The 56,153-nt window shown below is 63.9% G+C and carries 55 protein-coding genes, 1 pseudogene and 1 riboswitch; of the genes and pseudogenes, 24 read left to right on the top strand and 32 right to left on the bottom strand.

Going from position 1 to position 56,153, the window contains the following annotated elements; translation table 11 throughout:
• Positions 1-133 precede the first annotated feature (133 nt).
• The 10 genes from NGM28_RS23860 to cobO are packed head-to-tail and all read right to left on the bottom strand — an operon-like array spanning position 134 to position 8,899.
• Positions 134-868: an adenosylcobinamide-GDP ribazoletransferase gene (locus NGM28_RS23860; RefSeq protein WP_252091763.1), complete on the bottom strand. Its 735-nt coding sequence runs from the start codon at positions 866-868 to the stop codon at positions 134-136.
• Position 869: 1 nt separating this feature from the next.
• Positions 870-1,436, bottom strand: a complete 567-nt coding sequence (gene cobC, locus NGM28_RS23855; protein ID WP_240066234.1) for an alpha-ribazole phosphatase family protein — start codon at positions 1,434-1,436, stop codon at positions 870-872.
• The gene (cobT, locus tag NGM28_RS23850; RefSeq protein ID WP_252091761.1) at positions 1,433-2,488 is read right to left on the bottom strand and encodes a nicotinate-nucleotide--dimethylbenzimidazole phosphoribosyltransferase; all 1,056 of its coding nucleotides are present in this window, start codon (positions 2,486-2,488) and stop codon (positions 1,433-1,435) included. Before cobT ends, cobC begins: the two co-directional genes overlap by 4 nt.
• Positions 2,485-3,006, bottom strand: coding sequence for a bifunctional adenosylcobinamide kinase/adenosylcobinamide-phosphate guanylyltransferase (cobU, locus tag NGM28_RS23845; RefSeq protein ID WP_252091759.1), 522 nt, complete (start codon positions 3,004-3,006; stop codon positions 2,485-2,487). Before cobU ends, cobT begins: the two co-directional genes overlap by 4 nt.
• The gene (locus NGM28_RS23840) at positions 2,999-4,462 is read right to left on the bottom strand and encodes a cobyric acid synthase (protein ID WP_252091757.1); all 1,464 of its coding nucleotides are present in this window, start codon (positions 4,460-4,462) and stop codon (positions 2,999-3,001) included. Before NGM28_RS23840 ends, cobU begins: the two co-directional genes overlap by 8 nt.
• Complete coding sequence (gene cobD / locus NGM28_RS23835) at positions 4,459-5,451, bottom strand: threonine-phosphate decarboxylase CobD (RefSeq protein WP_240066238.1); 993 nt, start codon at positions 5,449-5,451, stop codon at positions 4,459-4,461. Before cobD ends, NGM28_RS23840 begins: the two co-directional genes overlap by 4 nt.
• Positions 5,444-6,352 carry an adenosylcobinamide-phosphate synthase CbiB gene (cbiB, locus tag NGM28_RS23830; protein WP_240066239.1) on the bottom strand — a complete coding sequence of 303 codons (909 nt, stop codon included), beginning with the start codon at positions 6,350-6,352 and terminating at the stop codon, positions 5,444-5,446. The genes cobD and cbiB overlap by 8 nt, the downstream gene beginning before the upstream one ends.
• A complete protein-coding gene (gene bluB, locus NGM28_RS23825) occupies positions 6,349-6,999 on the bottom strand; it encodes a 5,6-dimethylbenzimidazole synthase (RefSeq protein WP_240066240.1) in 651 nt (216 codons plus the stop codon). Before bluB ends, cbiB begins: the two co-directional genes overlap by 4 nt.
• Entirely contained in the window at positions 6,996-8,291 is a 1,296-nt protein-coding gene (locus NGM28_RS23820; RefSeq protein ID WP_252091755.1) for a cobyrinic acid a,c-diamide synthase CobB, read from the bottom strand. Before NGM28_RS23820 ends, bluB begins: the two co-directional genes overlap by 4 nt.
• Complete coding sequence (gene cobO, locus NGM28_RS23815; RefSeq protein ID WP_134691854.1) at positions 8,288-8,899, bottom strand: cob(I)yrinic acid a,c-diamide adenosyltransferase; 612 nt, start codon at positions 8,897-8,899, stop codon at positions 8,288-8,290. The genes NGM28_RS23820 and cobO overlap by 4 nt, the downstream gene beginning before the upstream one ends.
• A 111-nt stretch (positions 8,900-9,010) precedes the next feature.
• A riboswitch (cobalamin riboswitch) is annotated at positions 9,011-9,230 on the bottom strand.
• 151 nt (positions 9,231-9,381) lie between these two features.
• On the opposite strand from cobO, the gene NGM28_RS23810 reads away from it, so the two are divergent.
• Positions 9,382-9,960: a hypothetical protein gene (locus tag NGM28_RS23810; protein ID WP_252091753.1), complete on the top strand. Its 579-nt coding sequence runs from the start codon at positions 9,382-9,384 to the stop codon at positions 9,958-9,960.
• An 11-nt stretch (positions 9,961-9,971) separates the two neighbouring features.
• On the opposite strand, the gene NGM28_RS23805 is transcribed toward NGM28_RS23810, so the two are convergent.
• The 6 genes from NGM28_RS23805 to NGM28_RS23780 form a co-directional block, all read right to left on the bottom strand.
• Positions 9,972-12,548, bottom strand: a complete 2,577-nt coding sequence (locus NGM28_RS23805; protein WP_252091751.1) for a dermonecrotic toxin domain-containing protein — start codon at positions 12,546-12,548, stop codon at positions 9,972-9,974.
• Between the two features lie 234 nt (positions 12,549-12,782).
• On the bottom strand, positions 12,783-13,316 hold the full coding sequence (locus NGM28_RS23800; protein ID WP_240066244.1) for a C40 family peptidase: 534 nt from the start codon (positions 13,314-13,316) through the stop codon (positions 12,783-12,785).
• A 146-nt stretch (positions 13,317-13,462) separates the two neighbouring features.
• Complete coding sequence (locus tag NGM28_RS23795; protein ID WP_240066245.1) at positions 13,463-14,098, bottom strand: C40 family peptidase; 636 nt, start codon at positions 14,096-14,098, stop codon at positions 13,463-13,465.
• Between the two features lie 125 nt (positions 14,099-14,223).
• Complete coding sequence (gene hda, locus NGM28_RS23790; RefSeq protein ID WP_133331767.1) at positions 14,224-14,928, bottom strand: DnaA regulatory inactivator Hda; 705 nt, start codon at positions 14,926-14,928, stop codon at positions 14,224-14,226.
• A gap of 230 nt (positions 14,929-15,158) precedes the next feature.
• Entirely contained in the window at positions 15,159-16,232 is a 1,074-nt protein-coding gene (locus NGM28_RS23785) for an AI-2E family transporter (protein WP_252091749.1), read from the bottom strand.
• A gap of 12 nt (positions 16,233-16,244) precedes the next feature.
• The gene (locus NGM28_RS23780; RefSeq protein WP_252091747.1) at positions 16,245-17,297 is read right to left on the bottom strand and encodes a DUF2066 domain-containing protein; all 1,053 of its coding nucleotides are present in this window, start codon (positions 17,295-17,297) and stop codon (positions 16,245-16,247) included.
• A 344-nt stretch (positions 17,298-17,641) separates the two neighbouring features.
• On the opposite strand from NGM28_RS23780, the gene purM reads away from it, so the two are divergent.
• The 4 genes from purM to NGM28_RS23760 all read left to right on the top strand — a co-directional run bounded on the left by purM (position 17,642) and on the right by NGM28_RS23760 (position 20,514).
• Positions 17,642-18,700 (top strand): phosphoribosylformylglycinamidine cyclo-ligase, encoded by a 1,059-nt coding sequence (gene purM, locus NGM28_RS23775; protein WP_011532663.1) that lies wholly within the window; start codon positions 17,642-17,644, stop codon positions 18,698-18,700.
• A complete protein-coding gene (gene purN, locus NGM28_RS23770; protein WP_252091745.1) occupies positions 18,700-19,353 on the top strand; it encodes a phosphoribosylglycinamide formyltransferase in 654 nt (217 codons plus the stop codon). The genes purM and purN overlap by 1 nt, the downstream gene beginning before the upstream one ends.
• 8 nt (positions 19,354-19,361) lie before the next feature.
• Positions 19,362-20,072, top strand: a complete 711-nt coding sequence (locus NGM28_RS23765; protein WP_252091743.1) for a DUF3108 domain-containing protein — start codon at positions 19,362-19,364, stop codon at positions 20,070-20,072.
• A 259-nt stretch (positions 20,073-20,331) separates the two neighbouring features.
• Positions 20,332-20,514 (top strand): hypothetical protein, encoded by a 183-nt coding sequence (locus NGM28_RS23760; RefSeq protein ID WP_252091742.1) that lies wholly within the window; start codon positions 20,332-20,334, stop codon positions 20,512-20,514.
• A 46-nt stretch (positions 20,515-20,560) separates the two neighbouring features.
• On the opposite strand, the gene NGM28_RS23755 is transcribed toward NGM28_RS23760, so the two are convergent.
• The 7 genes from NGM28_RS23755 to NGM28_RS23725 form a co-directional block, all read right to left on the bottom strand.
• The gene (locus NGM28_RS23755; protein ID WP_011532659.1) at positions 20,561-21,100 is read right to left on the bottom strand and encodes a DUF2058 domain-containing protein; all 540 of its coding nucleotides are present in this window, start codon (positions 21,098-21,100) and stop codon (positions 20,561-20,563) included.
• A 26-nt stretch (positions 21,101-21,126) separates the two neighbouring features.
• Positions 21,127-21,960, bottom strand: a complete 834-nt coding sequence (gene mazG, locus NGM28_RS23750) for a nucleoside triphosphate pyrophosphohydrolase (protein WP_252091741.1) — start codon at positions 21,958-21,960, stop codon at positions 21,127-21,129.
• A gap of 107 nt (positions 21,961-22,067) precedes the next feature.
• Positions 22,068-24,308 (bottom strand): GTP diphosphokinase, encoded by a 2,241-nt coding sequence (gene relA, locus NGM28_RS23745; protein WP_240066252.1) that lies wholly within the window; start codon positions 24,306-24,308, stop codon positions 22,068-22,070.
• 99 nt (positions 24,309-24,407) lie between these two features.
• Positions 24,408-25,766: a 23S rRNA (uracil(1939)-C(5))-methyltransferase RlmD gene (rlmD, locus tag NGM28_RS23740; RefSeq protein WP_240066253.1), complete on the bottom strand. Its 1,359-nt coding sequence runs from the start codon at positions 25,764-25,766 to the stop codon at positions 24,408-24,410.
• Positions 25,766-26,665: a cysteine synthase CysM gene (cysM, locus tag NGM28_RS23735; RefSeq protein ID WP_011532655.1), complete on the bottom strand. Its 900-nt coding sequence runs from the start codon at positions 26,663-26,665 to the stop codon at positions 25,766-25,768. The genes rlmD and cysM overlap by 1 nt, the downstream gene beginning before the upstream one ends.
• Positions 26,666-26,878: 213 nt before the next feature.
• Positions 26,879-28,222, bottom strand: a complete 1,344-nt coding sequence (locus tag NGM28_RS23730) for a histidine kinase sensor domain-containing protein (protein WP_252091740.1) — start codon at positions 28,220-28,222, stop codon at positions 26,879-26,881.
• 3 nt (positions 28,223-28,225) lie between these two features.
• Positions 28,226-28,942, bottom strand: coding sequence for a response regulator transcription factor (locus NGM28_RS23725; protein ID WP_252091738.1), 717 nt, complete (start codon positions 28,940-28,942; stop codon positions 28,226-28,228).
• A 181-nt stretch (positions 28,943-29,123) separates the two neighbouring features.
• On the opposite strand from NGM28_RS23725, the gene NGM28_RS23720 reads away from it, so the two are divergent.
• The 4 genes from NGM28_RS23720 to NGM28_RS23705 all read left to right on the top strand — a co-directional run bounded on the left by NGM28_RS23720 (position 29,124) and on the right by NGM28_RS23705 (position 33,828).
• Positions 29,124-31,880, top strand: a complete 2,757-nt coding sequence (locus NGM28_RS23720; RefSeq protein WP_240066256.1) for a response regulator — start codon at positions 29,124-29,126, stop codon at positions 31,878-31,880.
• Between the two features lie 90 nt (positions 31,881-31,970).
• Positions 31,971-32,957: a 2-hydroxyacid dehydrogenase gene (locus tag NGM28_RS23715; RefSeq protein WP_252091736.1), complete on the top strand. Its 987-nt coding sequence runs from the start codon at positions 31,971-31,973 to the stop codon at positions 32,955-32,957.
• A gap of 31 nt (positions 32,958-32,988) precedes the next feature.
• Positions 32,989-33,423, top strand: coding sequence for a hypothetical protein (locus tag NGM28_RS23710; protein WP_240066258.1), 435 nt, complete (start codon positions 32,989-32,991; stop codon positions 33,421-33,423).
• The gene (locus NGM28_RS23705; RefSeq protein ID WP_252091734.1) at positions 33,424-33,828 is read left to right on the top strand and encodes an META domain-containing protein; all 405 of its coding nucleotides are present in this window, start codon (positions 33,424-33,426) and stop codon (positions 33,826-33,828) included.
• 120 nt (positions 33,829-33,948) lie between these two features.
• Here NGM28_RS23705 and NGM28_RS23700 read toward each other — a convergent pair whose 3' ends face one another.
• On the bottom strand, positions 33,949-34,416 hold the full coding sequence (locus NGM28_RS23700; protein WP_011532648.1) for a TlpA disulfide reductase family protein: 468 nt from the start codon (positions 34,414-34,416) through the stop codon (positions 33,949-33,951).
• A gap of 86 nt (positions 34,417-34,502) precedes the next feature.
• Here NGM28_RS23700 and arsC point away from each other — a divergent pair, with 86 nt between their 5' ends.
• Genes arsC through NGM28_RS23685 form a run of 3 tightly spaced genes read left to right on the top strand, consistent with a single transcriptional unit; the run spans position 34,503 to position 35,864 of the window.
• On the top strand, positions 34,503-34,856 hold the full coding sequence (gene arsC / locus NGM28_RS23695; RefSeq protein WP_240066260.1) for an arsenate reductase (glutaredoxin): 354 nt from the start codon (positions 34,503-34,505) through the stop codon (positions 34,854-34,856).
• The gene (gene wrbA, locus NGM28_RS23690) at positions 34,853-35,458 is read left to right on the top strand and encodes an NAD(P)H:quinone oxidoreductase (RefSeq protein WP_213659931.1); all 606 of its coding nucleotides are present in this window, start codon (positions 34,853-34,855) and stop codon (positions 35,456-35,458) included. Before arsC ends, wrbA begins: the two co-directional genes overlap by 4 nt.
• Complete coding sequence (locus NGM28_RS23685) at positions 35,451-35,864, top strand: DUF2069 domain-containing protein (RefSeq protein ID WP_240066261.1); 414 nt, start codon at positions 35,451-35,453, stop codon at positions 35,862-35,864. The genes wrbA and NGM28_RS23685 overlap by 8 nt, the downstream gene beginning before the upstream one ends.
• Positions 35,865-35,994: 130 nt before the next feature.
• Here the strand turns inward: NGM28_RS23685 and NGM28_RS23680 are convergent, their stop codons facing one another.
• Together NGM28_RS23680 and ttcA are read right to left on the bottom strand one after the other, a co-directional pair.
• Complete coding sequence (locus tag NGM28_RS23680) at positions 35,995-36,666, bottom strand: DNA-3-methyladenine glycosylase I (protein WP_240066262.1); 672 nt, start codon at positions 36,664-36,666, stop codon at positions 35,995-35,997.
• 4 nt (positions 36,667-36,670) lie between these two features.
• On the bottom strand, positions 36,671-37,495 hold the full coding sequence (gene ttcA, locus NGM28_RS23675; RefSeq protein ID WP_011532643.1) for a tRNA 2-thiocytidine(32) synthetase TtcA: 825 nt from the start codon (positions 37,493-37,495) through the stop codon (positions 36,671-36,673).
• 263 nt (positions 37,496-37,758) lie between these two features.
• Here ttcA and NGM28_RS23670 point away from each other — a divergent pair, with 263 nt between their 5' ends.
• Entirely contained in the window at positions 37,759-38,358 is a 600-nt protein-coding gene (locus NGM28_RS23670; protein ID WP_011532642.1) for a Yip1 family protein, read from the top strand.
• A gap of 139 nt (positions 38,359-38,497) precedes the next feature.
• Positions 38,498-38,992: a SprT family zinc-dependent metalloprotease gene (locus NGM28_RS23665; protein ID WP_011532641.1), complete on the top strand. Its 495-nt coding sequence runs from the start codon at positions 38,498-38,500 to the stop codon at positions 38,990-38,992.
• A gap of 166 nt (positions 38,993-39,158) precedes the next feature.
• On the opposite strand, the gene NGM28_RS23660 is transcribed toward NGM28_RS23665, so the two are convergent.
• The 4 genes from NGM28_RS23660 to NGM28_RS23645 all read right to left on the bottom strand — a co-directional run bounded on the left by NGM28_RS23660 (position 39,159) and on the right by NGM28_RS23645 (position 43,649).
• A complete protein-coding gene (locus tag NGM28_RS23660) occupies positions 39,159-40,481 on the bottom strand; it encodes a dicarboxylate/amino acid:cation symporter (protein ID WP_240066264.1) in 1,323 nt (440 codons plus the stop codon).
• A 413-nt stretch (positions 40,482-40,894) separates the two neighbouring features.
• Positions 40,895-42,241 (bottom strand): ATP-binding protein, encoded by a 1,347-nt coding sequence (locus NGM28_RS23655; protein WP_240066265.1) that lies wholly within the window; start codon positions 42,239-42,241, stop codon positions 40,895-40,897.
• Positions 42,238-42,915 (bottom strand): response regulator, encoded by a 678-nt coding sequence (locus NGM28_RS23650; protein ID WP_011532638.1) that lies wholly within the window; start codon positions 42,913-42,915, stop codon positions 42,238-42,240. Before NGM28_RS23650 ends, NGM28_RS23655 begins: the two co-directional genes overlap by 4 nt.
• A gap of 128 nt (positions 42,916-43,043) precedes the next feature.
• Positions 43,044-43,649 (bottom strand): outer membrane protein, encoded by a 606-nt coding sequence (locus NGM28_RS23645; RefSeq protein WP_240066266.1) that lies wholly within the window; start codon positions 43,647-43,649, stop codon positions 43,044-43,046.
• Between the two features lie 134 nt (positions 43,650-43,783).
• On the opposite strand from NGM28_RS23645, the gene NGM28_RS23640 reads away from it, so the two are divergent.
• Together NGM28_RS23640 and NGM28_RS23635 are read left to right on the top strand one after the other, a co-directional pair.
• The gene (locus NGM28_RS23640) at positions 43,784-44,575 is read left to right on the top strand and encodes a dienelactone hydrolase family protein (protein WP_240066267.1); all 792 of its coding nucleotides are present in this window, start codon (positions 43,784-43,786) and stop codon (positions 44,573-44,575) included.
• Positions 44,576-44,723: 148 nt separating this feature from the next.
• Complete coding sequence (locus tag NGM28_RS23635; protein WP_252091732.1) at positions 44,724-45,425, top strand: 4'-phosphopantetheinyl transferase family protein; 702 nt, start codon at positions 44,724-44,726, stop codon at positions 45,423-45,425.
• On the opposite strand, the gene NGM28_RS23630 is transcribed toward NGM28_RS23635, so the two are convergent.
• Both NGM28_RS23630 and NGM28_RS23625 read right to left on the bottom strand, forming a co-directional pair.
• Positions 45,422-47,026 (bottom strand): ATP-binding protein, encoded by a 1,605-nt coding sequence (locus tag NGM28_RS23630; protein WP_252091730.1) that lies wholly within the window; start codon positions 47,024-47,026, stop codon positions 45,422-45,424. The genes NGM28_RS23635 and NGM28_RS23630 overlap by 4 nt on opposite strands.
• Positions 47,023-47,718 (bottom strand): response regulator, encoded by a 696-nt coding sequence (locus NGM28_RS23625; protein ID WP_011532633.1) that lies wholly within the window; start codon positions 47,716-47,718, stop codon positions 47,023-47,025. Before NGM28_RS23625 ends, NGM28_RS23630 begins: the two co-directional genes overlap by 4 nt.
• 800 nt (positions 47,719-48,518) lie before the next feature.
• On the opposite strand from NGM28_RS23625, the gene NGM28_RS23620 reads away from it, so the two are divergent.
• The 8 genes and pseudogenes from NGM28_RS23620 to NGM28_RS23595 all read left to right on the top strand — a co-directional run bounded on the left by NGM28_RS23620 (position 48,519) and on the right by NGM28_RS23595 (position 56,081).
• Entirely contained in the window at positions 48,519-51,395 is a 2,877-nt protein-coding gene (locus tag NGM28_RS23620) for a ribonucleoside-diphosphate reductase subunit alpha (RefSeq protein WP_240067177.1), read from the top strand.
• Positions 51,396-51,625: 230 nt separating this feature from the next.
• A complete protein-coding gene (locus NGM28_RS28725) occupies positions 51,626-51,757 on the top strand; it encodes a hypothetical protein (RefSeq protein ID WP_286089076.1) in 132 nt (43 codons plus the stop codon).
• Between the two features lie 952 nt (positions 51,758-52,709).
• The gene (locus tag NGM28_RS23615) at positions 52,710-52,850 is read left to right on the top strand and encodes a hypothetical protein (protein ID WP_252091728.1); all 141 of its coding nucleotides are present in this window, start codon (positions 52,710-52,712) and stop codon (positions 52,848-52,850) included.
• Positions 52,851-53,002: 152 nt separating this feature from the next.
• A complete protein-coding gene (locus NGM28_RS23610; RefSeq protein WP_252091726.1) occupies positions 53,003-54,250 on the top strand; it encodes a ribonucleotide-diphosphate reductase subunit beta in 1,248 nt (415 codons plus the stop codon).
• 83 nt (positions 54,251-54,333) lie between these two features.
• Positions 54,334-54,546, top strand: a complete 213-nt coding sequence (locus tag NGM28_RS23605; RefSeq protein WP_353620536.1) for a ParA family protein — start codon at positions 54,334-54,336, stop codon at positions 54,544-54,546.
• A gap of 6 nt (positions 54,547-54,552) precedes the next feature.
• Positions 54,553-54,954 (top strand): annotated as a pseudogene (locus tag NGM28_RS28845) (ParA family protein); the annotation flags it as partial.
• A gap of 141 nt (positions 54,955-55,095) precedes the next feature.
• Positions 55,096-55,419 carry a hypothetical protein gene (locus NGM28_RS23600; RefSeq protein ID WP_252091721.1) on the top strand — a complete coding sequence of 108 codons (324 nt, stop codon included), beginning with the start codon at positions 55,096-55,098 and terminating at the stop codon, positions 55,417-55,419.
• Complete coding sequence (locus tag NGM28_RS23595) at positions 55,416-56,081, top strand: hypothetical protein (RefSeq protein WP_252091719.1); 666 nt, start codon at positions 55,416-55,418, stop codon at positions 56,079-56,081. The genes NGM28_RS23600 and NGM28_RS23595 overlap by 4 nt, the downstream gene beginning before the upstream one ends.
• Positions 56,082-56,153 lie beyond the last annotated feature (72 nt).

Raw genomic sequence — 56,153 nt, 5'->3', positions numbered from 1 at the left:
ACGCCCGAGGATAAGCCAGGCTACCCACGGAAACTTCCGAAGTATCAGCAGGCAACGCCCTTTTCGCCGACAAGTGCATATCACCTGTAGGAGCCGGCTTGCCGGCGAAAGGGCCGGTACTGCCCCACCAAGCTCAGACCATCAACGCCAAGCCCACTACCACCGCCAGCTCCAGCAACTCCACCATCGCCCCGGCCGTGTCACCGGTGGTACCGCCCAAGCGCTTGCACATCAGCCGCCGCAGCCACAAGAACACCCCAAGCGACAGCAGCAGCATCCAAAGCCCGGACAAGCCCCCCAACACAACGCAAGCCAGCACGCTGCCCAGCAGCACCCACCCAGCGGCCCAGCGCGGCAGGTGCTCGGCCAAAGCCGCCCCCAATCCACCCTGGCGCACGTAGGGCGTGCCCATGAACAAACCCAACATCGCCGCCCGCCCGACCACAGGCGCCAGCACCAGCCAGCCCCCCACGCCACGCTCGACCAGCACCCACAGCGCACAGAACTTCAGCAACAACACCAGCACCAGGACGACCACGGCAATCGGCCCGCTGCGCGGGTCCTTCATGATCTGCAAGGTGCGCTCACGGTCACCGAATCCACCCAGCCAGGCATCGGCGCTGTCGGCCAAGCCATCCAGGTGCAAGGCGCCACTGAGCAGCACCCACAGCGCCAGCAGCAACGCCGCATGCAATGGCGCCGGCGTCCCCTGAAGCAGATGGCTGGCCAGCCACAGCAGCAGGCCGAACAGCAGCCCGACCACGGGATAGAACAGCAGCGAGCGGCCCATCTCGTTCGGTGTCGGCATGCCCGGCAGGCGTACCGGCAAGCTGCTGAGAAACTGCAAGGCGATCCAGAACGGCAGCATTTCAATCCACCTCGTGCAGCAGGTCGCCTTCGCAGACCAGCCGCTTCAATGCGCCATGCCCGACTTCGACTTGCAGCAGTTGCTCTCGTGGCAAACCACGGGCCTGTGCCAGCAGCAGGCGCATCACGCCACCATGGGTGACCAGCAACACACGCTTGCCCGCGTGCTGGCGCGCCAGCCTGGCGACTGCCGCCTGTACCCGTTCGGCAAACGCCAGCACCGGCTCGCCGCCGGGCGGCGTGAACGCATAGGGATCATTCCAGAACAGGCCAAGGGCATCGGCTTCGGTCTGCATGATCTGCGCGGCGCTGCGCCCTTCCCAGTCACCGAAATGCAGCTCACGCACATCCGCCTCACGCTGCACCGCCAGCCCCAGGCGTGCGCCCAGTTCATCAGCGAACAACCCGCAGCGTTGCAGCGGCGAGCTGACCAGCACATCCCAAGGGCCGGCCTCGGCCACCGCCTGGCGCATCTGCGTCCAGCCGAGCGGAGTCAAGGCATCGTCCAGGCTGCCACGCAGGCCACCACCGAGCACCGTCTCGCCGTGGCGCAGCAGGTCGAGGATCATGCCGGGCGATCCGCAACAGCAGCTTCGGCGAAGGTCGCCATCTGCCCGTGCAGGGCACAGGCCAGGCGAATCAGCGGCACGGCGAGGGCGGCGCCGCTGCCCTCGCCCAGGCGTAGCCCCAAGGCCAGCAGCGGCTCGGCGTGCAAGGCGGCAAGCAAGGCCTTGTGCCCAGGCTCAGCGCCCTGATGAGCAAACAGCAGCCAGGGCTGGCACTGCGGATTGAGGCGCACCGCCACCAGGGCGGCGACGCTGCAGATGAATCCATCGACCAGCACCGGCAGCCCGTGCTGGGCACAGGCCAGGTAAGCGCCTACCAGCGCGGCGATCTCGAATCCACCGACATGGCCCAAGGCACGTAGCGGCTCGTCGGCACGCAGGCCGTGCAGCACCAGGGCACGTTCGATCACCTCGGCCTTGTGCCGCACACCGGCGTTGTCCAGGCCGGTACCTGGCCCGCTCAGCTCACGCGCCGGGCACCCCATCAGCGTACAGGCCAGGGCGGCGGCGGCCGTGGTGTTGCCAATGCCCATCTCGCCGCCGATGAACAGCTGGGCGCCCTGCTCGAGCGCGCGCAGGGCGCTGTCGCGGCCGGCCTGCAACGCAGCCGCCAGTTGAGCGTCGGTCATCGCCGCCTGGCGGGCGAAGTTGCCGGTGCCCGCGCCCAGGCGCAGATGGTGCACGCCCGGCAAGTCCAGCGATGGGGCAACCGTGCCGAGGTCGACCACTTCCAGGCTTGCCCCCAACTGACGCGCCAGCACGCTGATCGCTGCGCCGCCCGAGACGAAGTTGCGCAGCATCTGCCCGGTCACGGCCTGTGGATACGCAGAGATACCCTCCTCCACCACACCATGGTCACCGGCGAATATCGTGATTGCCACCTGCTCCAAGGTGGGGCGCTCCCGCCCTTGCAACCCGGCCAGGCGAATCGCCAGGCCTTCGAGCTGGCCGAGGGAACCGGTGGGTTTGGTCAGCTGTTGCTGACGAGCGCGGGCCTGGTCCATGGCGGCGGTGTCGAGGGGTTGGCAGGCGTCGCGCCACCACATCTGGGTCATAGAGCAGGTCCTTTGAGCATGAGAGGGAGGCCGGCCACGGTGAGCACCACGCGTTGGCAGCGCGCGGCCACGGCCTGGTGCAGCAGGCCGGAGAGGTCGACGTAGCGCCGGGTCAGTTCGCCCATGGGCACCACGCCCAGACCGGTTTCGTTGCTGACCAGAATGATCGTGCCGGGTAATTGCTCCAGGCAGTCGAGCAGCGCATCGCGCTCCTGGGCCAGGCGTTGGTCATCTTCGAGCATCAACAGGTTGGTCAGCCACAAGGTAAGGCAATCCACCAGCAGGCAGCGCCCTTCAGCGGCCTCGGTGCGCAGCACGGCGGCCAGGGCCAGGGGCTCCTCGATCAGCCCCCAGTCGGCCGGGCGGCGTTCGCGGTGAAGGCGCACACGCTCGCTCATCTCGCCGTCCAGGGGTTCGCTGGTGGCGATATAGGTCACCGGCAAACGGCTGTCCGTGGCCAACTGTTCGGCCAGGCGGCTCTTGCCGGAGCGGGCGCCGCCGAGGATCAGGTTACGCATCGGCGGCCACCCCACACAGTTGGCGCAGGCGTTCGGTATCCAGGTGCTGCTCCACCAAGTCGGCCAGGCGCTCGATATCGCGCTCGCGCAGGGCCTCGTAGTCGATGGCCTGGGCGTCCGCGAGCCCTGCCCAGCGCAGCAGCGCGGCACACGACTGGCTGCCTTCGAACAGCCCGTGCAGGTAGGTGGCGAGGATCTGGCCGTCGGCGCTGATGGCGCCATCGTTGCGGCCATCGTCCAGCTGGACGGCCGGATGTTCCAGGCCCGGGCCATGGGTCACACCGGCATGGATCTCATAGCCGGACACCGCTGCCTGCTCCAGATCGAGGGTACCGGCAACATTGCGCAGCTGCTTTTGCGCTTCCAGCACGGTGCTGTAGTCCAGCAGGCCGAGCCCGGCGCTGGAGCCTGCCGGCCCCTCCAGCCCCAGCGGGTCGTGCACTTCGTGGCCCAGCATCTGCAGGCCGCCGCAGATGCCAATCAGCTTGCCGCCATAACGCAGGTGCCGAGCGATGGCGCTATCCCACCCCCGCTCGCGCAATTGCGTCAGGTCGGCGCGCACGCTCTTGGAGCCGGGCAGGATGATCAGGTCGGCTGGCGGGATCGGCTGGCCCGGGCCGATGAACTGCAGGTCCACCTGCGGATGCAGGCGCAAGGGGTCGAAGTCGGTGTGGTTGCTGATGCGCGGCAGCACCGGGACGATCACCTTGAGCACGCGCTCGCCCTTGACCGCCTGGCGTACGTCGATGGCGTCCTCGGCCTCCAGATGCAGGTCGGTGACATAGGGCAGCACGCCCAGCACCGGTTTGCCGGTGCGCTGCTCCAGCCAGTCCAGGCCCGGTTGCAGCAAGGCGATGTCGCCCCGGAAACGGTTGATGACAAAGCCCTTGACCCGCGCCTGCTCGCTCGGCGACAGCAGCTCCAGGGTGCCGACCAGGTGGGCGAACACGCCCCCCCGGTTGATGTCGGCGACCAGGATCACCGGGCAGTCGACGGCCTCGGCGAAACCCATGTTGGCGATATCGCCGGCGCGCAGGTTGATTTCGGCGGGCGAGCCGGCCCCCTCCACCATCACCACCGGATAGGCCTGGCGCAGGCGTTCATGGGAAGCCAGCACCGCCTGCATGGCGATGGCCTTGTAGTCGTGATAGGCCACGGCGTTCATGCTGGTAACCGCGCGCCCGTGCACGATCACCTGGGCACCGGTGTCACTGTTGGGCTTGAGCAGCACCGGGTTCATGTCGGTGTGCGGCGCCAGCCGGCAGGCCTGGGCCTGCACCGCCTGGGCCCGGCCGATCTCGCCGCCGTCGGCGGTCACCGCGCTGTTGAGCGCCATGTTCTGCGGCTTGAACGGCACCACGGCGACACCCTGGCGCAACAGCCAGCGGCACAGGGCAGTGACCAGCGTGCTCTTGCCGGCATCGGAGGTGGTGCCTTGCACCATGAGGGTGGTCATGCCGAATCCTTCTGGTAGTCCGCCAGGGCCTGGGCCAGGCGTTGTTCGTCCGCCGCGCTGGCGGGCAGGCCCAGGCGCACGGCCGGCGGCTGCTCGAACAAGCGAACGAGGATGCCACGCTGGGCGAGAAAATCGTGCAGATGCGCGGCGCGTTCGCTGCGCACGTATTGGAACAGGTCGCAACCACCGCTCGGCGCCAGGCCGGCGCTTTGCAGCATGGCGGCCAGGCGCTGGCTGGCCCGCGCACAACGTTCGATCTGCCCTTGATGCGCGACGATGTCGGCGAAGCAGGCCTGGCCGATCATCCGCGCCGGGCCACTGACCGTCCAGGGCCCCAGCAGGTCGGCCAGCTGTTGCAACAGTGCCGTTTGCGCGGCCACGAAGCCAAGCCTCACGCCAGCGAGCCCAAAAAACTTGCCGAACGAACGCAGCACGATCAGCCCGGGGCACTCGGCGCGGTCGACGATGCTGTGTTCAGGCGTGTTGTCCATGAACGCTTCATCGACCAGCAACCAGCCACCCCGCGCAGCCAGTCGCGCGTGCCAAGCCAGCAATTGATCGCGGGTGAAACGACGCCCGGTGGGGTTGTTGGGGTTGACCAGCAGCAGCACATCGAGGCTGTCGAGCGCGTTCTCTACCTGGTCCTCGTCCAGCTCGACGAGCGTATGCCCGGCACGCTGCCAGGCATGCGGATGCTCGGCATAACACGGCGACAACACACCGACCCGGCCTGGCGCACGTAAATGTGGCAACGCCTGGATCGCCGCCTGGGAACCGGCCACCGCCAGCAACGGGTGCACGCCATAGTACTGCCGCGCCGCTTCTTCCAGGCCGTCCTCGGTTTCCGGCAGGCGCGCCCAAGCGTCCTGCGGGATCATGGGGATCGGGTAGCTCCAAGGCGCGATGCCGCTGGACAGGTCGAGCCAGTGCTCACGGGCTATCCCGTAGTGTTTTACTGCGCGCAACAGGCGCCCACCGTGCTCAAGCATTCAAGTAGCCTCCCAGGCCGATCACCAGCAGCCACAGCCACACACCGCGCTGCACCAGGGTCCAGCCACGCTCGATCGCGTCGGCGTCGGCCATCGGCCCGTCACCCAGGCGTGGACGCTCATGCAGCTCGCCGTGATAAACCGCCGGGCCGCCCAGCTCCACGCCCAGCGCCCCGGCGCCGGCAGCCATGACCGGGCCGGCATTGGGGCTGTCCCATTGCGGCCCCTGCCGACGCCAGCAGCTCATGGCCAGCCGGGTCTTGCCCAGCAGCGCGTAGGTCAGCGCCACCAACCGGGCGGGTATGTAGTTGAGCCCATCGTCGATACGCGCCGCACACCAACCGAAGCGCTCGAAGCGCTCATTGCGATAGCCCCACATGGCATCCAGGGTGTTGCTCAGGCGATAGAGCACCACACCAGGCGCCCCGGCGATCACGAACCAGAACAGCGCGGCGAACACGGCATCGCTGCCGTTCTCCAGCACCGACTCGGTGGCCGCCCGGGCCACGGCGGGCTCGTCCAGCTCGCGGGTTTCCCGGCTGACCAGGTAGCCGACCCGCCGCCGCGCCTCTTCCAGGTCGCCCTGGCGCAATGCCTGGGCCACCGGCAGCACATGCTCGCCCAGGCTGCGCAGGCCAAGCGCGCAGTACAGCGCCAGCACATCGACGATCCAGCCGATATAGGGCAGCCAGGACAGGATCAACGCCACCAGGGTCAGTGGCACCACGGCCAGGAACCAGGCGCTGACGCCGTGGCTGCGCCAGCCGCGGCCGCCTGCATTGAAACGCTGCTCCAGGCGCTTGGCCAGGTTGCCGAAGCCCACCAGCGGATGCCGCCGTTTCGGCTCGCCAAGCAAGGCGTCCAGGGCCACACCCGCGACAGTCAGCAGCGCCACGCTCATGGCCGCTCTCCCCATTGGTTCTCGTAGAGCATTTCATGCAACGGCCGTTGCTCGGCCCAGTCTTCCAGCACCAGCATCGGCGCTGGGTAGAATTCGGTCACCGGTCCCAGGCACAGCACCGCCACCGGCTTGGCGCCTGCCGGCATGCCCAGCAGCGCGGCCAGGGCCTGCGGATCGAACAACGACACCCAGCCCATGCCCAGCCCTTCGGCGCGGGCCGCCAGCCACAGGTTCTGGATGGCGCAGGCCAGCGAGGCCAGGTCCATCTCGGGCAGGGTGCGGCGCCCGAAGATATGCGGCTCGCGGTTGTCCATCAGCGCGGCAACCAGCACCTCGGCGCAGTCACTGATTCCTTCGACCTTGAGTTTCATGAACTCATCCGCGCGCTCGCCCAGCGCCTCGGCGGTACGCACCCGCTCCTCTTCCACCAGCGCCTGTATGCGCGTGCGCAGGTCGCGCTGGCTGATACGGATGAAACGCCACGGCTGCATCAGCCCGACACTGGGGGCCTGGTGCGCGGCGGCCAGCAACCGGCCGAGCAGTTCCGGCGCGACGTCGCCACCAGCGAAATGGCGCATGTCGCGACGTTCGCCGATGGCGCGGTAGATGGCCGCACGTTCGGCCTCGCTGTAGGCAAGTTCGCTCATGGTCGCAGCAACGCCGCCGCCGCATCGGGGTTGGAAGGGAAATAGAAATGCACGTAGGACGCGGTCAGGCGGCCCAGGCGGTAGACCGCTTCGTTGCCACGCCCACCATTGGGGCTCAGGCCACGGGCAATCGGCTCAAGCGCCGTCTCGGTCAGCGAGTGGTGGTAGGTATGACCGCGCAGGGTGCCTTCCGGCAGCTCGACCGCCTGCAAGGCCAGCGCCGCCAAACGTTTCTGCATGGTCGCCTCGCCCGGCAGCAGGCCAAGCAGCGCGGCACGCTCGCCAGCCACGTCGGTCAGCGCGTCGAGCAGATAAAGCATGCCACCGCATTCGGCCAGCAGGGGTTTGCCTTGGGCATGGTGGTTGCGGATCGCCTCAAGCATGGGGGCATTGGCCGCCAGGGCATGATGATGCAGCTCCGGATAGCCGCCTGGCAGGTACAGGCTGTCGACCACCGGCAGCTCACGGTCATGCAGCGGCGAGAAGAATTCGATCTGTGCGCCGAGATTGCGCAAAAGCTCAAGGTTGGCGCCATAGGTGAAGGCGAAGGCTTCGTCGCGGGCCACGCCGATACGCAAACCGGCCAACGAAGTCTCGGCGTCGAAGCGTTCCGGAGCAGCAAACGTCACCGGCGGCGGCAGGGCCGCATCGCAACTGGCACCCAGCGCCTCGGCGGCGGCATCCAGGCGTGTGTCCAGGTCATTCAGTTCGCTAGCCTGCACCAACCCGAGATGCCGGCTGGGCAATTCGATACCGCGCTCGCGGGACAGCCCGCCGTACCAGCGCAGGCCCTCGGTCAAGCTACCTTCGAGCAGTTGTGCATGGCGCAGGCTGCCGACCCGGTTGGCCAGCACGCCGGCGAACGGCAGGTCAGGCTGATAGCGCGCCAGCCCCAGGGCCAGGGCACCGAAGGTTTGAGCCATCGCCGTGCCGTCGATCACCGCCAGCACCGGCACACCGAAGTGGCGCGCCAGGTCGGCGCTCGACGGGGTGCCGTCGAACAGCCCCATCACGCCTTCGATCAGGATCAGGTCGGCCTCGCCGGCCGCCTCCCACAGCAAGCGGCGACTCTCTTCGGCGCCGATCATCCACAGGTCCAGCTGGTAGACCGGCGCGCCGCTGGCACGTTCGAGGATCATCGGGTCGAGAAAGTCCGGCCCACACTTGAACACCCGCACCTTGCGCCCAAGGTTGCGGTGCAGGCGGGCCAGGGCGGCGGTGACCGTGGTCTTGCCCTGGCCGGAGGCCGGCGCGGCAATCAGTACCGCCGGGCAGTGGCGAGCATCACTCACAGTTCGACGCCCTTCTGCGCGCGAATACCGGCCTGGAACGCATGCTTGAGCATGCCCATCTCGGTGACGGTGTCAGCCAGCTCGATCATCTCGGGCTTGGCCGCGCGGCCAGTGACGATCACGTGCTGCATCGGCGGGCGGGCCTGGATGTCCGAAAGTACCTGGTCGAGGTCGAGGTAACCGTGCTTGAGCGCGATGTTCAGCTCGTCGAGCACGACGAACTGGATGGAAGGATCCTGCAGCAACTGGCGCGAGACGGCCCAGGCGGCCTCGGCGGCAGCAATGTCGCGCTGGCGGTCCTGGGTCTCCCAGGTGAAGCCCTCGCCCATCACGTGGTAGCGCACTTGCTCCGGGAAACGGCGGAAGAACAGTTCCTCACCGGTACTGTTGCGCCCCTTGATGAACTGCACCACGCCGCACTGCATGCCATGGCCCAGGGCGCGGGCGAGCATGCCGAAGGCCGAGCTGCTCTTGCCCTTGCCGTTGCCGGTCAGCACCAGCAACAGGCCGCACTCGTTGGGGGAATTGGCGATGCGCTCGTCGATGATCGCCTTCTTGCGCTGCATGCGCGCCAGGTGGCGTTCGTCGCGTTCGGTGGATTCGCTCATCAGGGTTCTCCGCAGGCTGCCACCGGCGGGTGACAGGTAATAGGCGGGCAGACGGAGAACGCGCAGGGACCGTGGCGCAGGCCACATCGCTCCGCGCATCACCCTCCGTGATGCCGTTGGCAGTGACAGGCCGGTCTCCGGGCTCATGAGCGGGGCCATGCCCGGGCCGTGCGCCTTCCCGGATCACGAAATCCAGTGGCCTTGCGCAGCCGTCCACTCATCTACCGTTGCGGGGGCAGCGCCGGAATCGCGCCTTGCTGGCGCCCACCGGCTTCCCAGTTTCACCCTGCCAAACCTGAGTTCGCAGGGCACCTGAAACACGCCGCGAAGGTTAGAGGGTTGTACTGGGAGCGTCAATCGAACGAGGGCCGATCTGGCCTGGATCAATGGCCGATCCGCCAGCTTGTGCCACACTCAAGACAGTGATATCACATAGCCACCATTTCGGCTGACCTCGATCACAATGACAAGGAGAGCGCAGCATGCAAGGCCTGATCATCAACAACCCGAGCCTGGAGTTCCTGCGCCCGGCCCTCGAACGCTGGGTCGACTGCATCGATCGCTTCAACCAGATCCAGGGCGACAACGAAGCGCCCTACTGGCATGGCGCGGCCGCCAACGTCGGCGTGCTTGCGGCGGCCGCCTGGCAAGGTGAGCTGGTGGCGCTGGAACAATACACGAGCAAGAAACAGCGCGACGAGGGTGAGCGCGAGGGGCGCTGCGACCTGTCGATCAGCAGCGCCGAGGCGACCGTACACCTGCATGCCAGCCAACGCTGGCCGCGCATCGCCCGCCTGGACCTGACGACGGCCTTGCAGGAGACCGCCACACAGGCCAAGCCGATTGCCTACGCCAGCCAGCTCAAGGCTGGCGCCTTGTTCGTCACGCCGTGGAAGGCAGGCCAGCACGCCAGCCCCGAGGAACTGCAGGACCTGGTCGACGACCTGCAGAAGCACACGGCCTGCGCGCTGGCCTGGTACTTCCCCTACGCCTATCGCAAGCTGCACAACGAGCAGGGGCAGTACTATCCCGGGGTAGCGTTGCTGCTCAAGCAAGCCTGAGCCGCGCCGGGTCAACGGGCGCTGGCGGTTGCCTCCTGCGTGTCAGCGGGGAAAAACCGCTGCTCCAGCCCCGGCGTCCTGAACCGCGCCTTGTACGCGTCGCTGTCGAACGGCAGGGCTGTGCGCAGGTCGTAGACTGGGCCCTGAGCGGGCTTGCCGACCTGCCGGAGGGTCACGTGAATGAAGCGGTAATGCTCGCCGTAGACCTGCTCCAGACTGTCGATACGGAAGTAGTGGCCGGGCAGGAACAAGGTCTCGCCCTCATCCCAGTAGAGAGAGAACGCGCTGATCGGAGTACCGCCCTGGTAGTGGCTCAGCGGCAGTTCGAACACCACCGAGCTGTCGTCGAACACACCCGGCAGATTGCCCGGCGCGCTTACGGAAGGCCTAGAAGCGAATTCCGCCACCTTGTAGGGGTTTTCGGTAAACGAGGTCAGGTCGGTATTGACCAGCACATCGCCGACACGCAACCGCCCGTTTCGATAGTTTTCGCCACTGGTGCCTCGCGAACTATGCCCGCCTCGATACAGGCTCACCTCGTTGCTGCGCGGCAACTCGTCGAGACTATCGGCAAGCTGGCGTATGTAGTCATCCTCGTCGTCGTACCGATACGTGCCAAAGCGAAACACATCGTTCACCTTGGACTCATCACTGGTGTAGTACTCGATCAATGAATTGAAGTACTCGCGATCATAGCGATAGGAGTACTGCACGCGACCATCGACCCGCACGCAATCCAGGCCTCGTTCATCCAGGCCTGGTACCTGATCATGCGCCAACTGCGGAATTGGCCGGGCCTCCAACAACTGCTTCTGACGACGCAAGGCATTGGCTGAAAAAACCTTGCTGCGTACTTCATCCACCGCCAGGTGGCGGTTCCAGAAACGCGAGGTTGTGCTGGACATGCCCTCCACGGCGGGCGGCGCGCCACCGGCCAGTCGCGGCGGCACCAGCAGCTCCCATTCGTTGGCCTCGTTCAGGCGCACCGGGTACAGCGGGCCGAAGGCAAAGGGATTGTGCGCCGGCACGATCTGCCAGACATGCAGGTCGTGGTTGTAGCGAACCCGGTAGGACAGGCCATTGAGCACAATCCAGCAACTGCCATCGCTACCGATCCGGACACCCCGCAAACGCCCGCTGCTGGCCAGTTCGCCATTGATCAGCTGATTGGTTTCACTCCCCTCCACCGGCAGCGTGGCAGCCTGCGTCACCTGCCAGTGTTCCAGGTTGGTTTCCACCTCGTCCAGAGGTGCCTCGTAGGCCAGCGAGGCGAAGCTCGACTCGAACCCCAGGTCGGCCATGTTCAAGGCGGCGAACAGGCTGTCGAGCATGGCCTCGCGCAATGCATCCTTGCGGCTTTGCTCATCGGCGGCATGCAACGCCGCATCGATGTCCAGCCCCACCTTGCCGAGGCTCGCCCCCAGCAGCATCAGCGTCATCGGCCAGCCGATCGGCGCGAAGCCACCAAAGACCTTGATGAACGCCGAGAGGTAACCGCTCCACATTGCCTTGCGCAGCTCGGCGTTACCCAGCATCGCCGCGGCATTGTCGTTCATCTCGCGGGTGGCCTGGGTGGCCAGGTAGCTGAAGATATCGCCCGTGATCGCGCGCTTCAGAAAGCCGAGCAAGACCAGTGCCGCCTGCTCGTCGGCGCTGTTGGCGATGCTTTGCAGGTGTGTCTTGACCGAATGCGCGCGTGCGGGGTCGCGGGCATCGGTATGGGCGGCCTTGACGTAGGTGGCCAGGGTGTCGGCATCCTGCAACTGTTCGCGCAGCCACCCTGCCATGGCCTGCTCCGAGGCGAAGCTCTTGAACGCTTCCGATGCCCAGGGGCGGTACAACAGGATGCGGCCATTGTCCGCGGCAAAGCTGTAGAGGCAGCCGCGATCCCCCCGGTCGAGCACATAGCGGCTGACGGACAGCGGGCTGCTGGCGCTATCCTGCTCAAGCTTGGCCAGCGTCGGCAACTCACCGTCGACCAGGCCGTCGGCGGCCATCTCGCGCAACCGCGTCCAGTCATTCTGGTCGATACGCCCGGCACGAACGGCACCGGCCCCCTGCCCGAGCAGGTTCACCTTGGCCAGTACACGAAAATGCGACGAGTAGGTGGTCCAGAAGCGGGTGATTTCGGCGCGGTAGGCCACGGCGAAGTCCAGCGCCCACAAATCCTCCTGGACCTTGCTGCCCAGCATCGCCACTTCGTTGCGCTCGTCGAAATAACTGGCCTGGCGCCCCTGGCGATAGAAACCGCCGTACAGGTCGAGTTCGTCCGGCGCTTCCTGGAAGCGCGCGTCGAAGCGCTTGATCACCAGCTCGACCAGGTGCATCGACTTTTGCGGCGGTCCGCTGTGCTGCCAGCCGGTGAAACTGCGGCTACTGCTACTGGCCGTTTCGAACTGGTGCCACCAGACAAAGCGCGGATCGGTCGCCTTGCCTGTGTGCTTGAGCACGATGCGCCGCGCGTGCCGGGTTGCCAACACATAGGGGTCGGGGTATTCGCGGATGGTCTCATCCACCAGGCGAACCAGGGGCCGCGCTGCTACCAATGCGTCGAGACTGCGCTCCACGCGCTCCTTGATACTGCTCATGCCCTACTCCCGGGATGTCGTTGTCGGAACGGGCATCCTGGCCCTATGGGCAGCAGAAGAAGCGGTAGATGTTTGTGCGGGTTGGCCTGCTCTCACGGGGCCAAACCTAACCCGTTGGTCTGAAAAAGACCGCTGTAGGAGCGGCCTTCAGCCGCGATCACCCGTGTAGCGGGGGCCAGACACCGCGATGCACTCATCGCGGCTGAAGCCGCTCCTACAGGATCAATTCGGGTATCAGGGATTCTGTGCCAGGTGCCCTGGTGGCAGCACCCGCTTGGCCTGCAGGTAGGCCTTGGCCCAGTAACTGCTGGAGAGGTAGTCCAGACGCACCGTTCCGCCAGTCGAAGGTGCATGCACGAAACGCCCTTCACCGACATAGATGCCGGCATGGCTGACTTGCGAGCCGCCACTGGTGGCGAAAAACACCAGGTCCCCGGACTGCAACGCGTTGATGTCCACATTGGGCGCGCGCATGACGATCATTTCACGGGTCGAACGTGGCAGGCTGATACCCGCCGCATCACGGTAGACATAGCCGATCAACCCACTGCAATCGAACCCGGAGTCCGGTGTATTGCCGCCCCACCGGTAGGGCGTGCCCACCAGGCCGATGGCCCGGAACAAAACATCGTCCGCCGCAGGCGACGAGGTCGACTGATTGAACACCATGGGAGGCTTGGCCATGGGCGCTGGAGCTGGCGCATGGCTGGAACAGGCCGCGAGCAGGGCCAGGAAGGAGAGCAGTGCGAAGCGCGCCAACATCGCCATGATGTGAACGTCCTGTCAAAACCCTCCGGCCGCGGCCGAAGGTAAAAAGAGTTGAGAATTTAGATTAGACGCTTTCTGTAAATGCGCACGGCGGCGAGCTTTTTCAGCTACGCCGCCGTGCGAGAGTACAGCATTTTGATATCAAATCAATTGCGCGAGATCGTGGTCGGCGCCATGGCGAGCGCGCGTTTGGCCTCGATGAAGGTTTTGCTCCAGTAGCGATCGCCCAGGCTGTCGATACGCACGCCACCGCTGCGGCGGCTGCTGGAGTGGATGAACTGGTTGTCACCCAGGTAGATCCCGGCGTGGCTCACGCGACCACGGCCGTTGGTGCTGAAGAACAGCAGGTCGCCTGGCTTGAGCTTGTTGCGGGCAACCTTGGGGGCGTCGACGTTGATCATCTCGCGGGTCGAGCGCGGCAGGTTCATGCCCGCTTCCTCGCGGAAGAGGTAGCCGATGAAGCCGCTGCAATCAAAGCCCGACTGCTCGCTGGTGCCGCCAAAGCGGTAGCGGGTGCCGATCAAGGCCATGCCACGTTCGAGAATACTGTCGGCCAGCACAGGCAGCTGGTAGGGCTTGCCGTTGCTGGAGAATGCGTCCATGTCTTCTTCGGTGGCCAGCTCTTCCTCACTGAATACGGAAGAAGCCGAAGCCTTCGATTTGATCGACTGGGCGGCGATAGTGTGTTGATCCTGCTGTTGCGAGACTGGGCCCTGGGAGGCGCAACCGAACAGTAGAGTCACAAGTGCAAGTGGCACGAGGGGTGCGAAGCGCTTCAGCATGGGCACGACCGTGTCTGTAATCCTTTAGAAGGGGGAAACTATGCCTTCTATCGGAACCATTTGCAAATTTTATCGAAAAACATGTGACTTTTCTGATTCGAGGCTGCAAGCCCCTGTTTCAAGGCTTACCAGCCCAGGGTTTCCTTGAGGAATGGAATTGTCAGCTTGCGCTGGGCCTGCAGCGAAGCCTGGTCGAGGCGTTCGAGCAGGTCGAACAGGGCGCTCATGCTGCGGGTGCCGCGGGTGAGGATGAAATGGCCGACCTCGTCGGTCAGATGCAGGCCGCGGCGCGAGGCGCGCAACTGCAAGGCACGCAGCTTGTCTTCATCGGACATGCCGCGCATCTGGAAAATCAGCGCGAGGGTGAGCCGGGACTTGAGGTCGGCCAGCTTGATCGGCAGTTCGCGGGGCGAGCTGGATGCAGCCAGCAACAAGCGCCGACCGCTGTCACGAAGGCGGTTGAACAGGTGGAACATGGCCTCTTCCCAGTCCGCCTTGCCTGCGATCACATGCAAGTCGTCGATGCACACCAGTTCATACTGTTCGAGGTGGTCGAGCAATTCGACGCCACGGTCGAGCAATTGCGCGAGCGGCAGGTAGACGGCGGGCTCGCCCAGTTGCTGGAAACGGTGGGTGGCGGCTTGCAGCAGGTGGGTACGGCCCACGCCTTGCTTGCCCCACAGATAGATGAGGCTCTCGGTCCAGCCGGCGTCGGCTTCGCACAGCCGCTCGACGTAGCCCAATGCCGCAGCATTGGCGCCCGGGTAGTAGTTGATGAAGGTGGCGTCATCACGCAGACGCACACCCAGGGGCAACTGGATCGGTTTCATGCTCGCGGGTGGTCGCAGGGACCACAGGGGGCCTTTGGTGAACAGTGTGCAAAGTCTATACCCGCAACGCGGGCGGCACAATCGGCGAGGGTAATAGCGCAAGTAAAATCAAGAAGTTGCATGGTCCTGACCCGCTTTGGGGCTGCTCTGCAGCCATCGCCGGCAAGCCGGCTCCTACAGGTAGCATGTCGCCTGTGGCCTGTAGGAGCCGGCTTGCCGGCGAACCATCGCTAAAGGTCGGGATCGATCCCTCCGGCATAGGTGTTCGACTCCTTATACAAATCATGTACATGCCGCAGCAGTACCATGATCACCGCTGCCGCCGGCAGGGCCAGCAACACACCGGTGAAACCGAACAGCTCGCCGCCTGCCAGGATGGCGAAGATCACCGCGACAGGGTGCAGGCCGATGCGGTCGCCCACCAGCAGCGGTGTCAGCACCATGCCTTCGAGCGCCTGCCCGACCATGAACACCGCGACGATGCCCAGCATCGGGTACAGCTCGCCACCGAACTGGAACAATCCGGCCACCAGCGCCGCGCCGATGCCGATGATGAAGCCCATGTACGGCACGATCGCCGCCAGCCCTGCCAGCATGCCGATCAGCAGGCCGAGTTCCAGGCCCACCAGCATCAGGCCGGTGGAATAGATGACGCCCAGGGCAAGCATCACCAGCAACTGGCCACGCACGAACGCCCCGAGCACCTCATGGCACTCCCCTGCCAGCCCCACCACCTGCGACTCGCGCTGACGCGGCAACAGGCTGCGCAGCTTGGCCATCATCAGGTCCCAGTCACGCAGCAGGTAGAAGCCCACCACCGGGATCAGCACCAGGTTGGCCAGCCAGCCGATCAGCGCCAGGCTGGAGGCGGTAGCCTGGGACAGCAGCACACCGACGATATCGGTGGTCTGGCCCATGTGCTCGCCGATGGCGGCCTTGATCTTGTCGAACTTCCAGAAGCCGTCAGCCAGGCCCAGACGGCTCTGCACCCAGGGCAAGGCCACGTGCTGCAGCCAGTCGAGCATCTGTGGCGCCAGTTCATACAGACGCAGCAGCTGCTTGGCCAGCATGGGGATCAACACCAGCAGCAGGGCCAGGAAGATCAGGGTAAACAGGCTGAACACCACCACCACGCCCCAGGTTCGCGACAGCCCTGCCCGCTCCAGGCGGTCGACCAGCGGATCAGCCAGGTAGGCGAGCAGAATGCCCACCAGGAACGGTGAAAGAATGTTGTGCAGCAAATACAGCAACACGGCGATCAGCAGGGCAGCGCCCAGCCAGATCCAGCGACGCGGTTCGATCATGCAGATTACTCCTTACCAGCGAAAACGCAGGCCGTCGAACGGCCTGGGTGGCGTGGGCAACGCCACGCCAGGCTCAGCCTGAGACGCCGCAGGCGGCGTTGCAGGCACCTGCTCGGCAGGCAGCTCCTGCAATTTGGCCAGGCTCAACTGAGCGCGCAATTGATCACGATTGCCGGTGACGGCGTAGGTCAGGGTCGCGCCCTCGACCATCCGCAGCCGCGCACCATAGGGCTCGAGCACACGGGCAAGCTCGGCGTAGCGTTGCAGGTTCATCCCTTGCACCTGGACCTGCAGGTCACTGCTGGCACCCGGGCGGGTGACGTAACGCGGCGCCAGTCGATTGCTCACCGCCAGCATCAAGGCGTCCGCCAGGGCTGCCTGGTCGGCACCTTCAACGCTGCCCTGCTCGCGCTGGTCGCCCAGCCACAGTTGCCATTTACCCTGCCACTTGCCTTCGGCCTCGTGGGCATGCACCGCCAGCAGGGCATTGGCGCCATAGCGCTCGGATGCTTCACGCAGGGGCCTAGGATCGTTGCCTTCAAGTTGCTTGGCGTTGGCGACCAACTGTTCTTGCAGGTCGGCCAACGGCAATCGCAGCGGCAGGCCACGGTGCTGCGCGGCGCGGCGCAAGGGCTCGGCGCTGCTCTGGCCATCACCGACCAGGTTGCTGCCTTCGACGTTGTCGTTCAGCCACCAGACCAGAATCGATGGCCGATTGTTGCCCCACAAGGCCAGGCCCGCCTGGCGCAAGGCGCGCTCGGTACTGCCCGGATCGAACTCGACCAGCACCGACTCGGGCGGCCCGGCCTCGGTGCCGACCTGGTTGATGATCTGCTGTGGATCCTTGCGCAAGGCAGCCAGTGCGGGGTTCTGCGGTGCCTTGGGGTCGCCGGTCAGGCGCAGCACCAGCGTGTCCAGGGCTTTGCTGGTGGCCTGGGCGCGGGCCTCGCCGCCCTGCCCTTCGAGCGGCTCACGCACCTGGTAAAGGCCGGAGACCGTATCGGCTTGTGCCGCAACAGCGACAAACACCAGGCAACCCGCAGCGAGGTAGTTGAGAAGACGCATTGAGGATTCCTGTCCAGATAACCATGGGGTGGCGCGCGCCGGCCATTCGACTCTGACCGCGCCGGGCCGGAAGATGCTTCATGAACCCGGCCATGTGCACCCGTTGCCATGGGTATACCTTATACAGGCATAGGCGCGGCAACCAGTCGCACACGTTGAAACACTGTTTCCGCCGACATTTTCCGGCCAGCCCGTCGGCCTGAGGATGGCCGCTGAGGGGCAACCCTGATAAAATCGCGCGCCTTCGCAGACCAGTGACGAACAGGCAGCCGCCGCACCTTGCAGCCGGCCTTGGCCGTCCCGGTCGTTTTCCACGAATCCCTCCCTCTTAAAGGCCTGGATCAATGAGCAAGCAACCCTCCCTGAGCTACAAGGACGCCGGTGTAGACATCGACGCCGGCGAAGCACTGGTCGAACGCATCAAGGGCGTCGCCAAGCGCACCGCACGCCCTGAAGTCATGGGTGGCCTGGGCGGCTTCGGCGCCCTCTGCGAGATCCCGGCTGGCTACAAGCAGCCGGTGCTGGTCTCCGGCACCGACGGCGTCGGCACCAAGCTGCGCCTGGCACTGAACCTGAACAAGCACGACAGCATCGGCCAGGACCTGGTCGCCATGTGCGTCAACGACCTGGTGGTGTGCGGCGCAGAGCCGCTGTTCTTCCTCGACTACTACGCCACCGGCAAGCTCAACGTCGACGTGGCCGCCACCGTGGTCACCGGCATCGGTGCCGGTTGCGAACTGGCCGGCTGCTCGCTGGTCGGCGGTGAAACCGCTGAAATGCCAGGCATGTACGAAGGCGAAGATTACGACCTGGCCGGCTTCTGCGTCGGCGTGGTGGAAAAGGCCGACATCATCGATGGCTCGAAAGTGGTCACCGGCGACGCCCTGATCGCCCTGCCGTCCTCCGGCCCGCACTCCAACGGCTACTCGCTGATCCGCAAGATCCTCGAAGTCTCCGGCACCGACATCGACAACACCCAGCTCGATGGCAAGCCGCTGGCCGACCTGCTGATGGCCCCGACCCGCATCTACGTCAAGCCGCTGCTGCAACTGATCAAGCAGACCGGCGCGGTCAAGGCCATGGCCCACATCACCGGCGGCGGCCTGCTGGACAACATCCCGCGCGTGCTGCCGAAAAACGCCCAGGCCGTGGTCGACGTGGCCAGCTGGCAGCGCCCGGTGGTATTCGACTTCCTGCAGGAAAAAGGCAACGTCGACGAGCATGAGATGCACCGCGTGCTGAACTGCGGCGTAGGCATGGTCATCTGCGTGGCCCAGGACCAGGTCGAGAACGCCCTGAACGTACTGCGCGCCGAAGGCGAGCAGCCTTGGGTGATCGGCCGTATCGACGTGGCCGCCGAAGGCGCCGCCCAGGTCGAGCTGCACAACCTCAAGGCACACTGATGCCGGGCAAGACCTGTAACGTGGTGGTGTTGCTGTCGGGTTCCGGCAGCAACCTGCAGGCGCTGATCGACAGTACCAGCGCCAGTGACAGCCCGGCGCGCATCCGCGCGGTGATCTCCAACCGCGCCGATGCCTACGGCCTCGAGCGCTCAAAGGCCGCCGGCATCGACACGGCCGTGCTCGAACACACCGGCTTCGATGGCCGCGAGGCCTTCGACACGGCGCTGATGGCGCTGATCGACGGCTTCGCCCCCGACCTGGTGGTGCTGGCCGGCTTCATGCGCATTCTCAGCGGCGGTTTCGTGCGTCACTATCAAGGCCGTCTGCTCAACATACATCCGTCATTGCTGCCGTTGTACAAAGGCCTGCACACCCACCAGCGCGCGCTGGAGGCTGGCGACCGGGAACATGGCTGCAGCGTGCACTTCGTCACCGAGGAACTCGATGGCGGGCCTCTGGTCGTACAGGCTGTGGTTCCGGTGGTTGCGGGCGACACGCCGCAGACGCTGGCCCAGCGGGTACATGTGCAGGAACACCTGATCTACCCGCTGGCGGTGCGCTGGTTTGCCGAAGGACGCTTGCGTCTGGGCGAACAGGGTGCATTACTGGATGGCCAGCCGCTGGCGGCCAGCGGTCACTTGATTCGAAACTAGGAGAATTTATGCGTCGCGCCCTGCTCTTGGCTCTCGCCGTGCTTGCCCTGCCGCTCCAGGCAGCTGACCTGAAGCCGTTCGCGGCCAGCTACACCGCCGACTGGAAGCAACTGCCCATGAGCGGTACTGCCGAACGCAGCCTGGTCAAGAACACTAACGGTACATGGGACCTGAACTTCAAGGCCTCCATGATGATTGCCAGCCTGACCGAGCAAAGCACCCTGAAGCTCGACAACGACACCCTGCTGCCGCAGAAGTATCACTTCGAGCGCGGCGGCCTGGGCAAGGCGAAGAAAGTCGACCTGAGCTTTGACTGGACCGGCAAGAAAGTCACCGGCAACGACCGTGGCGATGCCATCAGCCTGCCGCTCAACCGTGGCGTGCTGGACAAGTCGTCGTATCAGTTGGCCCTGCAGCACGATGTAGCCGCAGGCAAGAAGAGCATGACCTATCAGGTGGTCGACGGTGACGAGATCGACACCTACGACTTCCGTGTCCTGGGCAGCGAAAAAGTCGCCACCAAGGCTGGCCAGGTCGAGGCGATCAAGGTCGAGCGCGTGCGCGACCCAAGCCAGAGCAAGCGCATCACCGAGCTGTGGTTCGCCAAGGACTGGGACTACCTGCTGGTGCAACTGCGCCAGGTCGAGACCGATGGCAAGGAGTATGTGATCGTGCTGCAGGATGGCACGGTCGATGGCAAGGCGGTCAAGGGCAACTGATACCGTCGCCGGCAATACCCAAAGCCCCGCCTCGTGCGGGGTTTTGTTTTTTCAGGCCAACGCCGCCTCCTGTAGGAGCGGCTTCAGCCGCGATCACCCGCAAAGCGGGTGCCTGACACCGCGTTGCCTGCATCGCGGCTGAAGCCGCTCCTACATGAAACTTGTTTCATCGCCGTTTTATTTACTTAGCCTGCTAACAAATTCTATAAAGAAGGCCTGCGACAGCGTGCCGCAGCCAACCAAGCAGTGGAGTTTGACGATGACAGTCCAAGTAGCCGAACGCGACGAATCGAAAATGTCCCACGAAGGCCAGGCCGCTGGCCTGCGGATCTGGGACGTGCATCAGCAAGGCCAACTGGTCGGGATGTTCCACAACGAGCAACAGGCTCACCAGTACCGCATGGAGCTCGAGTACCTCGAGAACCAACGCCCTTCGCAATGAACCCGTCTTGAAATGAAAAACCCCGCCAAGGCGGGGTTTTTCGTGCTTACCACATCAGATCGTCAGGGATCTTGTAGGCGGCGTACGGATCATCTTCGTCCGCTTCCTCAACGTGGGTGTTGAGCAGCAGGATGCGGTTAGGGTCGCGCTCCTGGATCTTCACCGCCGCCTCGCGCGGAATCACCTCGTAGCCGCCGCCATGGGCAACGATCGCCAGCGCGCCATTGCTCAGCTTGCTGCGCATCAGGGCGTTGACGGCGATGCGCTTGACCTTCTTGTCATCGACGAAGTTGTAGTAGTCCTCGGTAGTCAGCTTGGGCAGGCGGGTCGCTTCGATCAGTTGCTTGACCTGCGCGGCGCGAGCCTTCTGCTCGGCCTTTTCCTGGACCTGGCGGTTCAGTTCCTGATCCTTTTTAGCTTTCTCGGCCATGGCTTCCTTGGCCAAGCGCTGCTGGCTGTCGTCCACCTCGACCTGGCCTTTGTGCTCCAGGCGTTTCTGTTTTTTCTCAGCCTTGTTGGTCTGAGAAACCTGTTTCTGGTTGACCAGACCGGCTTTGAGCAATTGGTCGCGAAGGGAAAGGCTCATCGGTGTTCACTCACTTATGCATCAGCTCAGCCGCAGCTGGGCAGGTTCTTTTCCTGACGCTTGGCCTCGCCCCAAAGGGCGTCCAGCTCGTCGAGGGTACGATCTTGGATGGACAGGCCCTGCTCGCGCAATGCCTGTTCGATAAAACGGAAACGCCGCTCGAACTTGCGATTGGCTCGGCGCAGGGCGTTTTCCGGGTCGTGCTTGAGGTGCCGGGCGAGATTGACGGTGGCGAACAGCAGGTCGCCCAGCTCGTCCTCCAGCGCGTCGCTGTCGCCATCGGCCATGGCTTGCAGGACTTCATCAAGCTCTTCACGCACCTTGTCCAGCACCGGCAGCGCCTCGGGCCAGTCGAAACCGACGGTGGCTGCGCGCTTCTGCAACTTGGCGGCGCGAGACAGGGCCGGCAGCGCGGCGGGAACGTCATCGAGCAGCGACAACTGCTCGGGTTCGCTCTTCTCGGCGCGCTCCTCGGCCTTGATTTCTTCCCAGCGCGACTTGACCTGGGCCTCGCTCAGCGCGGGGGTGTCCAGGGGCGCGTAGAGATCGCCCGTGGGGAAGACATGGGGGTGGCGGCGGATCAGCTTGCGGGTGATCGCATCGACCACGCCGGTGAACTCGAAACGCCCCTCTTCCCGGGCCAGCTGGCTGTAGTAGACCACCTGGAACAGCAAGTCGCCCAGCTCACCCTGCAAATGCTCGAAATCGCCGCGTTCGATGGTGTCGGCAACTTCGTAGGCTTCTTCGATCGTGTGCTGGACGATGCTGGCGTAGTCCTGCTTCAGGTCCCATGGGCAGCCGTGCCGCGGGTCGCGCAGGCGGGCCATGAGGTGCAGCAGGTCTTCAAGGGTGTAGGTCATTGTTGGGCAGGTCCTTCGGCAGAGGCCTCTTCGCGGGTAAACCCGCTCCTACAAGTACCGCGCAATCCTGTAGGAGCGGGTTTACCCGCGAAGAGGCCACCTCGGTATCAAGGGGTGCGGTTACGCCGTGTCTCGATGATGTTCGGCAACTGCGAGATCCGCCCCAGCAAACGCCCAAGGGCATCCAGGCCGGGGATCTCGATGGTCAGGGACATCAGCGCAGTGTTGTCTTCCTTGTTCGATCGGGTATTGACCGCCAGCACGTTGATCTTCTCGTTGAGCAGCACCTGCGACACGTCGCGCAGCAGCCCCGGGCGATCGTAGGCACGGATGACGATATCCACCGGATACGTTTGCACCGGGATCGGTCCCCAGCTGACCTGGATCATCCGCTCCGGCTCCTTGCCCGCCAGCTGCAGCACCGAGGCGCAGTCCTGGCGGTGAATGCTCACACCACGGCCCTGGGTGATGTAGCCGACGATGGCGTCGCCCGGCAGCGGCTGGCAGCAGCCAGCCATCTGCGTGAGCAGGTTGCCGACGCCCTGGATCTGGATGTCGCTGCGCTTGCCGGCGCGGATACCCCGGGCCTGGCGCGGGATAAGCTCGACCGGTTCGATGCGCTCGGGCTCGAGCAACTGCTGGGCGGCGTTGACCATGTGCGCCAGGCGCAGGTCGCCGGCACCCAGTGCGGCGAACATGTCCTCGGCGGTCTTGACGTTGGCCTTCTCCGCCAGGCGCTCGAAGTCCACCTGGGGCAGGCCCAGGCGGCTCAGCTCGCGCTCGATCAGGGTCTTGCCGGCAGCGACGTTCTGGTCGCGGGCCTGCAGCTTGAACCAGTGAACGATCTTGGCCCGCGCCCGCGAAGTGGTGACATAACCGAGGTTGGAGTTCAGCCAGTCGCGGCTCGGGCTGCCGTGCTTGCTGGTGATGATCTCCACCTGCTCGCCGGTTTGCAGGCTGTAGTTGAGCGGCACGATGCGCCCGTTGATCTTGGCGCCACGGCAGTTGTGGCCGATCTCGGTGTGCACGCGGTAGGCGAAGTCCAGCGGCGTGGCGCCCTTGGGCAGGTCGATGGCATGGCCGTCCGGGGTGAACACATAGACCCGGTCCGGTTCGATATCGACCCGCAATTGTTCAGCCAAGCCGCCAATATCGCCCAACTCTTCATGCCACTCGAGCACCTGACGCAACCAGGAGATCTTCTCCTCGTAGTGGTTGGAGCTGGGCTTGACGTCAGTGCCCTTGTAGCGCCAGTGGGCGCAGACGCCCAGCTCGGCTTCCTCGTGCATCGAGTGGGTGCGGATCTGCACCTCCAGCACCTTGCCCTCGGGGCCGATCACCGCGGTGTGCAGCGAGCGGTAGCCATTCTCCTTGGGGTTGGCGATGTAGTCGTCGAACTCCTTGGGGATGTGCCGCCAAAGCGTGTGCACGATGCCCAGTGCGGTGTAGCAGTCACGCACCTCGGGCACCAGCACGCGCACTGCGCGCACGTCGTAGATCTGGCTGAACTCCAGGCCCTTGCGCTGCATCTTGCGCCAGATCGAATAGATATGTTTCGCCCGGCCGCTGATGTCAGCGTTGACGCCGGTGGCCAACAGTTCGTTCTGCAACTGGTTCATCACGTCGCTGATGAACCGCTCGCGATCAAGCCGGCGCTCGTGCAGCAGCTTGGCGATCTGCTTGTACTGGTCGGGCTCGAGGTAGCGGAACGACAGGTCCTCGAGCTCCCATTTGATATGGCCGATACCCAACCGGTGCGCCAACGGCGCGTAGATATCGAAGACTTCACGGGCCACGCGCAGGCGCTTCTCGTCATCGGCGGACTTCACCGCACGAATGGCGCAGGTACGCTCGGCGAGCTTGATCAGCGCCACGCGCACGTCGTCGACCATCGCCACCAGCATCTTGCGCAGGTTCTCGACCTGCGCCTGGGAGCCGAGCACCAGCGACTGACGCGGGCTGAGGCTGGCGCTGATGGCCGCCATGCGCAGTACACCGTCGATCAGCTTGGAGACGACCGGACCGAAACGCTGGCCGACTTCGGCGAGGGTCACCTTGCCTTCGCGCACCGAGCGGTAGATGACCGCAGCCACCAGCGAGTCCTGGTCGAGCTTGAGGTCCGCGAGGATCTCGGCGATCTCCAGGCCCGCCTGGAAACTGGACGTCCCGTCCGCCCAGGAATGCTTGGCCGGGTTGCCTTTCTTCTCGACCTCATGGGCAAACTCGCAGGCGTCCTTCAATGCCGCGCGATCGAGCTGCGAATCGACGCTCACCACATGATCGAGCCATGCTTCGAGATTGATACTGCCGTCGTTGTTGACCGGCTGGTGCACTCTCACCTGTACCATCTTTGCTTTACCTTCCCATACAGCGCACCACGCGGGTGCGCTGGCTTTCACCTGTGCCGCCTCCACTCCCTGGACGCGGCACCAAGAGGGCCAGCCTGGCTAGCCCGCCTCGAATAACGCCATGGCCTCGACATGCGCCGTCTGAGGAAACATGTCGAGAATCCCGGCCCTTGTTAACCGGTACCCCTGCCCGACCAGCACCTGCGTGTCTCGCGCCAGCGTGGCCGGGTTGCACGATACATAGACCAGCCGCTTCGCGCCGAGCCGGGCGATGCCTTGCACCACCTCGTAGGCCCCGTCGCGCGGTGGATCCAAGAGTACCGCAGAAAAGCCTTCGGCGACCCATCCGGCGCCCGCCAAAGGCTGCGATAAATCGGCCTGAAAAAACCGTGCGTTATGCACATTGTTGCCGTGGGCATTGGCTTCGGCACGTTCGACCATCGCCTGCACGCCCTCCACCGCCACCACTTCATGCGCCTGCCGGGCCAACGGCAAGGCGAAGTTGCCCAGGCCGCAGAACAGGTCCAGCACCCGCTCGTGAGGCTGCGGCGCCAGCCAGGCCAGGGCCTGCTGGATCATCAGGGTGTTGACCTGGGCGTTGACCTGGACGAAGTCGCCCGGCCGCCAGGCCAGCTCCATCCCCCAGGGTTCCAGGGCAAACCCCAACTTCTGCGCGGCGTCCATGGGCGCCGGTTCGCCTTCGCCCTGCAACCAAAGCTGAGCACCGGCCTCCCGGCAGAATGCCTGCAGGCGCGCCAGGTCTTCAGCAGGTAATGCTGCCACGTGCCGGACCAGTACCGCTTCAGCCGTGCCGCTGAACAACTCCACATGCCCCAGCGCCTGTGGCTTGCTCAAGCTGCGCAGCACGGTCGGCAGATGGCGCATGATCGCCTGCAAGGGTTGTACCAGCACCGGGCAATCGTCGATGGCAACGATGTCCTGGCTGGCCTCGGCGCGGAAACCCACATCAAGCTGGCGTTGCTTCACGTCCCAACGTACCGCCACCCGTGCTCGCCGCCGATAGCCGAACTCTGGCCCACACAGTGGCGCGGCCCATTCGTCCGGCTGCACGCCAGCGACGCGCTGCAACTGCTCGGCGAGCAGACGCTGCTTGAGTGCCAACTGACCGTCATGGGGCAGGTGCTGGAGGTTGCAGCCACCGCAGCGTGCGTAGTGCCGGCACGGCGCCTCGCGCCGTTCGGGGCTGGCCTGGAACACCCGCTCCAGGCGCGCCTCGACCACCTTGCCACGGGCGCCCAGCACCCGCGCTTCGACCTCTTCGCCGCCCAGCGCGCCGCTGACGAACCAGGTGCGCCCCTCGAGGAAGGCGATGCCGCGGCCGTCACCGGCCACGCGCTCGATCACCAGGCGCTGCTTCTTGCCCACCGGAATCTGTGTGGCGCGGTTACCACCGGCCGGCTGGAAACGCAGGCCGCCGTTGCTTTTCTTTCTGGACATCAGGTCGGGTCGAACAGGCCGGTGGACAGGTAGCGATCGCCGCGGTCGCAGATGATGGCGACCATCACCGCGTTCTCGACTTCACGGGACAGGCGCAGCATGGCCGCCACCGCACCGCCAGACGACACGCCGCAGAAAATGCCCTCTTCACGGGCCAGGCGACGAGTGGTTTCCTCGGCTTCCTGCTGGGACATGTCCATCACGCGGTCGACGCGGGCTGCGTCGAAGATCTTCGGCAGGTATTCATGGGGCCAGCGGCGGATACCCGGAATGGCCGAACCTTCCATGGGTTGCAGGCCGACGATCTGCACCGCCGGATTCTGCTCTTTCAAGTACTGCGAGCAACCCATGATGGTACCGGTGGTGCCCATGGAGCTGACGAAGTGGGTGATGGTGCCCTGGGTCTGCTGCCAGATTTCCGGGCCAGTGCTGTTGTAGTGGGCGATCGGGTTGTCGCCGTTGGCGAACTGATCGAGCACCAGGCCACGGCCTTCGGCCTGCATTTTTTCAGCAAGGTCGCGCGCGCCCTCCATGCCCTCTTCCTTGGTCACCAGGATCAGCTCGGCGCCGTAGGCGGTCATGGCCGCCTTGCGTTCGGCGGTGGAGTTGTCGGGCATGATCAGGATCATCTGGTAGCCCTTGATCGCCGCCGCCATCGCCAGGGCGATGCCGGTGTTGCCGGAAGTGGCTTCGATCAATGTGTCGCCAGGCTTGATCTGGCCGCGCAGTTCGGCGCGGGTGATCATCGACAACGCCGGGCGGTCCTTGACGGAGCCGGCCGGGTTGTTGCCTTCGAGCTTGAGCAGCAAGGTGTTGCTGGTGGCCCCGGCCATGCGCTGCAGGCGAACCAGAGGCGTGTGGCCGACGCAGTCGGCGATGGTTGGGTACTGCAGGGTCATGGGCGTTTTCGCAATCCGGACGGCAGGGGCGACTATCATACCGGCAAACCCTGCGCGGCCATATCACGCAATCGTCGGAGGATATAGCGAGAGGCTATAAGCAATATCGCCGAGGCACCTGTAGGATCGACTTCAGCCACGATCACCCGCAAAGCGAGTGCCTGACACCGCGTTGCCTGCATCGCGGCTGAAGCCGCTCCTACAGTCTGCGCGTTACATCGCTGCCGCCAGGCGCATGCAGACCCGCAACCCGCGCTCGCCATTGACCGCCCATACCCTGCCGCCCTGGCGCTGGATGGCGCTGCGGGCGATGCTCAAACCCAGGCCGAAACCACCATCGCCAGGCCTGGAACCGTCCAACCGTGAAAACGGCGCAAAGATGCGTTCCAGATCGGCTTCGGCCACGCCACCACCTTCGTCTTCCAGGTCGAGCCGCCAATAACCACCTTCACGCCGCCCACTCAAACGCACCACGCCACCCGCTGGCGAATGACGGATGGCATTGCGCAACATGTTCTCCAACGCCTGGGCCAGGTGATTGAGGTTGCCCTGCACCCAGCAATCGTCCGGCAACTCACAGCGCAACCGCTCCCGCGCCCAGCCGCTTTCGTAGCAGGCGTTTTCGCTGAGCATCTCCCACAACGTCTGGAGCTGGATCGGCTCCAGGTTCATGGGCGCCCGCTCGGCATCCTGCCAGGCCAACTGCAGGGTGTCCTCGACCAGTTGCTGCATGCCATCCACCTCGCGGTGCAAGCGCTCGCGCAGGCGTTGCAGGTCGGTCTCGCCGTCGCAGGCCACGCGCAGCCGGCTGAGCGGAGTGCGCATTTCGTGTGAGAGGTCGCGCAGCAATTGCTGCTGCAAGGCCACGGTGCCCTGCAGGCGCTCGGCCATTTGGTCGAAGGCCCGCGCCAGCTCGCCCAGCTCATCCTGACGTTGTGTGGTACGTGGGTCGAGACGCGCCGAAAGCTGGTCGGCGCGCCAGGCATTGGCCTGCTCGCGCAATTGGTTGAGCGGCACGATCAGCATGCGGTAAAGGCCCACACACAGCAGCAAGGTAAAAAGCCCAGGCATGATGCCGTTGGTGATTACCCGCCAGAACAGCCGGTACTGCCCTGGGCTGAAGCGCTCGGGCAGCTCGATCACCAACATCCCCTGCTCCGGTGCCTGCGGGAATGGCAGGCGCAGCCAAGGCTGGCCGATCGTGCGGCGGCTCATGGGCCAATCGACCCCACGCAGGCGAGTCAGGTGCTGGACCTCCCCGCCACTCAGCGCGGCACTGCCCAACGGCTGCAGGTCGCCATCGAGCACACCCACCCAGGTTTCTTCGCGCTGGCGCATGCCCGCCAGCCAGCGGTCCACGCCGTCGCGCCCCCCTGCGCGCCAGGCCTGCTCGGCCTCGCTGGCATAGCCGCGCAACAGCTGCCGGGCGGGTTCGGAGAGGAAGGCATTCTGGGTTTCCATGTGGCGGCCCCAGGTGTAGCTCAGGCCAATCATCAACAGGCAGAAGCCCACCAACAGGATGGCCAGCTTCCAGAACAGGGAATGGCGGTCGAGCACGGTTCAGTCCGCCTCGCCCGCGCCGAATACATAGCCCTTGCCCCACACCGTGCGGATCTGCCGATCGTGGTAGCCGATGGCCTTGAGCTTGCGGCGGATCTGGCTGACATGCATGTCCAGGCTGCGGTCATGGCGCGAGTAGCCGCGCTGAAGCACCTGCTGGTAAAGAAAAGGTTTGCTCAGCACCTCGTCCTGGCTGCGATGGAGCAAGTCGAGCAGGCGGAACTCGCTGGGCGTCAGCCCCGCCGAGGCGCCGGCCAGGCTGACGTCGGTGAGCTGCTCGTCGAACTGCAGCGTGTCGCTGCTGCACTCCCGTGGCGCCTGATGGCGGCGCTCGATAGCCACCCGCCGCAGGATCGCCTCGATACGCACCCGCAGCTCGGTAAAGCTGAAAGGCTTGGGCAGGTAGTCATCGGCGCCGCGCTCGAAGCCGGTAATCCGGTCAGCTTCAGCGCCCAGCGCCGACATCAGGATAACCGGCGTGGCACTGTGCCGACGCAGGCGGGCCAACGCATCGAAACCGTTGAGCCCCGGCAGCAGGATATCCATGAGCACCAGGTCGAACACCTGCCGCCCCGCCGCCTCCAGCCCCTCGAGACCATTACGGCACCAGGTCACCTGGAAACCGCCACGTTGCAACTCCTCGTGCAGGTAGGCACCCAGCACGGGGTCGTCTTCGATGGCGAGGATACTGGTGGCATGAATAGCTACGGGATTCATTGGCAACTGTCATCAATTCTCAGTTACGCGATTATTGAGCATGGCGCCCGGCCATGGCAACCGCGCCGCGACCGCCGTCGAGAACAAAAACAGATACAAACAAGTGCATTGCCATCAAGCCCGGAGTAACGTTCCCCGCTGAAGCGCAACAGCGCATTTAGGCACATGACAGGAGATAGGTGTGCTCGACCGTTTGGGAATCCGCAGCCGCGTGCTGTTGCTCGCCCTGCTGCCCGCCAGCTTGATGGCCTTGGTGCTGGGCAGCTATTTCACCTGGCTGCAGCAAAATGAGCTGCGCACGCAGTTGCTGCAACGCGGCAAGATGATCGCCGAACAACTGGCGCCACTGGCCGCCCCGGCCCTGGCCCGCCAAGCGCCCGCGCAGCTGGAGCGCATCGCCGCCCAGGCGCTGGAGCAAACCGACGTGCGCGCCGTGGCATTCCTGGCCGCCGACCGCACACGCCTGGCCCATGCCGGCCCGAGCATGCTCAACCAGCCGCCCAGCGGCGGTACCGGCACGCAGCTGCTGCAACGCACAGGCAACGACGCCACCCGCTACCTGATGCCGGTGTTCGGCCATCACCGCGACCTGGCCACCGACGCCGTACCGGCAGAAGCCGAACGCCTGCTGGGCTGGGTCGAAATCGAACTGTCCCACGACGGCACCCTGCTACGCGGCTACCGCAACCTGTTCACCAGCCTGCTGCTGATCATCGTCTGCCTGAGCCTGACGGCGCTGCTCGCCGTGCGCATGAGCCGCACCATCAACGGCCCGATCAACCGCATCAAGCACACGGTCAACCAGCTCAAGGACGGCCATCTGGAAGAGCGCCTGCCGGCCATGGGCAGCCACGAGCTCGACGAGCTGGCCGCCGGCATCAACCGCATGGCCGAAACCCTGCACAGTGCCCACGAAGAGTTGCAGCACAGCATCGACCAGGCCACCGAGGACGTGCGCCAGAACCTGGAGACCATCGAGATCCAGAACATCGAGCTGGACATGGCGCGCAAGGAGGCCCTGGAGGCCAGCCGCATCAAGTCCGAGTTCCTGGCCAACATGAGCCACGAGATCCGCACGCCATTGAACGGTATCCTTGGCTTCACCCACCTGCTGCAGAAGAGCGAGCTCACGCCCCGCCAGCTCGACTACCTCGGCACCATCGAGAAGTCCGCCGACAACCTGCTGGGGATCATCAACGAGATCCTCGACTTCTCCAAGATCGAGGCCGGCAAGCTGGTGCTCGACAGCATCCCGTTCAACCTGCGCGATCTGATCCAGGACACCCTGACCATCCTCGCCCCGGCCGCCCACGCCAAACAGTTGGAACTGCTCAGCCTGGTGTACCGCGACACCCCGCTATCGCTGGTCGGCGACCCGCTGCGGCTCAAGCAGATACTCACCAACCTGGTAAGCAACGCCATCAAGTTCACCCGCGAAGGCACCATCGTCGTGCGCGCCATGCTCGAGGACGACCAGGACGACACCGTGCAACTGCGCATCAGCGTGCAGGACACCGGCATCGGCCTGTCGCCCCAGGATGTGCGCACCCTGTTCCAGGCCTTCAGCCAGGCCGACAACTCGCTGTCGCGCCAGCCGGGCGGCACCGGCCTGGGGCTGGTGATCTCCAAGCGCCTGATCGAGCAGATGGGCGGCGAGATCGGGGTCGACAGTACCCCCGGCGAGGGCTCGCAATTCTGGATCAGCCTCAACCTGCCACGGGCGCATGACGACGCCGAAGAGCAACCCGTGCAAGTGCTGGTGGGGCGCCGGGTGGCCATCGTCGATGGCCACGACCTGGCCCGCCAGGCGCTGGAGCACCAACTCGAGGATTGCGGCCTGGCGGTTAGCCTGTTCGCCTCCTACGACCAATTGCTGCAGGGCGTGCAGGCCGCCGCGCAGGCCGGCCAGCCGTTCGAATTCGCCGTGCTCGGCGCCAACGTGGGCAGCCTGGCACCGGAACAGCTTGGCCAGTATCACCAGCAGCTCGAGCGCCTGGGTTGCCAATGCGTGGTGCTCTGCCCCACCACCGAACAGCCGCTCTACCACCCCTACCTGCCCAACGCCCACGGCCAGTTGCTGGCCAAGCCGACCTGCACCCGCAAGTTGCGCCGGCTGCTGCTCGAGCTGATCCAACCGCGCCGCCCCGCCGGCGAGCAACGCCCCAGCAACGGCCAGCGCGTACCGAAGATCCTCTGCGTCGACGACAACCCGGCCAACCTGCTGCTGGTGCAAACCTTGCTCGAAGGCATGGGCGCCGAGGTGCTGGCGGTGGACAACGGCTATGCCGCGGTACAAGCAGTGCAGGACGAGCCCTTCGACCTGGTGCTGATGGACGTGCAGATGCCCGGCATGGATGGCCGCGCCTGCACCGAGCAGATCCGCCAGTGGGAAAGCAGCCAGCGTGGCCAGCCGCTGCCGATCGTCGCGCTTACCGCCCACGCCATGGCCAATGAAAAGCGCGCCCTGCTGCACAGCGGCATGGACGACTACCTGACCAAACCGATCAGCGAGCGACAGCTGGCCCAGGTGGTGATGAAGTGGACCGGCCTGAGCCTGGGCGCGCCGCCGCCGGAGCGCACCAGCGAACGCCCGGCCGACAGCACGGAACTGAAAGTGCTCGACCCGGAGGAAGGCCTGCGCCTGGCCGCCGGCAAGCCGGACCTGGCGGCGGACATGCTGACCATGCTGCTGGCGTCGCTGGAGTCGGACCGCGACGCCATTCGCGCCGCCCGCGAAGCGGCCGACCGCACCGCGATGATCGAACGCGTGCACCGCCTCAACGGCGCCTCGCGCTATTGCGGCGTGCCGCAGTTGCGCGCGGCCTGCCAGCGCAGCGAGACCTTGCTCAAGCAGGACAGCCCCCAGGCGCAAGTAGCGCTGGACGAACTGGACCGGGCCATCGACCGGCTCGCGGAACACGCGCGCCAGAGCGCCTGATGTTCGCCGGCAAGCCGGCTCCTACACCTGAAGTCATGTAGGAGCCGGCTTGCCGGCGAACAGCCGCCCCCAATTTCAAGGAGCCCCACCATGCGCACCCTGTTGTTCAGCAGCCAGCATTACGACCAGGAAAGCTTTACCCGCGCCGCCAACGGCACCTTCGACCTGCACTTCCAACCCACTCGCCTGACCCTCGACACCGCCCCCCTGGCCCAAGGGTTCGACGTGGTCTGCGCATTCATCAACGACGAGCTCGATGCCCAGGTACTCGAACGCCTGGCCGCCGGCGGAACGCGCCTGGTCGCCCTGCGCTCGGCCGGCTACAACCATGTCGACCTGGCCGCCGCCAAGCGCCTGGGCCTGGCCGTGGCGCGAGTGCCGGCCTACTCACCCCACGCCGTCGCCGAACATGCCGTGGCGCTGATCCTGGCCCTGAACCGTCGCCTGCACCGCGCCTACAACCGCACCCGCGAGGGCGACTTCACCCTGCACGGGCTGACCGGTTTCGACCTGCACGGCAAGACTGTCGGCGTGGTCGGCACCGGCCAGATCGGCGCCGCCTTTGCCCGCATCATGGCCGGCTTCGGCTGCCAGCTGCTGGCCTATGACCCCTACCCCAACCCCGAACTGCTGGCCTTGGGCGCCTGTTACCTGGAGCTGCCCGAGCTGCTGCGCGAGTCGCGGATCATCAGCCTGCACTGCCCGCTGACCGAGCATACCCGGCACCTGATCAACGCCCGCAGCCTGGCCCAGCTGCAACCCGGCGCCATGCTGATCAACACCGGCCGTGGCGCGCTGGTCGACACACCGGCGCTGGTCGACGCGCTCAAGAGCGGCCAGCTCGGCTACCTGGGGCTGGATGTCTATGAAGAAGAAGCACAGCTGTTCTTCGAGGACCGCTCCGACCTGCCGCTGCAGGACGACGTGCTGGCACGCCTGCTCACCTTCCCCAACGTGATCGTCACCGCCCACCAGGCATTCCTCACCCGCGAGGCGCTGGACGCGATCGCCGGCACCACCCTCGACAACATCAGCCGCTGGGCGGCAGGCAATCCGCAGAACATCGTCGAACGTTGATGCTAGGATACGCGGCAATTCTGGAGGACCCATGGTCGAACACGATTTCCGCTACACCCTTTTCAACCCGCAACACACCCTGATCGAGTGCCGCGCGCTGGTGCCGGGCCGCTACCAGGTCACCGGCAACGGTGGCTCGATCCAGAAGGACGACGTGCTACTGGTCACCCTCAAGGGCAGCAAGGACTTGTCCATGCGCCTGACCGTCGAGACCGTGCGCCACCTGATCAACCCGCGCGGCCAGTGGGTCGCCGTGGCCAAGGGCCCGGTGTTCAACGAACTGGAGATCCTCAACTGGCAGGTCAAGTGCGACAGCTGCGAAGCGGTGCTGGACTTCGAGTTCGCCGTCGACGCCAAGCTGGGCAAGAAAGGCCATGCTCCGGCCGCCAGTGCCCGCGTGGCGGAGCTGGGTTGGACCAGCCAGGGTGACAAACACCTGTGCCCGCAGTGCCGGGAGCGTGCCTGAGTGAAACAGCTGCTGACCACCGCGCTGATCGCCGCGGCCCTGGCCGGCTGTGCGTCGGAGCCTTCGAAGCTGCAACAGGAGCAGAGCTATGTGCTGGAATGGATCGGGGAGCGCCCGCTGATCGACTACAGCCACCTGACGCTGACCCTGGCCAATGACGGCCGCGCCTACGGCAACGCCGGCTGCAACCACTGGTTCGCCCCCTATACGCTGGAGGGCGAGCGCATCAGCTTCGGCAAGGTCGGCAAGACCCGCAAGCTGTGCGCGCCGGCGTTGATGGACCAGGAGAAGCGCTTCCTGCAGGCGCTGGAGACGGTGCAGCGCTGGGATGTGTCGTCGATCGAGCAGATCCGTTTCTGGCCGGTTGAAGGCAAGCCGCTGCGCTTCTGGCCTGAGGAAGGCTGATTATCGCCGGGGCCGCTGCGCGGCCCTTTCGCGGCACAAGGCCGCTCCTACAGAGAAACGTGAAAACCTGTAGGAGCGGCCTTGTGCCGCGAAAGGGCTGCGAAGCAGCCCCTGGATCTGTCAGGCGCCGCCTTTCAAGGCCTTGATCTTCGCCTGCAGCCCTTCGAGCGTCTGCTCGCCCATCAGTTGCTCACGCACCTTGCCCTTGTCGTCGATGATGTAGGTCACTGGCAACGCTTCACTGCGCGGCAGCTCGTAGCGTTCGGCCGGGTCCTGGGCGAGCACGGTGAAGCCGATGCCCAGCGTGTCGGCGGCGGTCTTCAGGTCTGGCCCCTGCAGGCCGTCGAAGTTCACCCCCACCACCTTGATGCCCTGTGCCTCCCACTGCTTGGCAGCGGCATTGAGTTCGGGGATCTCCGTGCGGCACGGGCCACACCATTCGGCCCAGTAGTTGAGCACCAGCCAGTGCCCGTCGATCTGTTCGGCCTTTACCGTATTGCCGTGCTGGTCCACGCCGTAGTCCGCACCGCAGCCGCCGAGCAACAGGCTCGCGGTGATGGCCAGTGCAGCTGCCAAACGCCTTGCCATGGGTCAATCCTTCTCGAAGTTTTCAAGCATTGAAGTCGGTCGCTGCGGTTAGAATAGCCGCCACACCCAGCTGGATGCGACCCGTCATGACCGATCTGACCCTCTATCATAACCCGCGCTGCTCGAAATCCCGCGGCGCCCTGGAACTGCTCGAGGCTCGCGGCCTGGCGCCGACCATCGTGCGCTACCTCGAGACCCCGCCCGACGCCGCCACCCTCGCGCAACTGCTCGGCAAGCTGGGCATCGGCGCGCGCCAATTGCTGCGCACCGGCGAAGACGAATACAAGGCCCTCGACCTGGCCAACCCGGCCCTGACCGACGCCCAGCTGATCGATGCCATGGTCAAGCACCCCAAGCTGATCGAGCGCCCGATCCTGGTGGCCGGTGACAAGGCCGTGGTCGGCCGCCCACCGGAGAAAGTCCTGGAGATCCTGCCGTGAGCGAACCCTACATCCTGGTGCTGTATTACAGCCGCCACGGTTCGACCAGCGAGATGGCCCGGCATATCGCCCGTGGCGTCGAGATGGCCGGCCTGGAGGCGCGCCTGCGCACCGTGCCGGCGATCTCCACCGAATGCGAAGCCGTGGCCCCGGACATCCCGGCCAGCGGCGCGCTGTACGCCACCCTCGACGACCTGCGCCACTGCGCAGGCCTGGTGCTGGGCAGCCCGACCCGCTTCGGCAACATGGCCGCGCCCCTCAAGTACTTCCTCGACGGCACCAGCAGCCTGTGGCTGGGTGGCGAGCTGGTGGGCAAGCCGGCCGGCGTGTTCACTTCCACCGCCAGCCTGCACGGCGGCCAGGAGACCACCCTGCTGTCGATGATGCTGCCGCTGATGCACCACGGCATGCTGGTGATGGGCCTGCCCTACAGCGAATCGGCGCTGCTCGAAACCCGCGGCGGTGGCACGCCCTATGGCGCCAGCCACCACGCCGGCGCCGACGGCAAGCGCGAGCTGGACGCCCACGAGATCACCCTGTGCCGTGCCCTCGGCCAACGCCTGGCGAACACCGCCAAGGCCCTGGAGGGGCAACGTGGCTAGAAAGCCCAAGGTACTGCCGCCACTGGACTGGCTGGCACCACGCGTGCGTTTCACCCGCGCCCTGAGCCTGGCCTGCTTCTTCGGCCTGATCGCCCTGCTGGTGGTGAACAACCTGTGGTTCGCCGACCTGCACGGGGCGCGGGTCGAGGTGATCATGGCCATCGAGCTGATCCCCCTGCTGCTGTTGCTGCCGGGCATGCTCATGGGCAGCGCCCGGGCACATGCCTGGACCTGCTTCGTGGTCAACATCTACTTCATCAAGGGCGTGCTGGCGGCGTTCGACCCGGCGCGGGCGGTGTTCGGCTGGGTGGAGGTGCTGGTGAGCCTGGGGTTGTTCGTCAGCGGGTTGCTGTTCGTGCGCTGGAAGTTCCAGCTCGAACGGCGCATGGCAGGTGAAGGTCGTTAAATGCAGGGGCTGCTTTGCAGCCCTTTCCGGCCGGTCCGACGCCTCGGCAAGGCCGCTCCTACAGGATTACGCGTTCCCCTGTAGGAGCGGCCTTGTGCCGCGAAAGGGCCGCACAGCGGTCCCAGCGATCTCAATGGTTGACGGTATGCGCCAGCATCACCGACAACTGGCACAGTGGCCGACCGCTCTGTTCATGCCACTGGTTGAACGCTTGCTGCACCAACGCCAGGTCGCGCTGGCTGGTCGGCGGCTTGTCGATGATCTTCTGCGCGATCAACGCTGCCGCCATGTCATCGGTGGGGATAAACGTATCCTTGCCGACCATCCGCAGGAACCGCGGCGCCGACAACCCACCCAGCTGGTTGCCGTGCTTGGCCAGGTATTTCCACAGCCCGACGATATCGGTCACCGGCCAGTCGGCGATGAACGCGCCGAAGCTGCCCTTCTCCTTCGCCACATCCAGCACCATCTGCGCATTGCGCGGCACGCTCTTGAGCTTGCCCAGGTGGCGGATGATGCGCTCGTCGTGCATCAGCCGCTCCAGGTGCTCGGCGCCCATCAGCACCACCTTCTCCGGGTCGAAGCCGAAGAACACCTGCTCGAACGCCGGCCATTTCGCGTCCACCAGGCTGTGCTTGAGCCCGGCGCGGAACACGCGCAGGGCCAGCGTCGACAGGTAGCGATCGTCCGGGATATCACGCAATTGCGCGGCCGTAAGCGGCTGCGGCAGGAAGGCCTCCAGCGCCTGGGCCGAACCGAATCGGTTCAGGCAGTACTCGTGCAACCACTGATAATCGCGCATGCGGTCAGATGTTCAGCACGTCGAGGAAGCGCGGGGTGGCGCTCTCGTCGATCTTCAGGCTGGTGAAGTCGAACAGGTTGCGGTCGGCTAACTGCGACGGCGCGACGTTCTGCAGGGCGCGGAAAATGCTTTCGGTACGGCCCGGGTGCTTGCGCTCCCACTCCACCAGCATGTCCTTGACCACCTGGCGCTGCAGGTTCTCTTGCGAACCACACAGGTTGCACGGAATGATCGGGAATTCCTTCATGTCCGAGTAGGCCTGGATGTCCTTCTCGCTGCAGTAGGCCAGCGGGCGGATCACCACGTTGCGACCGTCGTCGGCGCGCAGCTTCGGCGGCATGCCCTTGAGCGCGCCGTTGAAGAACATGTTGAGGAAGAAGGTCTCGACGATGTCGTCGCGGTGGTGACCCAGGGCCATCTTGGTCGCGCCGATCTCGTCGGCGAAGGTATACAGCGTGCCGCGGCGCAGGCGCGAGCACAGCGAGCAGGTGGTCTTGCCCTCGGGCACCAGCTCCTTGACCACCGAGTAGGTGTCCTTCTCGACGATGTGGTACTCGACGCCCAGCTCTTTGAGATACGCCGGCAGCACATGCTCGGGGAAGCCCGGCTGCTTCTGGTCCATGTTCACCGCGACGATGTCGAACTTGATCGGCGCCACCTTCTGCAGGTGCAACAGAACGTCGAGCATGGTGTAGCTGTCCTTGCCGCCGGACAGGCAGACCATGACCTTGTCGCCATCCTCGATCATGTTGTAGTCGGTGATGGCTTCGCCGGCGAGACGACGCAGGCGTTTTTGCAGTTTGTTCTGGTTGACCGAAAGGGTGCCCATAGCGCTTGGATCCGCGAGGTGTGACAAAAGCCGGCTATTTTACGCACAAACCGGGCGCGGCTGTAGTTCCTTCCGATAAAGACTTCATGGGAATCAACACACGGCCTGACAGCGCAATTTGCTCTAAAAAGCCAGTTTTGTGCCGGGATCCGCTTCCTATACTGCGACATAAGGCCACACGACCGCTTGCATCGGTGTTCAGGCCTCGGGCCACAAGCGCTCCATCTGGGGGGCGTTTGGCAACGACGACAGGAGTGACCGGCATGATTCATCACGTTGTAGGGTTGTTTACCCACCCTGACCAGGAGTGGCGGGAGATTCGTGGCGAGGAAGAAAGCATCAGCCACATGTACCTGACCCACACGCTGATCCTGGCGGCGATCCCCGCCGTGTCGGCGTTCATCGGCACCACCCAGGTCGGCTGGGTGATCGGCGACCGGCCAGCGGTGATGCTGACCATGGAAAGCGCGCTGTGGATGAGCATCATGTCCTACCTGGCGATGCTCGCCGGGGTGGCGGTGATGGGTGCCTTCATCCACTGGATGGCCCGTACCTACGACGCCAACCCGAGCATGGCGCAATGCATCGCCTTCGCCACCTACACCGCCACCCCGTTGTTCATCGGTGGCCTCGCGGCGCTGTATCCGCACCTGTGGCTGGGCATGCTGATCGGCACGGCGGCGATCTGCTACACCGTGTACCTGCTGTATGTCGGCTTGCCGACGTTCATGAACATCCCGTCGGACGAAGGCTTCCTGTTCTCCAGCTCCGTGCTGGCGGTAGGCCTGGTGGTACTGGTGGCGATCATGGCCGCGACCGTGATCATCTGGGGACTGGGCGTGGGGCCCGTCTACACCAACTGACGCACACAATCAGATCCAACCAACACTGGGGCATCACCCGAAGCCGCCGCAAGGCGGCTTCGTTTCGTGTGCCTGACCGGCGGCTCGGCAGCCGCCCGACGCCTGCGGCATAATGCCCGGTCAGGAGAATTGCCCCGCCATGCCCGAGCTGCTCAAACAACGCGTCGAAACCTGTTACCAGCAAGCCGAAACCTTCTTCAAACGCCCCTTCCCACGCCCGCAGGTCAGCTTCAAGCTGCGTGGCCAGAAGGCCGGTGTCGCTCACCTGCACGAGAACCTGCTGCGCTTCAATTTGCAGTTGTACCGCGAGAACCAGGACGACTTCCTGCGCCAGACCGTGGCCCATGAGGTGGCGCACCTGGTCGCCCACCAGCTGTTTGGCGACAAGATCCAGGCCCACGGCGAGGAGTGGCAACTGATCATGCGCGGGGTGTACGAGCTGCCGCCGAACCGTTGCCACAACTATGAGGTGCAGCGGCGGGTGGCGACACGCTATATCTATCGTTGCCCGTGCCCGGAGAGCGATTTCCCGTTCACCGCCCAGCGGCACAAGCTGGTGCGCCAGGGGCGGCGGTATCTGTGTCGGCGGTGCCGGGAGATCCTGGTGTATAGCGGCGAGACCCGGGTCGAGTAGCCACGGTCGTTGTAGGAGCCGGCCTTGCCGGCGAACACCGGCGCAGCCGGTGCCATGCATCGCGGCGCCTGGTTCGCCAGCAAGGCTGGCTCCTACGGATCGGATCGCGGGGCAGCGGCACAAAAAAGGCGACCCGAAGGTCGCCTTTGTGCGTTTCACACGTCGATCAACGCGCCGGGCCTTCCGCCACGCCCAGGTCGTCGGTCGGACGGGTGTCGACCAGCGGCGAACCACCGGAAGCCAGCTCCGCCTGCAGGGTGTCGGTGTCCAGTTCCTTGACCCACTTCGCTACCACCACGGTGGCCACCGCGTTGCCGATCAGGTTGGTCAGGGCGCGGGCTTCGGACATGAAGCGGTCGATACCCAGGATCAGCGCCAGGCCGGCCACCGGCAGGTGGCCGACGGCCGACAGGGTCGCAGCCAGCACGATGAAGCCAGAACCGGTGACGCCGGCAGCACCTTTGGACGCCACCAGCAGCACCAGCAGCAGGGTGATCTGGTGGGTGATGTCCATGGTGGTGTCAGTGGCCTGGGCGATGAACACCGCGGCCATGGTCAGGTAGATCGAGGTACCGTCGAGGTTGAACGAGTAGCCGGTCGGGATCACCAGGCCAACCACGGATTTCTTCGCGCCCAGGCGCTCCATCTTGGCCAGCATGCGTGGCAGGGCCGATTCGGAGGACGAGGTACCCAGCACGATCAGCAGCTCTTCACGGATGTAGCGGATCAGCTTGATCACGCTGAAGCCGTGGGCGCGGCAGATGCCGCCCAGGACCACCAGGACGAACAGGATGCAGGTGATGTAGAAGCAGGCCATCAGGTAACCCAGCTGCACCAGCGAACCCACGCCGTACTGGCCGATGGTGAAGGCCATGGCACCGAAGGCACCGATTGGCGCCAGCTTCATGATCATGTTGATGATGTTGAACATCACATGGGCGAAGCGGTCGATCAGGTCCAGCACCGGCTTGCCGTAGCTGCCCAGGCGGTGCAGGGCGAAACCGAACAGCACCGAGAACATCAGCACTTGCAGGATGTCGCCGTTGGCGAAGGCGCCGACCACGGTGTTGGGGATGACGTTGAGCAGGAAGCCCACGGTGGTCTGCTGCGCGCCGGCGGCGGCATAGGCGGCCACGCTGCTGGCGTTCAGGGTGCTGACGTCGACGTGCATGCCAGCGCCCGGCTGGACCACGTTGACCACGACCAGGCCGATGATCAGGGCGATTGTGGAAACGATTTCGAAGTACAGCAGCGCGTAGCCGCCGGTCTTGCCGACCGACTTCATGCTCTGCATGCCGGCGATGCCGCTGACCACGGTGCAGAAGATGATCGGCGCGATGACCATCTTGATCAGTTTGACGAAGCCGTCACCCAGGGGTTTGAGGGCGACGCCGGTCTCCGGGTAGTAGTGGCCGAGCAGGATACCGATGGTGATGGCGACCAACACCTGGACATACAGGGATTTGTACAGCGGCTGACGTTTCGTCATGGCTCATTTTTCCTCAAGTGTGCCGGCGCATCCTTCCCAGGATGTCGGGGCACTTGAATCGCGAACCCTCCTGCACCCGGAGGGATTTGTCGTTGTGGTCGAGCGCCTGGTCAGGCCTCTGCCAGGTGAATAGCAAGGGCGATGCCAAAGTGCCCGCTTGAGGTGCACGGCCAATGATTTCAGGGTGTGTATGCCCTCGGACGGGGCAAAAGCTTACAGGAAGAATGGCGGATTTCCGCCCGATGGCGGAAATTGTACAAGATGTGTTGGCGGGAATCCGCCTGACCGTTATGACTGCACGCCCTCTGTAGGAGCGGCTTTAGCCGCGATGCGGGCATCACGGTGCCTGGCATCCGCTTCGCGGATGATCGCGGCTGAAGCCGCTCCTACAAGCACCCGCGCCAGCCAGCGAGTCATTCCAAACGGAAAGCAATGCGGAACGCAGCGCCACCCAATATCGAATCCCCCAGGCTCAATTCGGCGTCATAACTGTCGATGATGTCCTTGACCACCGCCAGGCCAATCCCCTGCCCCGGGTGCTGGCGATCCAACCGCTCGCCCCGTTCGAGAATGCGCTCGCGCTGATGGGGTGGCACACCCGGGCCATCGTCCTCAACCCACAGCTCCAATTGCCCCGGCACCTCGCGCAGGCTCACCCGCACGTGCCCCAGGCACAGCCGGTAGGCGTTCTCCAGCAGGTTGCCGAGCAGTTCGAGCAAGGCACCCTGCTCCATGGGCACCCGCGCCTGGGCAGGCAAGTCGAGACTGACCTCGACGCGTTTGTCGCGGTACACCTTGGCCAAGGTGCTGCACAGGCTGTCGAGCAACGGCTTGAGCTCGACCTGGTGCCGTACCAGGCCACTTTTGCGCAGGCTTGCGCGCTGCAACTGGTAGTCGATCTGCTGGCTCATGCGGTCGATCTGGCTTTGCAGCACCCGCGCCTGCTCAGGCTCGCTCTTGCCCTGGGCCATGCCCTCGCCCACACCTTGCAACACAGCCAAGGGCGTTTTCAGGCTATGGGCCAAGTCGTCGAGGGAATCGCGATAGCGCTGGCGTTGCTCACGTTCGCTGCGCAGCAGGCGGTTGAGCGAACCGGTCAGGCGCAGCAGCTCACGCGGGTGCTCGCGGCTCAGGCCGTCGCGGGCGCCGGACTCCACTTCGTCGAGCTCACGGCTGAGCCGACGCAACGAGCGCAGGCCCCAGGTCAGGCCGGCCCAGAGCAGTACCATCAGCGCCAGCAAGGCCGCGCCGAAGCCCAGGTAGAGCTTTTCGCGCAGGCCGCTCAAGGTGGCGCGATACTCGCTCACCGGCTGCAGCGCCACGATGCTGAACGCCGCGCTCTTGCCCCCCAGCAGCTTGACCTCCACGTCATAGACGAAGAACTCCTCGCCATCGGTCTGGTGGATGCGCGCGAACTCGTTGCCGCGCCCGTCGTAGCGCGGCAGGTAGTTGATGTTCTGGTTGCGCGTGGCCCGTGACTGCCACACCAGTTTGCCCTGGCGATCGAAGATGTAACCCAGCAGCCCGGTGTACGGCAGGTTGAAGCGCTCGTCAGGCAACAGGGCCGGCATCTGCAACTGGCCATGTTCGACACGCGCCGCGGAGATCAGGGTGGTCACGTCAGAGGCCAGGCGTTGCTCGATGGACTCCTGCAACGCCAGGCTGAAGGCCTTCTGCAAGGCCGGCAGCAGCGCCAGCATGAACAGCAGCGCCAACACCGCCGCCGCCAGCATCAGGCGCACGCGCAGCGAGCGAATCATCGGCAGCGCTCGGTGAACAGGTAGCCCAGGCCACGCACGGTGTCGATCGGCTTGAAGCCATTGTCGCCTTCCAGCTTGCGCCGCAGGCGACCGACCAGCACCTCGATGACATTGGGGTCGCGCTCCTCGTCGTCGGGGTACAGTTGCTCCATCAGTCGGTCCTTGGCCACCACCTGCTGGTGATGGCGCATGAGGTATTCGAGGATGCGGTACTCGTAGGCGGTCAGCGCCAGCGGCGCGTCATCCAGTGTGGCCTGCTTGCGGTTGAGGTCGAGCACCAGGGGGCCAGCGGCGATGGTCGACTGGGTGAAGCCGCTGGAGCGACGCAGCAAGGCGTTCAGGCGTGCCTCGAGCTCTTCGAACTGGAAGGGTTTGACCACGTAGTCGTCAGCCCCGGCGGCCAGGCCCTCGACCTTGTCCTGCCAGTTGCCGCGGGCGGTGAGAATCAGAATGGGGAACGTCTGGCCGAGGCTGCGCAGCTGGCGGATCAGGTCCAGCCCGCTCATGCCCGGCAGGCCCAGGTCGATCACCGCCAGGTCGTGGTTGTACTGCTCGGCCTGGTACAGGGCTTCCTCCGCGTTGGCCACCGCCTGGACCACGTGCCCGCCTTCGCCCAGGCGCGTGAACAGGTGATGACGCAGCAGCGCCTCGTCCTCGACCACCAGCAATTTCATGCGGATCTCCTTTCAATGGGGAATGCCTGCGCCGGCCTCATCGCGGGTAAACCCGCGCCTACAGGGTTGTGCACCACCTGTGGGAACGGGTTTACCCGCGACGAGGCCGGTACAGGATAACAGCGACCTCAGAACTTGTAGGTAGCCGCCAGGTACGTCTGCGCGCTGCTGGTCAGGCGCAAGGTGCCATCCTTCGGCCCGCCATGGCTGCCGATCTCGGTGCTGGCATTGCTGCGCAGGTAACGGTAGCCCAGCTCCACCGAAGTGTTGTCGGTCACTTCCTGGATCACGCCGGCCTGCAGGCCGACGGCGTAGCCGTAGTCGGTGTCGCGGCGGGCGCCAGGCGAGTCCTGGGTCAGCTTGGTCATGCCCAGGCTGCCGCCGCCGAACAGTTTGGTGGTATCGCCGATCGGCAGGAACAGGTCGTAGCTGCCCAGCAGGTTCTCCTGGCGCAGCTTGACGCCGCTGTGGTCGCCCGAGACGTTGTCGTAGGTCATGTAGTAGCGGCCCTGGTCGTTGATCTTGCCCACGCGCACGCCCCAGGTGTCGTCCTTGCCGATGATGCCGTCGGCGTTCAGGTGGTCGGTGTTGCGTTGCAGCAGGCCGGACTTGCGCACCTTGTCGCTGGTCTGGCCGTAAGTCAGGCTGGCGAAGTTGTCATCGGCCTGGGCGGCGGTGGTGAGGCCGGCGGCGCAAACGGCCATGGCGGCGATCAAGGTATTGAGGGTTTTCATGGTTCAGGTACTCCCGTTGAATGCGTTGTTGCTGTCTGGGGGCTAGAGTAGGGAGGACGCCCTGAACCGCCGCTGAACCCAGCCTGAACCTCGGCTGAACGAACCGACCGATGTCCAAAGAAGGAGCTTTGACCATGCGTTACCTGCTTGCGTTGGCCCTGCTGTGCAGTACCGCCCTCGCCCAGGCGGCGGTGCAGACCCGCGAGATCCGCTATCAGGATGCCGATGGCACCGCCCTGATCGGCTACTACGCCTATGACGACGCCCTCGATGGCAAGCGCCCCGGCGTGCTGGTGGTGCATGAATGGTGGGGGCTGAACGACTACGCCAAGCGCCGCGCCCGTGATCTGGCGGCGCTGGGCTACAACGCCCTGGCCATCGATATGTACGGCGAAGGCAAGCAAACCGAGCATCCCGCCGAAGCCCAGGCGTTCATGGCGGCAGCGCTGAAAGACCCGAAGGCGGCGGCCCGGCGCTTCGATGCGGGACTGAAGTTGCTCAAGCTGCAGCCCAATACCCGGCAGCATCAACTGGCCGCCATCGGCTACTGCTTCGGTGGCAAGGTGGTGCTCGATGCCGCGCGCCGGGGCGTGAAACTCGACGCCGTAGTGAGCTTCCATGGCGCGCTGGTGACCCAGACGCCGGCCCAGCCAGGGGTGATCCGGGCGAAGATCCTGGTAGAACACGGTGAGGCCGACAGCATGGTCACGCCGGAGCAGGTGGCGGCGTTCAAGGCGGAAATGGATGCGGCCGGTGCCGACTACAAGTTCGTCGGGATCCCGGGGGCCAAGCACGGGTTCACCAACCCCGATGCCGATCGGTTGAGCCATGGCGAGCATGGCGGGCCGGATATCGGCTATGACAAGGCGGCGGATGAAAGCTCGTGGAAGGATATGCAGGCGTTCTTCAAGACCGCGTTCGATTGAAGGTCGCCGGGGCCGTTTCACGGCCCATCGCCGGCAAGCCGGCTCCTACGATGCCCCTCTGTAGGAGCCGGCTTGCCGGCGATGGGCTGCAAAGCAGCCCCGAAATCTCCGCTCCACCACCCGCTCAGGCGCTGGCACAATACCCGCCATGAACAGACTCCCGACCTGCTGCGCCCCCCTCCAGCATCACTGGCCCCTGCCCCGCCCGGTCCCCGGCGCCGTACTGGTCAGCTGCGCCTTCGACCCAACCAACCTCGCGCCTGACGACTTCCAGCGCGCCGGTATCACCCAAACCGCCAGCCTGCAACGCTCTGTTGCCAAGCGCCAGGCCGAATACCTGGCCGGCCGCGTCTGCGCCCGCGAGGCCCTGCGGCTCCTGGACGGCCGTGACCATGCGCCGGCCAGCCACGAGGACCGCTCCCCCATCTGGCCGGCCGGCATCCATGGCTCGATCACCCACGGCCAAGGCTGGGCTGCGGCGGTGGTCGCCGCCGATGGCCAGTGCCGTGGCCTGGGCCTGGACCAGGAAACCCTGCTGAGCGAGGAACGCGCCGAACGCCTGGCCGGCGAAATTTTCACCCCCCCGGAGATGGAGCGCTTGGACCGCAGCCAGCAGGCCCTGGCCGTGACCCTGACCTTCTCGCTCAAAGAGAGCCTGTTCAAGACGCTCTACCCGCTGACCAAACAGCGCTTCTACTTCGAACACGCCGAACTGCTGACCTGGTCCGCCGACGGCCAGGCCCGCCTGCGCCTGCTCACCGACCTGTCGCCCGAATGGCACCACGGCGTCGAACTCGATGGCCAGTTCTGCGTGCAGGATGGCCACCTGCTCAGCCTGATCAGTGTCTAGTCCCGTGGCTGCTCACGCGGCCAGCTCAGGCTGAAACAGGCGCCGCCCAACTGCTCACTGCGCCCGACCAAGGCGCGGCCGCCATGCCAATAGATGATCCTGCGCACGATCGACAGGCCCAGCCCATGCCCGCCCGATGCCCGGGTACGGCTGTCGTCGAGGCGGGTGAACGGGGTAAAGATGCGGTCCCAGACACCTTCCGGAATCCCCGGCCCGTCGTCCTCGACATCGATGCGGCAACGCTGCTGGCCGACCTGATAGCTCAGGCGCACTTCGGATTCGGCATGGCGCATGGCATTGCTCACCAGGTTCTGCAGGGCGCGGTGCAGGTAGCGCGGCTCGGCTTCAACCCGGGCGTCAGCACCCTCCAGGCCCTGGCACTCACCTCGCACCACCTTCACCTCGGCCCGCAGCGGCGCCAGCTCCTCGATCACTCGCGCCAGCAGTTCGTCCAGGTCTACCACCCGGAAGTGCAAGGCCGGCGCGCCCTGCTCCAGGCGGGCGTAGGTAAGCATCTCGTCGACCAACCGGTCCAGGTCCTGGATGTCGCCATCCATGCCGGCCAGATGCTTGGCCCGGGCCTGCTCGGTGCTGGCGCTCTCGATCATCTCCAGGCCGAAGCGCAGCCGCGCCACGGGCGTGCGCAGCTCGTGGGACACAGCCCGCACCAGCTCGCGCTGCATGGTCAACGAACGCTGCAAGTGCTCGGCCATGCCATTGAAGGCCGCAGCCAGGCGCCCAACCGAGTCGGCGTCGCCCGCCGGCACCCGGGTGTCCAGGCTGCCCTGGGCGATACGTGAAGCCGCCACTTCAAGGCCAGACACCCGCCGCTCCAACTGGCGCACCAGCAAGTAGACCACCAGCCCAATCAGGCACAGCCCGAGGAAAGCGATCAGGATCAGCAGTTGCGGCGGATAGGGGTTGAGCTGGTACAACGGGCCGATCTCCAGCACCCAGGGCGACCCGGCAAGCCCCGAGAACACGCGGATCGAGTCGCCATCCTTGCCCAGCGCCATCACCGTGTCGCCCTCCTCCACCCGGCGCCGCTGGTCGTCGTCCAGCGCCGCCCGCTCGATGCGCTGCAGGGCGATATCGAAACCAAAGCCTTTGCTCTGCCTGAGCTGCGCCAGGCGCGCCTGCTGCTCGGTCACCGGGTAGCGCACGAGTTCGTCGGCCAATAGATAAAGGGTTGCGCGGGCCAACTGCTCGCTGATCTGCTTCACCTCGGCCACCAGCAGCACATCTTCGTGGCCAACCCGGCGCAGTACCCGGGCGGCATGCGGGCCGGTCTTCTCGACCACGACCAAGTCACGGTACAGGCGCGCGCGCTGCCCGCCGTCGAGGGTGAACCCCGACATCGGCTGCAGGTCCAGCGGCACGCCGAGCAGGCGCTCCCAGATCACCAGCGAACGGGTGCGCTCCACCGCGTTCTGCTGCGCCAGGTTGTCGGCCATCAGGCTGAAGGTGCCCTGGGCCAGGCGCTCGCGGTGCTGGCCGGCGCGGATCTCGTTGACCAGGTGCAGGCTGAGCACACCCAGCACGGCCACCAGCACCAGCACGGCGAGCATGCCGCCATAGATGCGCAGGAAGATCGAGTTCATGGCGCCTCGCCGACGAACAGGTAGCCCTTGCTGCGCAGGGTCTTGATCAGGCGCGGGGTGATCGGGTCGTCACCGATCTTGGGGCGGATCTTGGAGATGCGCACGTCGATGGAGCGGTCCTGGCCGTCGTAGCCGACGCCGCGCAGCGAGGTGAAGATCTCTTCGCGGGACAGCACCCGCCCGGCGTTGCTGGCCAGCAGCCAGAGCAGGTCGAACTCGGCGCCGGTCAGTTCGATGAGCTGGCCGCCCAGGCGCGCCTCGCGCTGGCGGCTGTCTATATGCAGCGGGCCGAAGGTCAGGTCCTGGCGCCGTTCGGGGGCCTCGCTGCGGCGCAGCAGGGCAGTGATGCGCGCCAGCAGCAGGCGTGGGCGTACCGGCTTGCAGACATAGTCGTCGGCGCCCAGGTCCAGGCCCTGGACCTGGTCGAGCTCGTCGCTGCGGGCGGTGAGCATGAGGATGGGGCCGGCGTACTGGCCACGCACGCGGCGGCAGATGCTCAGGCCGTCCTCGCCAGGCAGCATCAGGTCGAGGATCACCAGGTCTGGCTGGCTGTCGATGATGCGCCGCGCGGCACGGCCGCCATCGCCTTCCACCGCCACTTCGAAACCGTTGGCCTGGAGGTATTCGGCGGTGAGCTCGGCGAGGCGCTGGTCGTCCTCGACGATGAGGATACGGTTTGCTGGCTGGTCCATGGCCTTACCTTGTGTTGGTCTTTTATTGTTGTTCTTGCGCTGGCTGTTCCGGCCTGTTCGCCGGCAAGCCGGCTCCTACAGGTATGCGCCGGTCTCGCTATCGCAACTGCCTGATCCGCTGGAAAATTCCCGTTCACCAAAGCGCAACATCGCCTGACGATACTACGTTCCGCCCCCACCCCTGCCAACCACGCAAGACGCCCCTCGACTGAACCGTTTTTTGTGATAGGGTTCGCGCCCGCAAAATTCTGCGCAGAGGCGTAGCACAGGTAAAAAATAGTGCAAACCTCTTGGGATAAGGCTTACAGCAAAAACCCACAAAGTACCCACAAGTTATCCACAGGCGCTCGCCTTGCAAAGCCCCCCAGACCGCATTATCTTGTATCCCTATCGCAGCGAACCACTAGATATAGGGTTTCGTGCAAAATCACAAACACAAGTCAACAGGCAAATTCAAGCGAATTTACTGACTGAACTTAACGTGATTCCAGCAGCCAAACCGCTCCTGCGGAGGCCACCGATGCAAGCCCCAAGACGGCCTTGTTCGGGTATGAGTGTTGCAGGCACTGCCTCGCACTCAACAGCAACAGATTTTGGGTACGCCCAGAACCTTTGACTTCGGCCAGGGAGCGGCAGCTTATTGCCCCCAATTCCTGAGTCTGTCCCGAAGTCGGTACGCCCGAGCGGGCGGATGCGCGTGCATCACGCGCGTCCCCGCCCGGGCCATCGAGCAAGTGGACGGAACGGTGGGCGCCCCAACAGGCGCCTGAACAAACTAGAAACTGTGGAGACACCCACCCATGCAAACCGACACGACTCGCGAGAACCCGCAGGCCAAGGCGCCGCAGGCCGAATCCAACCAGGATCTGGCTGCCACCGCCCCCGGCCAACTGCGCGTGATCAAGCGCAACGGCACTGTCGTCCCCTACACCGACGACAAGATCACCGTGGCCATCACCAAGGCGTTCCTCGCAGTTGAAGGCGGCACCGCCGCCGCCTCGTCGCGCATCCACGACACCGTCGCGCGCCTGACCGAGCAGGTCACCGCCACGTTCAAGCGTCGCATGCCATCGGGTGGCACCATCCACATCGAAGAAATCCAGGACCAGGTCGAACTGGCCCTGATGCGCGCCGGCGAGCAGAAAGTCGCCCGCGACTACGTGATCTACCGCGACCAGCGCGCCAAAGAGCGCGCCACCCGCGCCAACACCGACGCCGTGGTCGAGCCGCACCCTAGCATCCGCATCACCCTGGCCGACGGCAGCCTGGCCCCTCTGGACATGGCCCGCCTGAACACCATCATCAGCGAAGCCTGCGAAGGCCTGGCCGAAGTCGATGGCGACCTGATCCAGCGCGAAACCCTGAAGAACCTGTACGACGGCGTGGCCCTGAAAGACGTCAACACCGCCCTGGTGATGACCGCCCGTACCCTGGTAGAGCGTGAGCCGAACTACTCGTTCGTCACCGCCCGCCTGCTGATGGACACCCTGCGCGCCGAAGGCCTGGGCTTCCTGAACGTCGCCGACAGCGCCACCCACCACGAGATGGCCGACCTGTACGCCAAGGCCCTGCCGGCCTACGTCGAGAAAGGCGTCGAGTTCGAACTGCTCGACCCAGCGCTGAAAGGCTACGACCTGGAGCGCATGGGCAAGGCGATCAACCACGAGCGCGACCAGCAGTTCACCTACCTGGGCCTGCAGACCCTCTACGACCGCTACTTCATCCACAAGGATGGCGTGCGCTTCGAACTGCCACAGGTGTTCTTCATGCGTGTGGCCATGGGCCTGGCGCTGGAAGAGAAAGACAAAGAAGCCCGTGCGATCGAGTTCTACAACCTGTTGTCGTCCTTCGACTACATGGCCTCGACCCCGACCCTGTTCAACGCCGGCACCCTGCGCCCGCAGCTGTCCAGCTGCTACCTGACCACCGTGCCGGACGACCTGTCGGGCATCTACCACGCGATCCACGACAACGCCATGCTGTCGAAATTCGCCGGTGGCCTGGGCAACGACTGGACCCCGGTACGCGCCCTGGGCTCGTACATCAAGGGCACCAACGGCAAGTCGCAAGGCGTCGTGCCGTTCCTGAAAGTGGTCAACGACACCGCCGTCGCCGTGAACCAGGGTGGCAAGCGCAAGGGCGCCGTCTGCGCCTACCTGGAAACCTGGCACCTCGACATCGAAGAATTCATCGAGCTGCGCAAGAACACCGGTGATGACCGCCGTCGTACCCACGACATGAACACCGCCAACTGGATCCCTGACCTGTTCATGAAGCGCGTCTTCGATGACGGCAAGTGGACCCTGTTCTCGCCGTCGGAAGTGCCTGATCTGCACGACCTGACCGGCAAGGCCTTCGAAGAGCGCTACGAGTACTACGAAGCCCTGACCGAGTACAACAAGATCAAGGTGTTCAAGACCATCCAGGCCAAAGACCTGTGGCGCAAGATGCTGTCGATGCTGTTCGAGACCGGCCACCCATGGCTGACCTTCAAGGACCCGTGCAACCTGCGTTCGCCGCAGCAGCACGTGGGCGTGGTCCACAGCTCGAACCTGTGCACCGAGATCACCCTGAACACCAACAAGGATGAGATCGCGGTCTGCAACCTGGGCTCGATCAACCTGCCAAACCACATCGTCGACGGCAAGCTGGACACCGCCAAGCTGCAACGCACCGTGAACACTGCCGTGCGCATGCTCGACAACGTGATCGACATCAACTACTACTCGGTGCCGCAAGCGCGCAACTCGAACTTCAAGCACCGCCCGGTCGGCCTGGGCATCATGGGCTTCCAGGACGCGCTGTACCTGCAGCACATCCCGTACGGCTCGGACGCTGCGGTCGAGTTCGCCGACAAGTCGATGGAAGCGGTCAGCTACTATGCGATCCAGGCTTCCTGCGACCTGGCCGACGAGCGCGGCGCCTACGAGACCTTCCAGGGTTCGCTGTGGTCCAAGGGCATCCTGCCGCTGGACAGCCAGCAGATCCTCATCGAGGCCCGTGGCCAGAAGTACATCGACGTCGACCTGACCGAGAGCCTGGACTGGGCACCGGTGCGCGAGCGCGTGCAAAAAGGTATTCGTAACTCGAACATCATGGCCATCGCGCCGACCGCGACCATCGCCAACATCACCGGCGTGTCGCAGTCCATCGAGCCGACCTACCAGAACCTGTACGTGAAATCGAACCTGTCGGGCGAGTTCACCGTGATCAACCCGTACCTGGTCCGCGACCTGAAGGCCCGCGGCCTGTGGGACTCGGTCATGATCAACGACCTGAAGTACTACGACGGTTCGGTGCAGCAGATCGAGCGTATCCCGCAAGAGCTGAAAGACCTGTACGCCACCGCGTTCGAAGTCGAGACCAAGTGGATCGTCGACGCCGCCTCCCGTCGCCAGAAGTGGATCGACCAGGCCCAGTCGCTGAACCTGTACATCGCCGGCGCCTCGGGCAAGAAGCTGGACGTGACCTACCGCATGGCCTGGTACCGTGGTCTGAAGACCACCTACTACCTCCGTGCCCTGGCCGCGACCAGCACCGAGAAGTCGACCATCAACACCGGCAAGCTCAATGCCGTGTCGAGCGGCGGTGACAGCGCCCCGGTCCAGGCGGCGGGTCCTGCCCCGGTACCGAAGGCTTGCGCCATCGACGAGCCGGATTGCGAAGCCTGCCAATAAGGTAAGCACGGGGCGAAAGAAGGCTACTTCTCTCGCCCCGTTTTGTAAGAAGTGCTTTTCTCAGGCAATAAAAAACCCGATGCAGTTGCAGCTGCATCGGGCTTGAATCTCCCACGAGCAAGCGCATCGCTCAAAGGGAGGCTAGATCCTACAGATCTAAAGTGAGCGCGAATCTTCGTGCCTGTCAGGACTAGTGTCAAGTGATGCTCATCTAATTGGAGAATCACGCCATGTCCAAAAAGACATCATCCGGCGACCAGAAGATCGGTCGCGATGCGGATAGTGGGCGCTTCACCACGGTCGAAAAGGCTCGTCAGAACCCCAAGACCCATGTGGTTGAAACCGTGAAGAAATCGAAGTAAATGCAGAAAAAGCCGGGAGAGCAACACTCCCGGCTTCTGCTTGCGGAATGCTCATGCTCATTTCTTGGCTCTTCTACCACTCTACGGCTTTGCTTGAGGCAGATGCCATGACGCCTTCTCACTTGTGACCGATTTCCTGGTATCGGGGTCTGATGACTACCTACCTCAGCGCCCTTGGCCGCCACAAACACCGGAAAACCCAACGCCGGTAGCACCCCATTCCCTCCCGTACCATCGAAGCACTTAAGCTTTGAGCAATGACGAGCTTGAGCTCGAAGCCTGCTCGCAAGGCTTGAGCCGTGACAGCGAAGCACTGCCTGCCCTTTGCCCATCGCTCGCGCGACTCAGGACAAACAACGGACCTCTCTCATAAGGGTGTACCCCACTGAGCGGAAAAAAGTGACACTCGCAAGATTGGCCGCAATGCAGTAACCAACCGCTTCACGTTGATGAAAAACGCCCGCAAGCTCCCCCAAGTCCCATGTGGTTGAGACGTTGGGCAAGCCGTGCAACTAACCTGTGGGAGCGGCCTTGTGTCGCGAATGGGTCGCGCAGCGGCCCCTGCAATTTCAGCGGTGACTTCGTTGCCCCTACATCCACTTTGAAAAAACCGGAGCTATTGCTCCGGTTTTTTATGCCTGATTTTCGTCTCCGCGCATCCATCCCCCCGCTTCATTGATTCAAAATCCCCTTCGCTCCATCTCCGTTCGTCGATCGGTTTGCTGATGATGACCGCCTGTAGCTCCATTTCCATGCGGCGTTAAGGTCCGTCCTCTTGATTCAGAGCAAGCTCGGCTTCGATTTCACCCTTGTCCCCTCCCCCTCAAAACTATATCGTGTGCTTCGGAACAAGACACAACACCATATAGGCGAATTTAGCCGCTCTGGCGTCTTGACAAACTCATCGAAGGTTACCGGGTCTCTTGCCCAAAAAAGAGATCGGAGACACGACATGAAAGCCCCCGAATTGCTGTTTTCCGGTACAATGCTGCCCCTCAAAAAGCGGCTCGAAATTCTGACCGCTTACGATGGTCGGCCCCTGCCTCCGGATGCCTTTCGCGGCCGGTGCGCCAACAAAGCCTGTGATTGCTGATCACCAAGCTCATGGCCATTCAAACCAAAATTCGAAACCTTGTGGAGACACCTCATGAGCCGAGGCGATTCCTACGTGGTCTCTAGCAATATCACTTCATCTTAAATTTTTACGGTCGCCCCCATGCGACCCACAAGCGGAGCCAAAACACCATGCTGAGCTGGGACGAATTCGACAAGGACGAAAACGAAGTCACCACTAAAGGCCCAAGTAGCAATCAAGCCAGCCAGCCAGGTATGGACAAGCTCGACAGCGCCGGCGGTGCCGCCGCCTTGGAAGCCCGCGCTGCCACTGCCGCTGACTCCGACGCCGTCAAGCGCGCCAAGGCTGCGCTGGACGCCCTGGACATCGCCGAAGGCCTGGCCGAGCTGGAAGGCTCCTCGGCCCGCGTCGCCGTTGACGAAAAGCGCATGATCAACTGCCGCGCCGACCTCAACCAACTGGTACCGTTCAAGTACGACTGGGCCTGGCAGAAGTACCTCGACGGCTGCGCCAACCACTGGATGCCGCAAGAGGTCAACATGACCGCCGACATCGCCCTGTGGAAGAGCATGGACGGCCTGACCGAAGACGAGCGCCGCATCGTCATGCGCAACCTCGGCTTCTTCTCCACCGCCGACTCCCTGGTTGCCAACAACCTGGCCCTGGCCGTGTACCGCCTGATCACCAACCCCGAGTGCCGCCAGTACATCCTGCGCCAGGCCTTCGAAGAGGCGATCCACACCCACGCCTACCAGTACTGCATCGAGTCGCTGGGCATGGATGAAGGCGAGATCTTCAACATGTACCACGAGATCCCGTCGGTCGCTAAGAAGGCCGCCTGGGGCCTGAAGTACACCCGCGCCATCTCTGATCCGGAGTTCAACACCGGCACCGTCGAAACCGACAAAGAGCTGCTGCGCAACCTGATCGCCTACTACTGCGTGCTGGAAGGCATCTTCTTCTACTGCGGCTTCACCCAGATCCTGTCCATGGGCCGCCGCAACAAGATGACCGGCGTCGCCGAGCAGTTCCAGTACATCCTGCGCGACGAGTCCATGCACCTGAACTTCGGCATCGACGTGATCAACCAGATCAAGATCGAGAACCCGCACCTGTGGGATGCCGCGATGAAGGAAGAGGCTACCCAGATGATTCTGCAGGGTACCCAGCTGGAGATCGAATACGCCCGTGACACCATGCCGCGCGGTGTGCTGGGCATGAACGCGGCGATGATGGAGGATTACCTCAAGTTCATTGCCAACCGTCGACTGACCCAAATTGGTCTGAAGGAAGAGTATCCGGGGACGACTAACCCGTTCCCTTGGATGAGCGAGATCATGGACTTGAAGAAGGAGAAGAACTTCTTTGAGACTCGGGTGATTGAGTATCAGACTGGTGGTGCTCTGAGCTGGGATTGATGCCAAGTTTTTGACATGCTATAAGTGAATTCCCCTCATGGAGAAAGGGAATTTTAAAAGCCCTGCCATGCAGGGCTTTTTTTATGGAGAATCATATGGCAAAGGTTATCACGCTATACAATCACAAAGGTGGCGTCTCTAAGACAACCACAACATTCAACCTCGCGCACTATCTAGCTAATCAAGGAAAGCGGGTTCTCGCCATAGATGCCGACCCCCAGTGCAACCTTACCGAATTAATGTTAGCCCCAATGCTTGCACAGCTTGATGAGCTAGAACGCACAAGTGGAAAATAGCAAAAACTGGAAGGAACAAGTCTTCTTGAAATAGTAATACCCAGGATCGAAGGCGAAATACCACAAATCGATTTAGATACTGTAAAAACAATTCCAATCAAAGAAAACCTGGAACTATTACGCGGGGACGTTTCATTAAGCAGTATTGAGGATGCCTTTGCCGAGGCGCACATCCAACGCTTCTCAAATAAAACCCACGAAAAAAGAACTTATGTCGCCCTAGGTGACCTCCTGACCAGATACGGCAACAAGCATAATATAGACTATATCCTCATTGACGTAGGCCCAAGCTCCGGCGCACTTACTCGCTCTTGCTTCCTTGCTTGCGATGGCTTTTTTGTTCCTACCTCTCCAGATAGATTTAACGTTCAAGCCATTGGAACACTTACATCCATCATCCAACGCTGGATCGAAGAGCACCAACAAATCTATCAAAGCTTTAAGGACTTAGACCTACCAATTAAGCACGGCCTTCCAAAATTCTTAGGCATAGTGTTACAAAACTTCAAAATATTTGGCGGCCAACCTAAACCTAGTTACCGCATGTGGATGGACCGAATTCCTGCAAAAGCAGAAGAGTCACTCATCCCCATGCTTAAAACTTTCAATATCAAAGACTACGATCTATCATGCGGACTGTCAGGCGAAGAGCTTGTTGCTGCAAAAATCCGGGACTTCCAAAGTTTGGCACCGCTGATGCAGGAACATGGCAAGCCGATTTTCAGCATTACTCAAGATGATACAAGGGTAATGGATGAAGAGCGCCGTCCTTGGTCTGGTCCAGTTTGGACGGGAGCTCAAGCTCGCATGGAAAATTATGAACAGCGCATCGCTGAAATCTACCAACGACTTGAACTCCTAAATAAACCATGAGCAATATTTTAAAAAATTATTTTGTTGCTTTTATTGACCTGCTTGGATTTAGCAACATGGTTAGCCATGACTGCGAAAACCCCGTCAGCTCACAAAAATACATTGACAAACTGAAGTCAGTTCACGCGCAAACCAAAAAACTGCAAGGCAACCTTGAAAATCTTCAGCTCATTCAGTTTTCTGACTCAGTAGTACTAGCACTACCATTCAACAAAGAAAAATTTCATGATTTTTTAAGCCTCGTAGCTGACTACCAATATGAGCTACTGAAAAACAGCATATTGTGTCGCGGAGGAATTTCATATGGCATGCACCACTTCGAGGATGACTTTTTATTCAGTAGCGGCTTAATACACGCCTACAACTTAGAAAAAGACATATCAGTAAATCCTCGCATCGTCATTTCCAAAGACTTGATAGATCTCATCTACCCTCAGAACGGCAACGAAAACGACCTCATTCTTAAAGAAAGTGATGGTTCGTACTTCATAAACTATCTGCACACCCGAAAATACGACGAGGCATGGAAAGGCATTTCTAGCATTGTTCCAGACAACCTCACAAACAAGCCATCTATACGTGGAAAGCATATATGGCTAATAAATTATTATAACCATTGCTTCCCGACTCAGAAACAGCGAGAGGTGGCCCTCTTCCAATGAAGAATTTCGGAAGTTTCCTACAATAACTTTATTGACGTAAATTCTGGATAGGGAATAGGATCGTCGGCGGCG

It is taken from the genome of Pseudomonas sp. MWU13-3659 (assembly GCF_023757525.1).
Taxonomy (GTDB): domain Bacteria; phylum Pseudomonadota; class Gammaproteobacteria; order Pseudomonadales; family Pseudomonadaceae; genus Aquipseudomonas; species Aquipseudomonas entomophila_E.
The sequence above is the reverse complement of the archived record's forward strand: the minus strand, read 5'-3'. Positions and strand labels throughout refer to the sequence as shown.

Coding starts and splice junctions, on each gene's coding strand:
- NGM28_RS23860 (WP_252091763.1), bottom strand. CDS start 868: ATGCTGCCGTTCTGGATCGCCTTGCAGTTTCTCAGCAGCTTGCCGGTA.
- cobC (WP_240066234.1), bottom strand. CDS start 1,436: ATGATCCTCGACCTGCTGCGCCACGGCGAGACGGTGCTCGGTGGTGGC.
- cobT (WP_252091761.1), bottom strand. CDS start 2,488: ATGACCCAGATGTGGTGGCGCGACGCCTGCCAACCCCTCGACACCGCC.
- cobU (WP_252091759.1), bottom strand. CDS start 3,006: ATGCGTAACCTGATCCTCGGCGGCGCCCGCTCCGGCAAGAGCCGCCTG.
- NGM28_RS23840 (WP_252091757.1), bottom strand. CDS start 4,462: ATGACCACCCTCATGGTGCAAGGCACCACCTCCGATGCCGGCAAGAGC.
- cobD (WP_240066238.1), bottom strand. CDS start 5,451: ATGCTTGAGCACGGTGGGCGCCTGTTGCGCGCAGTAAAACACTACGGG.
- cbiB (WP_240066239.1), bottom strand. CDS start 6,352: ATGAGCGTGGCGCTGCTGACTGTCGCGGGTGTGGCCCTGGACGCCTTG.
- bluB (WP_240066240.1), bottom strand. CDS start 6,999: ATGAGCGAACTTGCCTACAGCGAGGCCGAACGTGCGGCCATCTACCGC.
- cobO (WP_134691854.1), bottom strand. CDS start 8,899: ATGAGCGAATCCACCGAACGCGACGAACGCCACCTGGCGCGCATGCAG.
- NGM28_RS23810 (WP_252091753.1), top strand. CDS start 9,382: ATGCAAGGCCTGATCATCAACAACCCGAGCCTGGAGTTCCTGCGCCCG.
- NGM28_RS23805 (WP_252091751.1), bottom strand. CDS start 12,548: ATGAGCAGTATCAAGGAGCGCGTGGAGCGCAGTCTCGACGCATTGGTA.
- NGM28_RS23800 (WP_240066244.1), bottom strand. CDS start 13,316: ATGGCGATGTTGGCGCGCTTCGCACTGCTCTCCTTCCTGGCCCTGCTC.
- NGM28_RS23795 (WP_240066245.1), bottom strand. CDS start 14,098: ATGCTGAAGCGCTTCGCACCCCTCGTGCCACTTGCACTTGTGACTCTA.
- hda (WP_133331767.1), bottom strand. CDS start 14,928: ATGAAACCGATCCAGTTGCCCCTGGGTGTGCGTCTGCGTGATGACGCC.
- NGM28_RS23785 (WP_252091749.1), bottom strand. CDS start 16,232: ATGATCGAACCGCGTCGCTGGATCTGGCTGGGCGCTGCCCTGCTGATC.
- NGM28_RS23780 (WP_252091747.1), bottom strand. CDS start 17,297: ATGCGTCTTCTCAACTACCTCGCTGCGGGTTGCCTGGTGTTTGTCGCT.
- purM (WP_011532663.1), top strand. CDS start 17,642: ATGAGCAAGCAACCCTCCCTGAGCTACAAGGACGCCGGTGTAGACATC.
- purN (WP_252091745.1), top strand. CDS start 18,700: ATGCCGGGCAAGACCTGTAACGTGGTGGTGTTGCTGTCGGGTTCCGGC.
- NGM28_RS23765 (WP_252091743.1), top strand. CDS start 19,362: ATGCGTCGCGCCCTGCTCTTGGCTCTCGCCGTGCTTGCCCTGCCGCTC.
- NGM28_RS23760 (WP_252091742.1), top strand. CDS start 20,332: ATGACAGTCCAAGTAGCCGAACGCGACGAATCGAAAATGTCCCACGAA.
- NGM28_RS23755 (WP_011532659.1), bottom strand. CDS start 21,100: ATGAGCCTTTCCCTTCGCGACCAATTGCTCAAAGCCGGTCTGGTCAAC.
- mazG (WP_252091741.1), bottom strand. CDS start 21,960: ATGACCTACACCCTTGAAGACCTGCTGCACCTCATGGCCCGCCTGCGC.
- relA (WP_240066252.1), bottom strand. CDS start 24,308: ATGGTACAGGTGAGAGTGCACCAGCCGGTCAACAACGACGGCAGTATC.
- rlmD (WP_240066253.1), bottom strand. CDS start 25,766: ATGTCCAGAAAGAAAAGCAACGGCGGCCTGCGTTTCCAGCCGGCCGGT.
- cysM (WP_011532655.1), bottom strand. CDS start 26,665: ATGACCCTGCAGTACCCAACCATCGCCGACTGCGTCGGCCACACGCCT.
- NGM28_RS23725 (WP_252091738.1), bottom strand. CDS start 28,942: ATGAATCCCGTAGCTATTCATGCCACCAGTATCCTCGCCATCGAAGAC.
- NGM28_RS23715 (WP_252091736.1), top strand. CDS start 31,971: ATGCGCACCCTGTTGTTCAGCAGCCAGCATTACGACCAGGAAAGCTTT.
- NGM28_RS23710 (WP_240066258.1), top strand. CDS start 32,989: ATGGTCGAACACGATTTCCGCTACACCCTTTTCAACCCGCAACACACC.
- NGM28_RS23700 (WP_011532648.1), bottom strand. CDS start 34,416: ATGGCAAGGCGTTTGGCAGCTGCACTGGCCATCACCGCGAGCCTGTTG.
- arsC (WP_240066260.1), top strand. CDS start 34,503: ATGACCGATCTGACCCTCTATCATAACCCGCGCTGCTCGAAATCCCGC.
- NGM28_RS23680 (WP_240066262.1), bottom strand. CDS start 36,666: ATGCGCGATTATCAGTGGTTGCACGAGTACTGCCTGAACCGATTCGGT.
- ttcA (WP_011532643.1), bottom strand. CDS start 37,495: ATGGGCACCCTTTCGGTCAACCAGAACAAACTGCAAAAACGCCTGCGT.
- NGM28_RS23670 (WP_011532642.1), top strand. CDS start 37,759: ATGATTCATCACGTTGTAGGGTTGTTTACCCACCCTGACCAGGAGTGG.
- NGM28_RS23665 (WP_011532641.1), top strand. CDS start 38,498: ATGCCCGAGCTGCTCAAACAACGCGTCGAAACCTGTTACCAGCAAGCC.
- NGM28_RS23660 (WP_240066264.1), bottom strand. CDS start 40,481: ATGACGAAACGTCAGCCGCTGTACAAATCCCTGTATGTCCAGGTGTTG.
- NGM28_RS23655 (WP_240066265.1), bottom strand. CDS start 42,241: ATGATTCGCTCGCTGCGCGTGCGCCTGATGCTGGCGGCGGCGGTGTTG.
- NGM28_RS23650 (WP_011532638.1), bottom strand. CDS start 42,915: ATGAAATTGCTGGTGGTCGAGGACGAGGCGCTGCTGCGTCATCACCTG.
- NGM28_RS23645 (WP_240066266.1), bottom strand. CDS start 43,649: ATGAAAACCCTCAATACCTTGATCGCCGCCATGGCCGTTTGCGCCGCC.
- NGM28_RS23640 (WP_240066267.1), top strand. CDS start 43,784: ATGCGTTACCTGCTTGCGTTGGCCCTGCTGTGCAGTACCGCCCTCGCC.
- NGM28_RS23635 (WP_252091732.1), top strand. CDS start 44,724: ATGAACAGACTCCCGACCTGCTGCGCCCCCCTCCAGCATCACTGGCCC.
- NGM28_RS23630 (WP_252091730.1), bottom strand. CDS start 47,026: ATGAACTCGATCTTCCTGCGCATCTATGGCGGCATGCTCGCCGTGCTG.
- NGM28_RS23625 (WP_011532633.1), bottom strand. CDS start 47,718: ATGGACCAGCCAGCAAACCGTATCCTCATCGTCGAGGACGACCAGCGC.
- NGM28_RS23620 (WP_240067177.1), top strand. CDS start 48,519: ATGCAAACCGACACGACTCGCGAGAACCCGCAGGCCAAGGCGCCGCAG.
- NGM28_RS28725 (WP_286089076.1), top strand. CDS start 51,626: ATGTCCAAAAAGACATCATCCGGCGACCAGAAGATCGGTCGCGATGCG.
- NGM28_RS23615 (WP_252091728.1), top strand. CDS start 52,710: ATGAAAGCCCCCGAATTGCTGTTTTCCGGTACAATGCTGCCCCTCAAA.
- NGM28_RS23610 (WP_252091726.1), top strand. CDS start 53,003: ATGCTGAGCTGGGACGAATTCGACAAGGACGAAAACGAAGTCACCACT.
- NGM28_RS23605 (WP_353620536.1), top strand. CDS start 54,334: ATGGAGAATCATATGGCAAAGGTTATCACGCTATACAATCACAAAGGT.
- NGM28_RS23600 (WP_252091721.1), top strand. CDS start 55,096: ATGGACCGAATTCCTGCAAAAGCAGAAGAGTCACTCATCCCCATGCTT.
- NGM28_RS23595 (WP_252091719.1), top strand. CDS start 55,416: ATGAGCAATATTTTAAAAAATTATTTTGTTGCTTTTATTGACCTGCTT.